This is a genomic window from Amycolatopsis sp. La24 (genome assembly GCF_029087445.1).
Classification (GTDB): Bacteria; Actinomycetota; Actinomycetes; order Mycobacteriales; family Pseudonocardiaceae; genus Amycolatopsis; species Amycolatopsis nivea.
Map to the genome: position 1 here is coordinate 1 of NZ_JARACH010000060.1, position 57,671 is coordinate 57,671.

General features: G+C 69.7%; 50 protein-coding genes. 28 read left to right on the forward strand and 22 right to left on the reverse strand.

Translation table 11 applies throughout. The features are described from left to right. Positions 1-458: 458 nt before the first annotated feature. Complete coding sequence (locus PUT80_RS36775; RefSeq protein WP_275294869.1) at positions 459-1,517, reverse strand: nitronate monooxygenase; 1,059 nt, start codon at positions 1,515-1,517, stop codon at positions 459-461. 16 nt (positions 1,518-1,533) lie between these two features. Continuing rightward, entirely contained in the window at positions 1,534-2,292 is a 759-nt protein-coding gene (locus PUT80_RS36780) for an enoyl-CoA hydratase family protein (protein WP_275294870.1), read from the reverse strand. A 93-nt stretch (positions 2,293-2,385) separates the two neighbouring features. On the opposite strand from PUT80_RS36780, the gene PUT80_RS36785 reads away from it, so the two are divergent. The 3 genes from PUT80_RS36785 to PUT80_RS36795 are packed head-to-tail and all read left to right on the forward strand — an operon-like array spanning position 2,386 to position 4,989. Further along, positions 2,386-3,294, forward strand: coding sequence for an SDR family oxidoreductase (locus PUT80_RS36785; RefSeq protein WP_037812227.1), 909 nt, complete (start codon positions 2,386-2,388; stop codon positions 3,292-3,294). Then, positions 3,291-4,076, forward strand: coding sequence for a MaoC/PaaZ C-terminal domain-containing protein (locus tag PUT80_RS36790; protein ID WP_275294871.1), 786 nt, complete (start codon positions 3,291-3,293; stop codon positions 4,074-4,076). The genes PUT80_RS36785 and PUT80_RS36790 overlap by 4 nt, the downstream gene beginning before the upstream one ends. A gap of 10 nt (positions 4,077-4,086) precedes the next feature. Then, complete coding sequence (locus PUT80_RS36795) at positions 4,087-4,989, forward strand: NAD(P)-dependent oxidoreductase (protein ID WP_275294872.1); 903 nt, start codon at positions 4,087-4,089, stop codon at positions 4,987-4,989. Between the two features lie 40 nt (positions 4,990-5,029). Here the strand turns inward: PUT80_RS36795 and PUT80_RS36800 are convergent, their stop codons facing one another. After that, positions 5,030-5,956: a 3-oxoacyl-ACP reductase gene (locus PUT80_RS36800; RefSeq protein ID WP_275294873.1), complete on the reverse strand. Its 927-nt coding sequence runs from the start codon at positions 5,954-5,956 to the stop codon at positions 5,030-5,032. A gap of 791 nt (positions 5,957-6,747) precedes the next feature. On the opposite strand from PUT80_RS36800, the gene PUT80_RS36805 reads away from it, so the two are divergent. The 13 genes from PUT80_RS36805 (at position 6,748) to PUT80_RS36865 (ending at position 21,213) form a co-directional block, all read left to right on the forward strand. Further along, positions 6,748-7,884 carry a steroid 3-ketoacyl-CoA thiolase gene (locus PUT80_RS36805; RefSeq protein WP_275294874.1) on the forward strand — a complete coding sequence of 379 codons (1,137 nt, stop codon included), beginning with the start codon at positions 6,748-6,750 and terminating at the stop codon, positions 7,882-7,884. Between the two features lie 3 nt (positions 7,885-7,887). Beyond that, the gene (locus tag PUT80_RS36810; RefSeq protein ID WP_275294875.1) at positions 7,888-9,972 is read left to right on the forward strand and encodes an acyl-CoA dehydrogenase; all 2,085 of its coding nucleotides are present in this window, start codon (positions 7,888-7,890) and stop codon (positions 9,970-9,972) included. Positions 9,973-9,994: 22 nt separating this feature from the next. Then, positions 9,995-11,194 (forward strand): acyl-CoA dehydrogenase family protein, encoded by a 1,200-nt coding sequence (locus PUT80_RS36815; RefSeq protein ID WP_275294876.1) that lies wholly within the window; start codon positions 9,995-9,997, stop codon positions 11,192-11,194. Between the two features lies 1 nt (position 11,195). Continuing rightward, positions 11,196-12,299: an acyl-CoA dehydrogenase family protein gene (locus PUT80_RS36820; protein ID WP_275294877.1), complete on the forward strand. Its 1,104-nt coding sequence runs from the start codon at positions 11,196-11,198 to the stop codon at positions 12,297-12,299. 9 nt (positions 12,300-12,308) lie between these two features. Beyond that, on the forward strand, positions 12,309-13,163 hold the full coding sequence (locus PUT80_RS36825) for a MaoC family dehydratase (protein ID WP_275294878.1): 855 nt from the start codon (positions 12,309-12,311) through the stop codon (positions 13,161-13,163). Next, the gene (locus PUT80_RS36830) at positions 13,163-14,284 is read left to right on the forward strand and encodes a steroid 3-ketoacyl-CoA thiolase (protein WP_275294879.1); all 1,122 of its coding nucleotides are present in this window, start codon (positions 13,163-13,165) and stop codon (positions 14,282-14,284) included. Before PUT80_RS36825 ends, PUT80_RS36830 begins: the two co-directional genes overlap by 1 nt. Before the next feature lies 1 nt (position 14,285). After that, positions 14,286-15,107, forward strand: coding sequence for a glucose 1-dehydrogenase (locus PUT80_RS36835; RefSeq protein ID WP_275294880.1), 822 nt, complete (start codon positions 14,286-14,288; stop codon positions 15,105-15,107). Between the two features lie 19 nt (positions 15,108-15,126). Continuing rightward, positions 15,127-16,743: a class I adenylate-forming enzyme family protein gene (locus tag PUT80_RS36840; RefSeq protein WP_275294881.1), complete on the forward strand. Its 1,617-nt coding sequence runs from the start codon at positions 15,127-15,129 to the stop codon at positions 16,741-16,743. Positions 16,744-17,014: 271 nt separating this feature from the next. Continuing rightward, a complete protein-coding gene (locus PUT80_RS36845; protein WP_134667784.1) occupies positions 17,015-17,563 on the forward strand; it encodes a MaoC family dehydratase N-terminal domain-containing protein in 549 nt (182 codons plus the stop codon). Continuing rightward, positions 17,563-17,988, forward strand: coding sequence for an OB-fold domain-containing protein (locus PUT80_RS36850; RefSeq protein WP_238605542.1), 426 nt, complete (start codon positions 17,563-17,565; stop codon positions 17,986-17,988). The genes PUT80_RS36845 and PUT80_RS36850 overlap by 1 nt, the downstream gene beginning before the upstream one ends. Further along, positions 17,985-18,368: a MaoC/PaaZ C-terminal domain-containing protein gene (locus PUT80_RS36855; protein ID WP_134728671.1), complete on the forward strand. Its 384-nt coding sequence runs from the start codon at positions 17,985-17,987 to the stop codon at positions 18,366-18,368. Before PUT80_RS36850 ends, PUT80_RS36855 begins: the two co-directional genes overlap by 4 nt. Continuing rightward, entirely contained in the window at positions 18,365-19,543 is a 1,179-nt protein-coding gene (locus PUT80_RS36860; protein WP_275294882.1) for a lipid-transfer protein, read from the forward strand. The genes PUT80_RS36855 and PUT80_RS36860 overlap by 4 nt, the downstream gene beginning before the upstream one ends. Continuing rightward, positions 19,543-21,213 (forward strand): AMP-binding protein, encoded by a 1,671-nt coding sequence (locus PUT80_RS36865; protein WP_275294883.1) that lies wholly within the window; start codon positions 19,543-19,545, stop codon positions 21,211-21,213. Before PUT80_RS36860 ends, PUT80_RS36865 begins: the two co-directional genes overlap by 1 nt. On the opposite strand, the gene PUT80_RS36870 is transcribed toward PUT80_RS36865, so the two are convergent. From PUT80_RS36870 to PUT80_RS36880, 3 genes are all read right to left on the reverse strand, one after another. After that, entirely contained in the window at positions 21,214-21,819 is a 606-nt protein-coding gene (locus PUT80_RS36870; RefSeq protein ID WP_037812723.1) for a TetR/AcrR family transcriptional regulator, read from the reverse strand. Positions 21,820-22,154: 335 nt separating this feature from the next. Further along, a complete protein-coding gene (locus PUT80_RS36875; protein ID WP_275294884.1) occupies positions 22,155-23,009 on the reverse strand; it encodes an alpha/beta hydrolase in 855 nt (284 codons plus the stop codon). An 82-nt stretch (positions 23,010-23,091) separates the two neighbouring features. Beyond that, positions 23,092-23,424 (reverse strand): VOC family protein, encoded by a 333-nt coding sequence (locus PUT80_RS36880; RefSeq protein ID WP_275294885.1) that lies wholly within the window; start codon positions 23,422-23,424, stop codon positions 23,092-23,094. A gap of 287 nt (positions 23,425-23,711) precedes the next feature. Between PUT80_RS36880 and PUT80_RS36885 the strand changes: the two genes are divergently transcribed. From PUT80_RS36885 to PUT80_RS36905, 5 genes are all read left to right on the forward strand, one after another. Next, a complete protein-coding gene (locus PUT80_RS36885; protein ID WP_275294901.1) occupies positions 23,712-25,298 on the forward strand; it encodes an alkaline phosphatase family protein in 1,587 nt (528 codons plus the stop codon). Positions 25,299-25,832: 534 nt separating this feature from the next. After that, complete coding sequence (locus tag PUT80_RS36890; RefSeq protein ID WP_238605547.1) at positions 25,833-26,027, forward strand: hypothetical protein; 195 nt, start codon at positions 25,833-25,835, stop codon at positions 26,025-26,027. Positions 26,028-26,341: 314 nt separating this feature from the next. Then, complete coding sequence (locus PUT80_RS36895; RefSeq protein ID WP_275294886.1) at positions 26,342-27,865, forward strand: Re/Si-specific NAD(P)(+) transhydrogenase subunit alpha; 1,524 nt, start codon at positions 26,342-26,344, stop codon at positions 27,863-27,865. Positions 27,866-27,886: 21 nt separating this feature from the next. Continuing rightward, positions 27,887-29,305 carry a Re/Si-specific NAD(P)(+) transhydrogenase subunit beta gene (pntB, locus tag PUT80_RS36900; protein ID WP_275294887.1) on the forward strand — a complete coding sequence of 473 codons (1,419 nt, stop codon included), beginning with the start codon at positions 27,887-27,889 and terminating at the stop codon, positions 29,303-29,305. A gap of 14 nt (positions 29,306-29,319) precedes the next feature. Further along, the gene (locus PUT80_RS36905) at positions 29,320-30,294 is read left to right on the forward strand and encodes an NADPH:quinone oxidoreductase family protein (RefSeq protein WP_134728691.1); all 975 of its coding nucleotides are present in this window, start codon (positions 29,320-29,322) and stop codon (positions 30,292-30,294) included. On the opposite strand, the gene PUT80_RS36910 is transcribed toward PUT80_RS36905, so the two are convergent. From PUT80_RS36910 to PUT80_RS36920, 3 genes are all read right to left on the reverse strand, one after another. Further along, positions 30,272-31,132 (reverse strand): helix-turn-helix domain-containing protein, encoded by an 861-nt coding sequence (locus PUT80_RS36910; RefSeq protein WP_037810653.1) that lies wholly within the window; start codon positions 31,130-31,132, stop codon positions 30,272-30,274. The two genes, PUT80_RS36905 and PUT80_RS36910, sit on opposite strands and share 23 nt — an antisense overlap. A 52-nt stretch (positions 31,133-31,184) precedes the next feature. After that, on the reverse strand, positions 31,185-32,060 hold the full coding sequence (locus PUT80_RS36915) for an NADP-dependent oxidoreductase (protein ID WP_037810654.1): 876 nt from the start codon (positions 32,058-32,060) through the stop codon (positions 31,185-31,187). A 173-nt stretch (positions 32,061-32,233) separates the two neighbouring features. Further along, positions 32,234-32,731 carry a GNAT family N-acetyltransferase gene (locus PUT80_RS36920; protein ID WP_134728693.1) on the reverse strand — a complete coding sequence of 166 codons (498 nt, stop codon included), beginning with the start codon at positions 32,729-32,731 and terminating at the stop codon, positions 32,234-32,236. A gap of 157 nt (positions 32,732-32,888) precedes the next feature. Here PUT80_RS36920 and PUT80_RS36925 point away from each other — a divergent pair, with 157 nt between their 5' ends. Together PUT80_RS36925 and PUT80_RS36930 are read left to right on the forward strand one after the other, a co-directional pair. Then, a complete protein-coding gene (locus PUT80_RS36925) occupies positions 32,889-33,020 on the forward strand; it encodes a hypothetical protein (protein ID WP_275294888.1) in 132 nt (43 codons plus the stop codon). Between the two features lie 38 nt (positions 33,021-33,058). After that, positions 33,059-34,096, forward strand: a complete 1,038-nt coding sequence (locus PUT80_RS36930; protein WP_275294889.1) for a putative sulfate exporter family transporter — start codon at positions 33,059-33,061, stop codon at positions 34,094-34,096. Positions 34,097-34,144: 48 nt separating this feature from the next. Here the strand turns inward: PUT80_RS36930 and PUT80_RS36935 are convergent, their stop codons facing one another. Beyond that, on the reverse strand, positions 34,145-35,500 hold the full coding sequence (locus tag PUT80_RS36935) for an aminotransferase class III-fold pyridoxal phosphate-dependent enzyme (protein WP_275294890.1): 1,356 nt from the start codon (positions 35,498-35,500) through the stop codon (positions 34,145-34,147). A gap of 1,393 nt (positions 35,501-36,893) precedes the next feature. On the opposite strand from PUT80_RS36935, the gene PUT80_RS36940 reads away from it, so the two are divergent. Next, positions 36,894-37,571 (forward strand): transglycosylase family protein, encoded by a 678-nt coding sequence (locus PUT80_RS36940; protein WP_037810656.1) that lies wholly within the window; start codon positions 36,894-36,896, stop codon positions 37,569-37,571. 432 nt (positions 37,572-38,003) lie between these two features. On the opposite strand, the gene PUT80_RS36945 is transcribed toward PUT80_RS36940, so the two are convergent. Continuing rightward, complete coding sequence (locus PUT80_RS36945; RefSeq protein ID WP_275294891.1) at positions 38,004-38,831, reverse strand: helix-turn-helix transcriptional regulator; 828 nt, start codon at positions 38,829-38,831, stop codon at positions 38,004-38,006. 78 nt (positions 38,832-38,909) lie between these two features. Between PUT80_RS36945 and PUT80_RS36950 the strand changes: the two genes are divergently transcribed. From PUT80_RS36950 to PUT80_RS36965, 4 genes are all read left to right on the forward strand, one after another. Beyond that, positions 38,910-39,650, forward strand: coding sequence for an SDR family oxidoreductase (locus PUT80_RS36950; protein WP_134667796.1), 741 nt, complete (start codon positions 38,910-38,912; stop codon positions 39,648-39,650). Between the two features lie 27 nt (positions 39,651-39,677). Further along, entirely contained in the window at positions 39,678-40,418 is a 741-nt protein-coding gene (locus PUT80_RS36955) for a glucose 1-dehydrogenase (protein WP_134728701.1), read from the forward strand. A gap of 31 nt (positions 40,419-40,449) precedes the next feature. Continuing rightward, positions 40,450-40,797, forward strand: coding sequence for a BlaI/MecI/CopY family transcriptional regulator (locus PUT80_RS36960; RefSeq protein WP_275294892.1), 348 nt, complete (start codon positions 40,450-40,452; stop codon positions 40,795-40,797). Between the two features lie 96 nt (positions 40,798-40,893). Then, positions 40,894-42,084, forward strand: a complete 1,191-nt coding sequence (locus tag PUT80_RS36965) for an Ig-like domain-containing protein (RefSeq protein WP_275294893.1) — start codon at positions 40,894-40,896, stop codon at positions 42,082-42,084. Positions 42,085-42,136: 52 nt separating this feature from the next. Here PUT80_RS36965 and sbnA read toward each other — a convergent pair whose 3' ends face one another. The 11 genes from sbnA to PUT80_RS37020 all read right to left on the reverse strand — a co-directional run bounded on the left by sbnA (position 42,137) and on the right by PUT80_RS37020 (position 57,266). After that, entirely contained in the window at positions 42,137-43,111 is a 975-nt protein-coding gene (sbnA, locus tag PUT80_RS36970) for a 2,3-diaminopropionate biosynthesis protein SbnA (protein ID WP_134667800.1), read from the reverse strand. 41 nt (positions 43,112-43,152) lie between these two features. Further along, on the reverse strand, positions 43,153-44,220 hold the full coding sequence (gene sbnB / locus PUT80_RS36975; protein WP_238605558.1) for a 2,3-diaminopropionate biosynthesis protein SbnB: 1,068 nt from the start codon (positions 44,218-44,220) through the stop codon (positions 43,153-43,155). Next, complete coding sequence (locus PUT80_RS36980; RefSeq protein WP_051728773.1) at positions 44,217-45,230, reverse strand: TauD/TfdA family dioxygenase; 1,014 nt, start codon at positions 45,228-45,230, stop codon at positions 44,217-44,219. The genes sbnB and PUT80_RS36980 overlap by 4 nt, the downstream gene beginning before the upstream one ends. A gap of 35 nt (positions 45,231-45,265) precedes the next feature. Further along, entirely contained in the window at positions 45,266-47,749 is a 2,484-nt protein-coding gene (locus PUT80_RS36985; protein ID WP_275294894.1) for an amino acid adenylation domain-containing protein, read from the reverse strand. A gap of 32 nt (positions 47,750-47,781) precedes the next feature. Next, entirely contained in the window at positions 47,782-50,283 is a 2,502-nt protein-coding gene (locus PUT80_RS36990; protein WP_275294895.1) for a Pls/PosA family non-ribosomal peptide synthetase, read from the reverse strand. Positions 50,284-51,359: 1,076 nt separating this feature from the next. Beyond that, entirely contained in the window at positions 51,360-51,947 is a 588-nt protein-coding gene (locus PUT80_RS36995) for a nitroreductase family protein (protein WP_275294896.1), read from the reverse strand. A 1,102-nt stretch (positions 51,948-53,049) separates the two neighbouring features. After that, a complete protein-coding gene (locus PUT80_RS37000) occupies positions 53,050-53,433 on the reverse strand; it encodes an Lsr2 family protein (protein WP_043839812.1) in 384 nt (127 codons plus the stop codon). A gap of 129 nt (positions 53,434-53,562) precedes the next feature. Next, positions 53,563-54,813: a bifunctional 3,4-dihydroxy-2-butanone-4-phosphate synthase/GTP cyclohydrolase II gene (locus PUT80_RS37005; protein ID WP_275294897.1), complete on the reverse strand. Its 1,251-nt coding sequence runs from the start codon at positions 54,811-54,813 to the stop codon at positions 53,563-53,565. Between the two features lie 119 nt (positions 54,814-54,932). Then, a complete protein-coding gene (locus PUT80_RS37010; protein WP_275294898.1) occupies positions 54,933-55,370 on the reverse strand; it encodes a MarR family transcriptional regulator in 438 nt (145 codons plus the stop codon). Then, a complete protein-coding gene (locus PUT80_RS37015) occupies positions 55,363-56,523 on the reverse strand; it encodes an MFS transporter (RefSeq protein ID WP_275294899.1) in 1,161 nt (386 codons plus the stop codon). Before PUT80_RS37015 ends, PUT80_RS37010 begins: the two co-directional genes overlap by 8 nt. 59 nt (positions 56,524-56,582) lie before the next feature. Beyond that, entirely contained in the window at positions 56,583-57,266 is a 684-nt protein-coding gene (locus tag PUT80_RS37020) for a FadR/GntR family transcriptional regulator (protein ID WP_275294900.1), read from the reverse strand. Positions 57,267-57,671 lie beyond the last annotated feature (405 nt).

Below are 57,671 nucleotides of genomic sequence, written 5' to 3' on the forward strand. Positions count from 1 at the left end.
GTTCGGGGGTGCTTGTCAAGGCGGGAAAGATGCCTTGACAAGCACCCCCGAACCGCAGGGGAGCTTCGTATCGGGGTTGGGGGAGGGCTGGGTGCCTCGCTCGTTGGGTGCATCGGCTGCGGTAGAGGGCTGGGTGCCTCGATAGCGGGTGCATCGGCTGCGAGTGGGGTTGGGTGCCTCGATCGAGGGTGCGCTGGTTCCGGTTTGGGCGGTGGGGGTAGCGCCCCAATGTGGCATTGGGTGCGTCAGATGCACCCAATGTGGCGTTCGGTGCGTGGGACGCACCCAATGCCACATTGGGGGCGGCATCCCCGCCGGCGGGCGGGCCGGGCGAGCGGGCGTGAAGGGCTCCTTGAGGGAATCTAGGTCCGTGAAGGGGCCCCTCACGTACTTCGGCTGGTCGTGAGGGGAACCCTGAAGGAATCAGCGTACGTGAGGGCGGCCCTCACGTACCTTGTTCAGTTCAGCAGGGCGGCTGTTGCGGTTAGGCGTTCCTGTGCGGTGTCGACGATTCGAGTCACCAGTTCCGCGCAGCTCGGCAGATCCTCGATCACTCCGACCACCTGCCCGGCCGCCAGCATCCCGGCCTTGGTATCGCCTTCCACCAGGCCGGCTTTGAGCAGCATGGGGGTGTTGGCGGCCAGCATCGTCTGCGTCCACGAACGGTCGCTGCCGCGTTTCATGCGCAGGCCGTCGTTGATCAGAGAGGGCCAGGATTGTCCGCTCAGGCGTTTGAAATCCATGGTACGGCGCAGAGTTCGCGCCATGCGTTGCACGAAGCCTTCCTTCGTGAGGCCTTCGATGAACGGGGTGCGCAACAGGCGGTGCGGCATGCCGTCGGCCTTGGTGGTGACGACGGTGCCGTCCAGGCCGAAGCCCAGGTAGGTGCGTTTGATCTCGTCCGGCACTGCGCTGTCGCTGGTGAGCAGGAAGCGCGTGCCCATGCCGATTCCTGCTGCGCCATAGGACAAAGCGGCGGCGAGTCCGCGGCCGTCGAAGAAGCCTCCGGCGGCGACTACTGGGATATCAACTGCGTCCAGTACGGATGGCAGCAGCAGGGTGGTGGCCGTAGGACCGGTGTGGCCGCCGCCTTCGCCGCCTTGCATCATCACCAGGTCGGCGCCCCACGAGGCGACCTTTTCGGCATGCCGGGCGGCGCCGACGGTGGGCATGACGACCAGGCCGTGGTCCTTCAGCCGGGCGATCAGGTCTTTTTTGGGCGCCAGGGCGAAAGATGCCACCTTGACGCCGTGCTGTATCAGCAACTCGGCGCGTTCGGCGGCGTCGCCCGCGTCGGCGCGGAGGTTGACACCGAAGGGCTTGTCCGTGCGTTGCTTGACTTCCTTGATGGCGTGGTCGAGCTCGTCGTAGGTCATCGTCGCGGAGGCGAGGATGCCCAGTGCGCCGGCGTTGGCTGTCGCGGAGACCAGGCGCGGGCCGGCTACCCAGCCCATGCCGGTTTGCACGATCGGGTGGGTCACGCCGGTGAGCTCGGTGAGCGGGGTGCGGAGAGGCACGGGTCTCCTCGAGAGGTCAGTCGTTCATCGGGCGGCCGGTGGCGACGAAAGCGTCGCGGTGTTCGTCGGCGGCTCCGATGAGGTTGAGTTCGAAGGTGTAGCCCTGTTCGTAACGGTAGCTGCGGTTGACGTCGATCGGGTCGATGCCGTTCAGCGCGGCTTTCGCGGCCCGGATGACGCGTGGGTCCTTCGCGGCTACCTCGCCGGCCAGCGCGAGCGCGGCGTCGTGCAGGTCGGCGGCGGGCACAGTTTCCAATACCGAGCCGTGCTGGACCAGGTCTTTCGCCGCGATGGTGCGGCTGGTGAAGTACAGCGTGCGCATCAGGTGCTGGGGGACCAGGCGGGCGAGGTGCGTCGCCGCGCCCAGTGCGCCTCGGTCGACCTCGGGGACGCCGAAGTACGCGTCGTCGGCGGCGATGATCGTGTCGCAGTTGCCGACCAGTCCGACGCCGCCGCCGAGGCAGAAGCCGTTCACCGCGGCGATCACCGGGACGGCGCATTCGTAGATCGCCTTGAATGCCAGGTAACAGCCGCGGTTCGCGCCGACGAGGGCGTCGAAACCGGTGGTGCGCTGCATTTCCTTGATGTCGACGCCCGCGTTGAAGCCGCGTCCCTCGGCCCTGAGCAGGACGACGTGCACCGCCGGGTCCTCGCCCGCCTCCCGGACCGTTTCGGCGAGGCGGAACCATCCGGCGACCGGCAGGGCGTTCACCGGCGGGTAGTCCATGGTGACCACGAAGGTGCCGTTGTTGTGGAGCTGCGTGGAAATCGTCACGTGCGTTCCTAACCTAGCGATTGCTTGGTAGCCTAACACTTGCTTGGTTTACGGGGAACCGCCTCGCCTGCCGGCCGACGAAACGGAGATGATGTGAGCGGGATGTTGCAAGGCCGGGTCGCGATCGTGACCGGGGCGGGCCGCGGGCTCGGGCGCGAGCACGCGCTGGAGCTCGCCCGCCAGGGTGCGAGCGTCGTGGTCAACGACCTCGGCACGTCGGGCGCGGGCGAAGGCGCGTCCGACGGTCCGGCCGGCGAAGTGGTCGAGGCGATCCGCGCGCTGGGCGGCGAAGCGGTGGCCAACGGTGCTGACGTCGCGAACTTCGCGGCGACGGAGGCGTTGGTGCAACAGGCGGTCGACGCGTTCGGCGGGCTGGACATCGTGGTGAACAACGCGGGCTTCGTGCGCGACCGGATGATCGTGACCACCAGCGAGCAGGAGTGGGACGCGGTCGTCGCGGTGCATCTCAAGGGGCATTTCGCGTTGATGCACCACGCCGCGGGTTACTGGCGCGCGGAGGCGAAAGCCGGGCGTACGCGGGCGGCGCGGATCATCAACACCACCTCCGGCGCGGGTCTGCAGGGCAGCGTCGGCCAGGGCAGCTACAGCGCCGCCAAGGCCGGGATCGCCGCGTTGACGCTGGTCGGGGCGGCGGAACTCGGCCGGTACGGCATCACGGTGAATGCGCTGGCCCCGGCCGCGCGCACCCGGATGACCGAGGGTCCGTTCGCGGCGCAGATGGCCGCGCCGGACGACGGCTTCGACGCGATGCACCCGGGCAACGTGTCGCCGATCGTCGCGTGGCTCGCCAGCGAGGAGGCCGCGGACGTGACCGGGCGCGTGATCGAGGTCGAGGGCGGCCGGATCTGCGTGGAGAACGGCTGGAGCCACGGTCCGTCCCGCGAGTTGGACCGCCGCTGGACCGCGGACGAGGTCGGCCCGGCCGTGCGCGAGCTGCTGAAGGAAGCGCCCGCGCCCGAACCGGTTTACGGGGCGCAGTGAACAGCCCCGCAGAGTGGAAGGGCCGGGTCCTCGGCGAACGCACCATCGCCTACACCGACCGTGACCCGATCCTCTACGCGCTCGCCATCGGCGCCCGGCCGGACGAACTCGACTTGGTGTTCGAGGACCGGTTGCGGGTGCTGCCGCCGTTCGCGCTGACGCTGGCCCAATGGGCCCCGGACGTCCTCGGCTCGGCCGGCGCGTTCGAGGTCGGCAACGCGGTGCACGGTTCGCAACGGCTCCAGGTCTTGAAGCCATTGCCGCCTGCGGGCGAGATTTCCCTGCGGGCGCGGGTTCCGGAGGTGTGGGACAAAGGCAGCGCGGCGGTCTATGAAGTGGCCGTCGAATCGGACTACTTCGTCGCCACATGGTCGTTGTTCTGCCCCGGCATCGGCGGGTTCGGCGGCGAACGCGGACCCGGTCGCCCGCCCGCTTTGGACAGTCCGGATTGGACTGCTCCATTGTCCACTGCGGACAACCAAGCTTTGCTCTACCGCTTGCTCGGGGACCGGCACCACATCCACGTCGACCCCGCGGCAGCGGCCGGAATCGGCCAGCCGCGCCCGATCCTGCACGGCTTGGCGACCCTCGGTGCGGGCGCACTGGTCGCCGCCCGGCAGGTCGGCGCGCATCCGGCGGACCTGACGTTACTGGAAGGCCGGTTCGCCGCGCCGGTGTTCCCCGGCGAGGAATTGCAGGTCGAAGGCTGGTCCGACGGCGGGCTTCGGATCACGTCGGAACGCGGTCCGGTGGTCGACGGCGGCCGGGTCCACTTCGGATAGAGGAATGCGCATGAAGGTCTTGGTCATCGGCGGCACCGGCATGATCGGCTCGAACACCGCCGCGCACTTGAGCGGTGCCGGGCATGCCGTCACGGTCGCCGGACGCCACGAACCCGACGCCGATTCGCTGGTGGCGGGCCTGCCGGTACTGCTCGGCGACTACGCCCACGACGGTTTCGACGAGGCCGCGCTGGCCCCGTTCGACGCTGTCGTTTTCGCGGCCGGACAAGACATCCGGCACGTCACCGGCTGGGGCGACGAGGAGTTCTGGCGGACGTACCAAATCGACGGCGTCACCGCGATCGCGGCGCGCGCGAAGCGGGCCGGCGTCGGACGTTTCGTCCAGATCGGCAGCTACTACCACCAGGTCCGGCCGGATCTCGCGGAAACGAACCCGTACGTCGACGCGCGCCGCCTCGCCGACGAAGGAGCGCGCGCCCTGGCCGGGGACGGGTTCGCGGTGTGCACGCTGAACCCGCCGTCGATCGTCGGCATGGCGCCCGGCCGGTCGACGCGGCAGTTCGCGAAAATGCTGGCCTGGGCCGACGGCGAGCTGGCCGGGAAGGTGCCGGACTTCGCGCCGGTCGGCGGGACGAACTACCTGTCCGTGCGGAGCCTGGCCGAAGCGGTCGAGGGTGCGCTGCTGCGCGGGGAATCCGGTGCGGCGTACCTGGTGGGCGACGAAAACCTCAGCTTCCGGGACTATTTCCAGCTGATCTTCGACGTCTCCGGTTCGGGGCGGACCCTGGAAGAACGCGACGAGGAGCACCCGTTCCTGCCCGACCGGGTCCTGGTGCCCGGCCGCGGCGCGACGATCGCGTACGAACCGGACGCCCGCGAGACGGAACTGCTCGGCTACCGCCGCCGGGACGTCCGGCCGATGCTGGAGGAGATGACCGCGGCCGTGCGGTGACGTCGTGAGTGGCATTGCCGGTTCTAACCGGCAATGCCACTCACGAGGGGCTGGTCGTCTCCGTGTCGTCGAGCCCCGCGATGTCGCTGGCCGCAAACGTTTTCCCCGGGTCGCGCTCCGCGAAGTACGGCGTGATCGTCCGCTCCAGTTCCGCCGGATCGAACGCCCCCTGCCCGGACACGAACCGCTGCTCGACGGTCGGCGGGGCGAGCAGCGCGACCATGTCCCCGTACACGACGAACACCTGCCCGTTCACCGCGTCCGCCGCCGGGGCCGCGAGGTACGCGACGAACGCCGCGACCCGCTCCGGCGCGAGGATGTCCAACCCGCCCGCACTGCGCCCGGCGGAGAAGATCCCGTCGGTCATCTCCGTCCGGGCGCGCGGGCAGATCGCATTCGCGCGGACGCCGTAGCGGCTCAACCCGCGCGCACAGGACAAGGTCAGCGCCGCGATCCCAGCCTTGGCCGCCGCGTAGTTCGGCTGCCCCGCGCCGCCGAGGAGGAAGGCCTCCGACGCCGTGTTGATCAGCCGTCCGTAGGTGGGCTCGCCGGTGGTCTTGCTGACCTGCCGCCAATGACGCGCCGCCGCGCGCGAGAGAGCCGCGTGCCCCTTGAGGTGGACGCGGATGACGTCGTCCCAGTCCTTTTCACTGAGGTTGAAGAGCATCGCGTCGCGAGTGATGCCTGCGTTGTTGACGACGATGTCGAGCGACCCGAAGTGCTCGGTCGCCGCGGTGACGAGGTCCTCGGCGTACTGCCAGCCGCCAATGTCGCCCCGGACGGCCAACGCCCGCCCGCCACGCGCCTCGATCTCGGCGACGACCTCGTCCCCGGCCGCGCTCACATCGTTGACGACGACGTTCGCTCCCTGCGCGGCGAGCGCGAGCGCTTCGGCCCGGCCGAGCCCCGCTCCAGCCCCGGTGACGATGGCGGTGCGGCCGGACAGGGCGGTGCTGGGGTGGGACACGGGGCCTCCAATGCGGGGAAGGGATGCCGTCATGGTGCCGAGGGGCGGGGATTCGGCGGGTGGCTGCTCCCGGTGAGTGGCATCGGCGACGGGCAGTGGCGGGGTGGGGATGCCGACGTGGTGCCGCGGGCTCGGGGCGGGCGACTGCTCGCGGTGAGTGGCATCGAGGTGCGGGGCGGGCAGGGCGTGTCGTCGGCTGCGGGGAAGGGATGTCGTCAGGTGCCGGTGGCGGGCTCGCGGCGGGCGGCATCGGCGGCGCGAGTGGGGGAAGAGCGGCGTGGACTGGGCGGATCGTCGGCAGGGGCGCCGTCAGGTGCCGATGGCGGGGACTCGGCGGGTGTTTCTCTCGGTGGGGCAGGGTCGCGCGGGCAGGACGGATCGTTGGCTGCGGGGGAGGGTTGCCGTCATGGTCCGCGGCGGGCGGGCGGGCGGCTGCTCGCGGTGAGTCGCATCGGCGACGGGCAGTGACGGAATGGGGATGCCGACGTGGTGCCGTGGGCGCGGGCTCGGCAGGTGATCGCTCCCGGTGAGTGGCATCGGCGGAGCGAGGGAGGGGAGCCGCAGCGCAGGCTGGGCAGATCGTGTCCGCTGGCGAGTGGAGTGGCGCGATCGGGTCGGGCCTGCCCAGAAGCAGGCACCGTGTCTGCTCATGCGGCGGAGCACCCTGCTGGGCCACTCCCGCTCACCAGTACCTGAGCTTGTCCCGCTCACGGCTCCAGAGCTAACCTCCAACCAAACGCTTGCTCGATTCCCGGGACCGGTCCCGCCTTCCGCGACAAGGAGATCCGGGCTTGAAAGACACCACGCCAGTCCTCGTCGACGCGGTGCGCACGCCGTTCGGCAAGCGCGACGGCTGGGTTTCCGCCCTGCACGCCGTCCAGTTGCTCAGCCGGGTCCAGTGCGGCGTCCTCGACCGCGCGGGGCTCGAGCCGGGTGCGGTCGACCAGGTGATCGGCGGTTGTGTCACGCCGCTGGGCGAGCAGTACGGCCACGTCGTCCGCACTGCCTGGCTGTACGGCGGGCTCCCGGCCGCGACCGGGGCCACCACGATCGACGCCCAGTGCAGCACCTCGATGCAGGCGTCCTTCCTGCTCACCGGCCAGATCGCGAACGGAACGGCCGACGCGGGCGTCGCGTGCGGCGTCGAGTTGATGTCCCGCGTGCCGCTCACCCCGAAGCAGGGGTCCGGCGCGGGCACGCCGCGGCCCGCCGACTGGTCCCTGGAAACTCCCGACCAGTACACCGCCGCGGACCGCATCGCTCGGAAGCGCGGGCTGACCCGGGTGGACCTCGACGCGTTCGGCCTCCGCTCCCAGCACAATGCGCGAAAGGCTTGGGACGCCGGGCTTTTCGACCGGCAAGTCCTCCCGCTGGAAATGCCGGACGGTCAGCCGATCACGCGCGACCAGGGCCTCCGCGAAACCTCAGCGGAAGCGCTCGCCGGGCTCCGCGCCACCGTCCCCGACGGGCTGCACACCGCGGGCACCTCGTCCCAGGTCTCCGACGGCGCGAGTGCCGCGCTGTTCCTGTCCCGCAGCCGCGCCGAGGAACTGGGGCTTCGCCCGCGGGCGCGGCTTCTCGCGCAGTGCGTCATCGGCGGCGACCTCGAATACCTCCTCGACGGGCCGGTCGCCGCCGCGCAGAAGCTTCTCGACCGCACCGGTCTCACGATCGGCGACATCGATCTTTTCGAGGTCAACGAAGCGTTCGCGGCCGTCCCGCTGTCGTTCGCGCAGGTGCACGGCGTCCCGGAGGACAAGCTCAACGTGCTCGGCGGCGCGATCGCGCTCGGCCATCCGGCGGGAGCGACCGGCATCCGCCTGCTCGCGACGGCCGTCGAGGAACTCGAACGCCGCGACGCCAGTCTCGCGATGATCGCGATCTGCGCCGCGGCCGCCACCAGCTGCGTGCTCGTCGAACGGATCTGACCTATGCCCATCGCCCTCTCCGAGGAACACCGCGACCTGGCCGCGTCCGCCGCCGGATGGGCCACCCGGCACGCGCCGATCGCCGAGACGCGCGCCGAACCCGGGCGGCCCGAACTCTGGAAAGCCCTGACCGGACAAGGCTGGCACTCGCTGCACCTGCCGGAATCCGTTGGCGGCCAAGGCGGCGGGCTGCTCGAACTCGCCGTGGTCGCCGAGCAGTTCGGCCGGCACCTGGTGCCCGGGCCGTTCCTGCCGACCGTCATGGCCAGCGCCGTCCTCGCCGCTGCCGAACGGACGGAAGCGCTGGCCGCGTTCGCCGCTGGTGCGACCGGGGCTGTCGTACTAGAAGGCCTCACTGCGACCAGCACCGCCGACGGTTGGCAGGTCAACGGCACGAGTTGTCCGACGCTCGGGCTCGCGGACGCGGAGCTCGCGGTCGTCCGCGCACAAGAGATCTGGTTCGTGCTGCGACCAGAGCCCGGCCAGCTGATCCCAGTCGAGGCCGTTGATCTGACCAGATCCGCGGCTCGGCTCAAGCTGGAGAACTTCCTGGTATCTCAGGACAACGTCGTTGAGATCGACCCGGGACGGGCGGAGCTGGCCCTCGCGGTCCCCGCGGCGGCGGAGGCAGCCGGACTGTGCGGCTGGACCTTGGACTGCGCCGTCGACCACGTCCGCACCCGCGTCCAGTTCGGTCGTCCGATCGGCTCGTTCCAAGCGGTCCAGCATCAAGCGGCGGGCATCCTCCTGCACCGCGAGATCGCCACTGCCGCCGCTTGGGACGCGGCTCGCGCCGAGCAGCATTCCGTTGCGCAGCAAGCACTTGCCGCCGCGCAGGCTAGGCACGCCGCGCTCCCAGCCGCAGTGGACGCGTCCGTCAGCTGCGTACGCCTGCTCGGCGCGATCGGCTTCACCTGGGAACACGACGCGCACCTGTACTGGCGACGCGCCGTCGCGCTGTCGGGCTCCCTCGGCCGATCAGCCGCCCGCACCCTCGGCGAACGCGCCCGGACCACGACCCGCGACCTGACCCTCGCCAGCCCCGACGACTGCCTCGAACTGCGCCGCCAAATCGCGTCCGTTCTCGACCAGACCGAGCCGTCCGCCCAGGCGCTCGCCGACGCCGGTCTCGCCGCCCCGCACTACCCGAAACCGTACGGCCTGGACGCCGGACCGCTCGAACAAGCCGTCATCGCCGAGGAGTTCGAGCGCCGCGGCATTCCGCAGCCCACCACGGTGATCGGCGAATGGGTGCTGCCGACTCTGCTCGTCCACGGCTCCGCGGAACAGCGCGAGCGGTTCGTCATGCCGACGCTGCGCGGGGAAATCCGCTGGTGTCAGCTGTTCAGCGAACCCGGCGCGGGTTCCGACCTCGCCTCGCTCACGACCCGGGCGGCCAAAGTGGACGGTGGCTGGCGGATCTCCGGGCAGAAGGTCTGGACGTCGCTCGCCCACGAAGCGCACTGGGGCGTCTGCCTCGCCCAGACCGACCCGGACGCGCCGCGGCACCGAGGGATTTCCTACTTCCTCGTCGATCTGGCCGCGGAAGGCGTCACCGTCCGCCCGATCAGACAGGCCACCGGACGCGCGGAGTTCAACGAGGTCTTCCTGGACGACGTGTTCGTCCCGGACCGCGACCTGGTCGGCGAACCGAACAGCGGCTGGCGGCTCGCGACGACCACGCTCGCCAACGAGCGACACAACATGGGCGCGACCCTCTCGCACGGTTCGTCCGACCGGATCCGCCAGCTGCTCCACGACCGTCGGGACGATCCCGACGTGCTGGCCGCGCTCGGCCGGTGCGCGTCGCGGGAACTCACGCTCGCGACGCTCGGCCTCCGCGGTGTGCTGGCCCGGCTCGCCGGAACGGACCTGGGCGCCGAGGTCAGCGTGCAGAAGGTGTTCAGCGCGCTCGCCCAGCAGGAAGGCTCGCGCGAGGTGATCGCCCTGCTCGGCCCCGGCTCGGCGAGTACGGAGGACGGGCACGTCCTCGACCACCTCGGCCTGCCCGCCGTGCTGTTCGGCGGCGGAACCGTGGAAATCCAGCTCAACGTCATCGCCCACCGCGTCCTCGGCTTGCCCCGCTGACCCGATCCTGAGGAGAAACCGCATGCATCCGGAGCTGTCGGAGCGCTCGCGAAGGCTCCGCGCCGAACTGCGCGAGTACTTCGCCCGCATCATCGACGAGGACGACCGCCGCGCGCTGGTCGAGCAGACCGAGGGCGGCCCGGTGTTCGACCGGATCCTGCGCCGGATGGGCGCGGACGGCTGGCTCGGCCTCGGCTGGCCCGAGGAATACGGCGGTCGCGGCGAGGACCCGGAAGCGCTCTTCGTGTTCTACGACGAGGTGTTGCGCGCTGGCGCCCCGCTGTCGCTGGTCACGCTCAACACGGTCGCGCCGGCGTTGATGCACCACGGCACCGAGGAACAGAAGAAGTTCTTCCTGCCGCCCATTCTGCGCGGCGAACTGATGTTCGCCATCGGCTACACCGAACCCGGTGCGGGCACCGACCTCGCGTCTCTGCAGACGCGGGCCAAGATCGACGGCGACCAGCTCGTGATCAACGGTAGCAAAATCTTCACCAGCGCCGGGATCTTCGCCGACTGGATCTGGCTGGCGGTGCGGACCGACCCGGACGCCCCGCCGCATCGCGGTATCTCGGTGGTGCTCGTGCCGACCGACACTCCGGGATTCTCCGCTACTGAAATCCACACGGTGGGCGGGATCAGCACGTCGGCAACGTACTATGAGGACGTCCGAGTTCCACTGTCCAATGTGGTCGGCGAGCTGAACAACGGCTGGCGGCTCATCACCAGCCAGCTCAACCACGAACGCGTCGCCCTCGCCGCGCGCGGCGGCATCGCGAACCAGATGTATGACGCGGTCCTCAAGTGGGCACGGGAGGAACCGTTCGGCCCGGGCACGGTGTACGACCTGCCGTGGGTCCGGCACACCCTCGCCGAGGTGTATGCGCTGCTCAGCGCCACGGATCTGATCAACCTGCGCTTGGTCGCGGACGTCGCCGCGGGCACCCTCGGCGGCGGGGATTCCGCTGCCGCCAAGGTGTTCGGCACCGAAGCGGTGGTGACCGCGTACAGCAGGCTTCAGGAAGTGCTCGGCGCTCGCGGCCTGCTGCGCCCCGATTCGCCCGGTGCGGCGGTGAACGGACGCGTCGAGACGCTTGCCCGCCGGGCGCAGAACAACACCTTCGGCGGCGGCACGAACGAGGTGCTGCGCGAGATCGTCGCCGCGAAAACCCTCGGCATGACGCTGTCCGCGCGCCGCCGTCCGGAAAAGGCCAGGAGCTGACATGGATTTCGACCTCAACGACGACCTGGGCGCGGTCCGTGAACTGGCCGCGAAGATCTTCGCCGACCGTGCGACCGTCGAGCGGGTAGCAGCCGTCGAAAAGCAGGGCGGGTTCGACGCCGACCTCTGGCGGGTACTCGCGGAGGCGGACCTCCTCGGGATCTGCCTGTCCGAAAGGGACGGCGGGGCTGGGCTGGGGATGTCCGGATTGGCGGTGCTGCTCGAGGAAGCGGGGCGGCACGTCGCGCCGGTTCCATTGTGGAATGTCATCGCGGGCGGACTGCTGCCAGTCGCGCAGTTCGGCTCCGACGACCAACGGAACCGGATCCTGCCGCGCGTGCTGGACGGTTCGACGCTGCTGGTCGGCGCGTTCGACGACACGGTTTCGGTGACCGCGACCCGGCGTGGCGACGACCTTGAACTCACCGGCGAAGTCGTCTCGGTTCCCGCGGGCGCGCAGGCTGATTTGGTGCTGGTGCCAGTCAAGGAAGCCGACCTAGTCCACTTAGTACTCGTGCCGACAGCCGACCTCAGCGTGACACCAGTCGAAGTCACCAGCCGCGAAAGCCACGCCTCAATCGCGTTCAACGGAACAGTGGTCACCCCGCAAGAGATCCTGGCTACCGGCGACGACGCTCTGCAATGGACACTCCGGAGGCTCCGGGTCGCACTGGCCGCGGTCAGCGTCGGCGTGTGTGCCGAAGCATTGGCGACCACCGCGAAATACACCTCGGAGCGAGTCCAATTCGGACGTCCACTGTCGACAAATCAAGCTGTCGCAGTCCGGGCCGCGGACGCCTACCTCGACACCGAGGCGATCCGCGTCTGTACGCAACGCGCCGCCTGGCTGCTTGACGAGGGCCGCGAGGAGGAAGCGGAGATCGCCGCGGTGGTAGCCAAATGGTGGGCCTCACGCGGCGGCCTGCGGGTCGTGCACGCGACCCAGCACCTGCACGGCGGCATCGGCGCGGACGTCGACTATCCGATCCATCGCTACTTCCTCTGGGGCCGTCAGGTCGCCTTCACTCTCGGCACCGCCGACGCACTCGCCGCCGAACTCGGGGACCGGTTGCCGTCCGCACCCCCGATCGGCGCCCCGGCCTAGGAGGATCCCGTGCCCATCGACGTCGACAAAGCGCTCAACGCGCCGCCGCGCACCCAGCAGATCGCCTGGACCACCCGCGACGTGCTGCTGTACCACCTTTCCCTCGGCTCCGGCACCGACCTCCGGTACAGCTATGAACGGGACCTGGAAGTCCTCCCGACCTTCGCGCTCGTTGCCGGACAAGGGATTTCCGCCGGAGACCGTCCCGCAGAAGGGTTGACGCTGCCCGGCGTGGACGTCGAGCTGACCCGCCTGCTGCACGCCGGACAAGTCGTCACGCTCCACCGGGACCGGCTGCCGTCGTCCGGCTCGGCGGAACGAACCACGCGGATCGCGGAAGTCCAGGACAAGGGCAAGGCCGCGGTCATCGTGCTCGCCCACGAGGTCGCGGACGCCGACGGTCCACTGTGGACCTCGAAAATGTCGGTCTGGGCACGCGGCGAGGGAGGTTTCGGTGGCGACCCAGGCGTCGCAGCCGGACCGAAGCCGCCGGAAGGCGATCCGACGCACGTGTTCGACGTCGCGACCACTCCGGACCAAGCGCTGCTGTACCGGCTGAACGGAGACCGAAATCCGCTCCACGCAGACCCGGAGGTCGCGGCGAAAGCAGGCTTCGCCGCGCCGATCCTGCACGGGCTCGCGTCCTACGGCCTGGTCGCCAAAGCCGTCGTGGACCACTTCCTCGACGGCCATCCCGCACGCCTCCGCGAGCTGGGCGCGCGCTTCGCCGGCCCGGTAATCCCCGGCGAGACATTAAGGATTTCCGTGTGGCAGCAGGAAAATGAGCTGAGCCTGAAAGTGACCTGCGGCGACGCGGCGGTCTTCACTGACGCCTGGGCCCGCACGACTCCAGGAGGTGCCTGATGGGTACGCCGGTCATTGTGGACGCGATCCGCACCCCGTTCGGCAAGCGGCGCGGTGCGCTGTCCGGCATCCACGCGGTCGAACTGCTCGGCCACGTGCAGCGCGGGATCCTCGACCGCACCGGTATCGACCCGGCGCTGGTCACCGATGTCGTCGCGGGATGCGTCACGCAGGCGGGGGAGCAGTCGAACAACGTCGGCCGGTTCGCCTGGCTGCACGCCGGGCTCCCGGAGGAGACCGCGACGACCACCATCGACGCGCAATGCGGGTCCGCGCAGCAGGCCGTGCACCTGATCGCCGCGCAGATCGCGGCTGGGCAGGTGGACGCCGGGATGGCGTGCGGGGTCGAGTCGATGAGCCGGGTGCCGCTGCTGAGCAACCTCGGCGACGCGGGCCGTCCGCGCCCGGAGTCCTGGAAGGTCGACCTGCCCGCGCAGTACGAGGCGGCCGACCGGATCGCCGCGCGGCGCGGGCTCACCCGCTCGGACCTGGACGCGTTCGGCCTCCGCTCGCAGCACCGCGCCCGCCGTGCCTGGGACGAGGGCCGGTTCGGCCGTTCGATCCTGCCGGTCCCGCTCGACGGCGGCCTGTTCGACCGCGACGAAGGCCTGCGCGACACCAGCACCGAAGCCCTCGCCGGACTCGCTCCGATCAAGGAAGACGGCCTGCACACCGCGGGCACCGCGTCGCAGATTTCCGACGGCGCGTCGGCCGCGTTGCTGGTCGACGCCGATCAGACCTTCGGCCTGCGTCCGCGCGCGAGGCTGGTCGCGCAGGCCATCGTCGGCGCGGAACCGAAGTACCTGCTGGACGGGCCGATCCGTGCGGCCGAGCGCGTTCTCGGCCGGGCTGGGATGACGATCGCCGACATCGATTTGTTCGAGGTCAACGAGGCGTTTGCGTCGGTGCCGCTGTCGTTCGCCCGCACGCTCGGCGTCGACGAGGACCGGCTCAACGTCAACGGCGGCGCCATCGCGATCGGCCACCCGGTCGGCGCGACCGGGATCCGGCTGCTCGCGGAGATCGTCGACGAACTGGAGCGCCGCGACCAGACGCTCGGCCTGGTGGCGATCTGCGCCGGCGGCGCCCAGGCGACCGCGGCGATCGTGGAACGACTCTGAGATGTATCCGCTGAGCGGGTTCGAGGGCAAGGTCGCGGTGGTGACCGGGGCGGGCCGGATGCGGTCCATCGGCCGGGCGATCGCGGTCGAGCTGGCGAAGGCCGGGTGCGCGGTCGCGGTGACCGGCAGCGGACGCCCGCGCGAGCAGTTCCCGCCGGAAGAACAGGCCGCGGGTTGGCGCGACATCGAGTCCGTGGCCGACGAGATCCGCGAGTCCGGCGGACGGGCCTTGCCGGTGGTGAGCGACGTCGCCGACCCGGCGAAGATCGACCGGCTGCTGGCGACCGTGCTCGAGTCGTTCGGCCGGGTGGACATCGTCGTCAACAACGCCGCGGCCGCGCGCGGACCGGATCGGCTGCCGGTGCTGGACCTCGACGTCGAGACCTGGGACCGGGTCATCGCGGTCAACCTGCGCGGGCCGTTCCTGATGACGCGCGCGTTCGGGCGGCGGATGGTCGACCAGGGCGACGGCGGGGTGTTCGTGAACATCTCCTCGATCGGCGGGAAGCTGTCCGGAGCGGGATCGGCGGCCTATTCCGCGTCGAAAGCGGCGCTGCAATCGTTGACTTCCTCGACGGCGAAAGAGCTGGGCCAGCACGGGATCCGGGTGAACGCGCTGTGCCCCGGCGTGGTCGGCACGAGCCGCTTGGACGACGTGGATCCGGCTTCGTGGGCCGAGTACGTTCGCGCGCAGGTGCCCTTGCGGCGGGTGGGCGAGCCGCTCGACATCGCGGCGGCCGCGGTGTTCCTGGCCAGCGCGGAGGCGGGCTGGGTGACCGGGCAGTGCTGGAACGTCGACGGCGGGCAGCTGACGATCCGATGATCACTACGGGAGGCGACCGATGACCGATCGGGACGACATCATCGCGCGGCTGACCGCGCCGGGCGCGGAGTTCGAGATCCGGCAGGAGCCGGTCGCGGGCCGTCCGGCGCGGGTGTTCGCGCGGCGGCACCGGTGCCTGACCGAACTGCTGGAGGCCTCGCGCGAGTTCGGCGATCGCGAGTATCTGGTCACTGTGGACAGTCGGCTCACCTTCGCCCAGCACTACGACCAGGTCGCGACGCTCGCCTCGGTGCTGCGGACCGAATACGGAGTCGGCCGCGGGGATCGGGTCGCGTTGTGCGCGGCGAACTGTCCGGAATGGATAGTCGGTTTCTGGGCGGCGGTGTCGCTCGGCGCGATCGCGGTCGGGATGAACTCGATGTGGGCCGCGCCGGAGATCGCGCACGGCCTCGACCTGACCACGCCGAAAGTCGTGCTGACCGACGCGTCCCGGACACCGCTGGTCGCGGATCGGTACCCGGTACTGGAATTCGGCAGCCCGGAATACCGGGAACTCCTCGGACGGCACGAAGGCGCGAAGCTGAAACCGGAGTCGGTCGACGAGGACGATCCCGCCGTCATCCTTTTCACGAGCGGCACTTCCGGCCACCCCAAGGGCGCGACCCACTCGCACCGCAACGTGCTCGCCGCGGTCTGGTTCCACCTGTTCAACGACGCGTTGGCGGCGGAATTCGGCCGACCGGCGCGGGACCGCCGATTCCTCCTGGCCACGCCGTTGTTCCACATCGCCGCCCTGCACAACCTCGCCGTCGTGCGGCTCGCGGTGGGCGACACCGCCGTGCTGTACCAGGGGAAATTCGACATCCACCGGGTGCTGGAGCTCGTGCAGGCCGAACGGATCACCAACTGGGGCGCGGTCCCGACTATGCTGTCGCGGCTGGTCGAAACCGATCTCTCCGGGTACGACCTCAGCACGCTCAAGACGGTCTCGGTCAGTAGCGCGCCGTCGACGGCCGAGCTCAAAGACCAACTCCGGGGTGCCTTGCCGGGCGCGGCCGCCTCGCTGAGCACGAACTACGGCCTGACCGAATCGTCCACAGCGGCCACCCTCGCGACCCCCGCCGAACTCCTCGCCGACCCGGACACCGCGGGAAGGCCGGTGCCGAACATGGAAGTGCAGATCCGCGACCCCGAAGGCCGCCCGGTCCCGGACGGTGTCGACGGCGAGATCCACCTCCGCGGCCCGCAGGTGATGCTCGGCTACTTCAACGACCCGGCCGCGACCGCCGCCGCGTTCACCGCCGACGGCTGGTTCCGGACCGGCGACCTCGGCCAGTTGCGCGACGGTGCGCTGTTCGTGCTGAGCAGGCGCAGCGACCTGATCCTGCGCGGGGCGGAGAACATCTACCCGGCGGAGGTGGAGGAACAGCTCGCCGGACATCCCGGGGTCGCGGAGTGCATCGTGGCCGGGCTGGCGGATCCGGATTACGGGCAGATCGTCGCGGCGAAGGTAGTGCTGCGCGCGGAGTCCGAAGTGGACGCGGACGGACTGCGCGGCTATCTCGCCGACCGGCTGGCCCGGTACAAAGTCCCGACGGCCTGGTTCCTGACCCGGGACCCGCTGCCGCGCAACGCGACGGGGAAGGTGGTGCGGCGACTGGTGCGGTGGGAGTGATCCTTGCGGCCCGAGCTTTCCGTGAGGGGAACCCTGCGGGAATCAGATTCCGTCAGGGTTCCCCTCACAGCCCTTCGCAGCACCTACGAAGGCCGCCCGCCGGGGAGAATCACCGCACCGCTGCGGAGAAGGCCGCCCGGGCCGCAGTCAGGCCTAGCGAGTGCCCGGCAAGAACCGCGATCACCGGAGCCGTCCGCCCACCGGGACTTTCCCTTGCCCGTCCGTCCGCGCGCTCTTACCGTCCTGCCAAACGCTTGCTCAAGGAGGGGTGATGACCGGTCTCCGGACGGACTTCGCCGAGTTCACCGGCCAGCAGGCCGAGCCGCCGCGGGTGGCGCGGTACGCGGTGAACGAGGCGATGATCCGCAACTGGGTCGAGGCGCTCGACGACCGCAATCCGGTGTACGTCGACGACGCCGCGGCGAAGGCGGCCGGCCGGTCCGGCGTCGTCGCGCCGCCCGCGATGTGCTCGACCTGGATCATGGCCGGGTACCGGCGCTACCGCGAGCTCCAGGAGCTGCGCCGCGAGGGCGCGGTGGAGGACTTCGCGTATTCGCGGCTGATGAACGTGCTCGACGCGGCCGGCTACACCTCGGTGGTGGCCACCGACGTCGAACAGGAGTACGTCCGCGAGATCACCCCGGGCACGCACGTGACCTGCCATTTCACCATCGAGGCCGTCTCGGAGTGCAAACGCACCGCGCTCGGCTACGGGCATTTCGTCACGCTGCGCAAGCACTACGTGGACGAAGCGGGCGAGCTGCTGGTCGACGAACGCTTCCGGATCCTGCGGTTCCGCCCGGCCGAACGGAGCGAGTGATGGGGGAGCACACCGCGGTCCCGCGGCTCACGATCACCCAGGACAACCAGTTCTTCTTCGCCGCCGCCCGCGAAGGACGCCTGGAAATCCAGCGCTGCACCGGCTGCCGGACCCTCCGGCATCCGCCCGGCCCGGCATGTCCGGTGTGCCGGAGTTTCGCGTGGGACACGGTCGTCGCCAGCGGCCGCGCGATATTGCACAGCTGGACAGTGCTGTATCACCCGAAGGATCCCGCGTTCGACTACCCGCTCGCGGTCGGCCTCGCCGATCTGGAGGAGGGCGTCCGGCTGGTCGCGGACATCGCCGGGGTCGACCACGACCGGCTCGAGGTCGGTCTGCCGCTCCAGGTCGGTTTCAGCGAGCACGCGCACGGCGAAATCCTCCCGCAGCTGCGGCCGCGCGACCCGAAGGAGCACACCCGATGACCCTGGCTCTCGGGGACCGCCTGCCGGAGCTGGCGATTCCCTTCGACCGCACCACGATCGTCGCCACCGCGATCGCGTCCCAGGATTTCGAGGACGTGCACCACGACCCGGGCAAAGCGCGGGAACGCGGGATGCCGGACATTTTCATCAGCATCAACGCCACCAACGGGTTCATCGACCGCTATGTCACCGACGTCTGCGGCCCGGCGACGCGGATCCGCAAGGTGTCGTTGCGGCTCGGGTTGCCGTTGTTTCCCGGGGACACGCTCACTTTCGCCGGCGAGGTCATCGAAGCGACTCAGGACGCGGTGACGATCAAGGTCACCGGAAGTCACGAACGCGGCGTGCATGTGTCGGCCCGAGTGACGGTGGCGGCATGAGCGGGTTCGCGCGGCAGGCCGCGATCGCCGGGATCGGCGCGACTGAATTCAGCAAGAATTCCGGACGCAGCGAATGGCAGCTCGCTTGCGAATGCGTTCTCGCCGCCCTTGCTGACGCGCAAATTCCCGTCGAAGAAGTCGACGGATTCGCGTTGTTCACCATGGAAACCAACCCGGAGATCGCGGTCGCTCGGGCACTCGGCATTCCGCAACTCAAGTTCTTCAGCCGCATTCCGCACGGTGGCGGCGGGGCGTGCGCGCCGGTGCAGCAGGCCGCGCTCGCGGTCAGCTCTGGGGTTGCGGATGTCGTTGTGGTGTACCGGGCATTCAACGAACGTTCGGGCCACCGGTTCGGGGCCGGGCCGCCGCCGTTCGCCTACACCGCGAACACTGATCAGGAATACCGGAACTGGATCAATCCGTACGGCCTGCTCACTCCCGCGCAGCAGGAAGCCTTTCTGGCGCGGCGGTACATGCACAAATACGGGGCTACGAGCGAGGACTTCGGCCGGGTTTCGGTGCTTTCCCGCAAACACGCGGCGGTGAATCCGAAAGCTTGGTTCCACGAACGGCCGATCACGCTCGAAGACCACCAGTCGTCGCGGATGATCGCCGATCCGTTGCGGCTGCTCGATTGCTGTCAGGAAAGCGACGGCGGGCAGGCGCTGGTGATCGTGAGCGCGGAACGGGCTCGCGACCTTCCGCATCCGCCCGCGGTGATCGCCGCGGCGGCGCAAGGCGTTGGGCCGCAACAGATCTCGATGAGCAGCTATTACCGCGAGGACATCGACGAAATGCCCGAGGTGCAGCTGGTCGCCGAGCAATTGTGGGCTCAAGCGGGCGTGGGGCCGGACTGCATCGACGCCGCGATCCTCTACGACGCCTTCACCCCGATGGTCTTGCTGCAACTGGAAGAATACGGATTCTGTGGTCGCGGCGAAGCGAAGGACTTCATCGCCAGCGGCGCGCTCGAACTCGACGGACGGTTGCCGGTCAATACGCACGGCGGCCAGTTGGGGGAGGGGTACATCCACGGGGTCAACGGAATCGCCGAGGGCGTCCGGCTGATTCGCGGCAGTTCGGTGAACCAGCCGGCGAAGCCGCTGGAGCACGTGCTCGTCACCGGCGGTTCTCCGGTGCCGCACTCCGCGATCGTGCTCGCGGCGGACCGCTGATGGAGACCTTCGCGGAAGTCGTCCGGTCCCGGCGCACGGACTCGCACGAGGGGCTGCGGTTCGAGGGCCGAAGCTGGACGTGGGCTGAAGTCGTCGGCGAGGCCGCGGTCCGGGCGTCCCTGCTGCGCACCTTCGAGCCGGGGCCTGGGCGGACGCAGCGGCACGTCGGGGTGCTGCTGCAGAACCTGCCGGACTTCGTGTTCTGGATCCTCGCCGCCGCGGTGACCGGGGACGTCCTGGTCGGCGTCAACTCCACCCGGCGCGGCGCGGAGCTGGCGGCGGACATCAGCCACACGGACGTCGACGTCCTGCTCACCGAACCGCTCTACCGCGACGAGGTGGCGAGCCTTGAGCTGCCGACCGTCCGCCGGATCCTCGACGTGGAATCGCCGGAGTACCAGGATCTGCTCGCCGCGCACGCGGGCGCGGACCTGCCCGCGTGGCTTCCGGACCCGGCGGCGATCTTCCTGCTGCTGTTCAGCTCCGGCTCGACCGGCACGCCCAAGGCGGTGATCTGCAGCAACGGCCGCCTCGGCCGGTTGACCGACGCGCTGGCCGAACGCGTCTCGCTGCACCGCGATTCGGTCACCTACCTGTGCCTGCCGATGTTCCACGGTCACGCGATCATGATGAACCTCGCCGCCGCGGCGAAGGTCGGCGCGACGATCGTGCTGGTGCGGAAGTTCTCCGCGTCGCAGTTCATTCCGGACCTGCGCGCGCACGGCGTGACCTACTTCAACTACGTCGGCCGGGTGCTGAGCTACGTCGTCGCCCAGCCGGAGCAGCCGACCGACGCCGACAACCGGCTGGAGGTCGCCTTCGGTTCCGAAGCCGCGCCGGGCGAATCCGCCGAATTCCGCCGTCGGTTCGGCTGCGAAGTGCGGGAAGGGTACGGGTCCAGCGAAGGCGGAATCCGCATCGTGCCGGACCCGGACGCGCCGCCGAACGCGCTGGGCCGTCCCGCGCCCGGAATGCGCGCGGAAATCCGCGACCAGGACAACCGGGAATGCCCGCTCGCGGAATTCGACGAGAACGGTCTGCTGCTGAACGGCGAGGAAGCGACCGGCGAGATCGTCGCGGTGGGCCGGGGGAGAACCTTCGAGGGCTACTACCGCAACCCGGCCGCGATGGCCGAACGGCTGAAATTCGGCGGCGAGGACTTCTGGACCGGCGACCTCGGCTATCGCGACCGCGACGGCTACCTGTACTTCGCGGGCCGGGCGGCGGACTGGCTCCGCGTGGACGGCGAGAACTTCGGCACCGCCCCAGTCGAGCGCATCCTGGGCCGCTACCCGGCGTTCGCGGCGGCGCATTGCTACGGCGTGCCCGATCCGCGGACCGGGGACTTGCTCATGGCGTCGGTGATCCTCGCTGCGGATGCCGCATTCGATCCGGTCGAGTTCGATGGATTCCTTGCCGTGCAACCGGATCTGGGGACGAAATGGCGGCCTACGTTTGTCCGGGTCATCGATGAGGCGCCGGTGACGGGCAGCGGCAAGGTGGACAAGGCGCCGTTGCGCGCGCTGGGCTGGGAGGGTGGCGAGGTGTGGTTCGCGCCGAGTCGGACTAGCCCGTATCGGCTGCTCACTGAGGAGGATCGGCAGGTGTTGCGGGCGGAGTTTGTGGCGCATGGCCGGGAGAACTCGCTGCCCGTGGCGTCGCGGGGCTGATCACTGCGGCGGGAGCCCCCGCGAAATCCGTGCGAACACGTCGCGCAGCGTCGCCGGAACTGTCTTTTCCAGGCTTTCGTCCAGGAACCGGTTCAGGACCGTGGTCATCGCCGCGATCGCGACGTCGGATACCAGTTGCGGGTACAGGTCGCCGACCCGGGTGCCGGTGCGTTCGGCGATCGCCTTGACCAGGTCGCCGGTTTGAACGCGGGCCAGTGCGGTGCGCATCTCCGGCGTCGCGCTCCACGCTTGCACCGCGCTGAGCTGCTCGGATGCCGGCTGCCCGTACGGCACCCCGTCGGCGCGCAGCGGTTCGATGAGCGATTCGGCGAGCGCGGTCCACAGCGGTTCGTCCGCCGGGCGGCGGCGCAGCAGTTCCGCGCTGAGCCGGATCCGGTGTTCCTGCCGGTAGGCGACCGCGTCGTACTTCGTGGCGAAGTAGTTGCTGAACGTCCGGAGCGACACCCCGGCCCGCTCGGCGATGTCCTCGCGGACGACGTTGTCTGGACCTCTCTCGTACATCAGCGCCACGGCGGCGTCGCTCAGCGCTTTGCGCGTGTCGAGCTTCTTGCGTTCTCGCAAGCCGAGCGGTCGTTGGTCAGCCATGCCGACCACGGTATCCAATTGTCCGCACTGTTCGCTCGGCCCGCCGGTTTCGTCACTGATCCGGCCAACGGCAGGCCGACCCCCGAAGCGGCACACGGCCATTGCAGCGAAGTCATTTGGCCATGGCTGTGGTCGGTTCGGCACAGTGAGGTTTCCCGGTAACCGCGGTGTGCGGTGGGTTCGCGGCAGCGGTGCTTGCGCGGGTGCCGCGGGCCCCGGCCGACGACGCGTGAAGCTGCCCTCGGTCGACGGGCGCGGTGGGGCGGATGCTGATGTCGTGAGGGGAACCCTGACGGAATCTGATTCCCTCAGGGTGCCCTTCACGGCCTGACGCGTTATTCCTCGCCTGTTTCGGCCAGGAACGCGATCAGTTCCTCGGCCAGCCGTTCCGGTTGGTCTTCCGGGATCAGCGTGCCGCTGTCCGGGATTTCGACGAGGCGGCCGTCCGGGAACAATTCGGCGAGCCGCCGTCCGTGCTCGGCGGGCATCATCCGGTCCTTGCCCGCCCACGCGACCAGGACCGGCCGGTCGAACGACCGCAGCCGCTCGGTCCATTCGAGCAGCACTCGCCGCGGCGGGCTCCCGGTGGCGAATTTGACCATGTCCCGGCGGATTTCCTTGTCCCGCAACGCCGGCGCGAACCAGCCCTCGAGAACGTCGTCGGGGATCCGGCTTTCGCACATCCCGCCGTACGCGGCTTTGGCGTGGCGGTAGAACGACGTCCGGGTGGCCTGGGCGTGCAGCCACGGTCCGCCGGGAAGCCGGAGCAGCTTCACGGCCGGTCGCGCGGGCTTGGGCGGGAAGTTGTCGAACGCCTCGCACGCGACGAGCGCGAGCCGGCCGACCCGGGCGACGTGCTCGGCCGGAGCCAGCCCGTCGGCGACGAGGAATTGGCCGCCGCCCCAGTCGTTGAGCACGATTGTCGCGTCGTGGAGGTCGAGTGCGGCGAGGAATTCGCCGAGCAGCCGCGCGATCCCGAACTGGGTCAGGTCCGCGTCGGGCCGCATCGGGGCGAGGTGCGCGCCGAGCGGCAGCGTGGGCAGGACGCAGCGGCAGCCCTCCAGCAGCGGGACGACCTTGCGCCATTGCGTGCCGGACATCGGGAACCCGTGCCCGAACACCAGAACCGGCCCGGTGCCGCCGGTGTCGGTGTAGGCGATCGGCCCGGCGGACAACTCCACGCGCGGCATCGGACCTCCCTCGGGTCTCCCGACTAGAGCGATCTCTCTAGTCGTGACTCTAGGCCGGTCCGGGCCGGGCGGTCAAGCCGGATCACTTGCCGCTGAACACGACGCGGTTCCCGTCCGGGTCGGCGAGCGGCAGAATGCGCGCGCCGCCACCGGGTTGCGGCCCGTCGTGCGCGATACCGGCCTTCGTCGCCTGGGCGGCAGCTGCGTCGAGATCCGTGTCCTCGAAGACGACCGTCGACCGCCCGGCGCGGTCGGGTTCGGACCACACCTGCAGCCCGAAGGCGTCGTCGAGGTGCCATTCCAGCAGGCCAGGCATCGGCCGCGCGTCGGGACCGCGGTCGAACAACGCGGTGTACCACTTCTCGGCGCGCGCGAGCTCGGAGACGGTGCACTGGGCGAGTACTCGGCGGATCATGGCTTCCCCTTCGGAGTGATTGTGTTTTGCAAGCGCTTCTAGGAGACCACGAGTGGTAGCGAAGTGCAAGCACTCGGGGAAGGGCGGGTGCGCATATCCGCGCCCTTGAACGAATCGGGCGAATTGTGCCCTGTCCGCGCACTGTTTCGCCGCCAGCGTTCATCTGGTGTTTCTGCGGCGGTTTTCCGTCGTCTTTGTGCGCGGCCTGGAATACGCCGGTCGCTGCGTCGGCGGCGGAGACGAGGAGGACACCCGTGTCGAGAATTCGTTGGCGTGCCGTCGTGGCGATGGCCGCGGCCGGCGCCGTCGCGGCGGCCGTTCCCGCGCTGGCCGCGCCGGTGCGCACCGAGCACGTGCTGCTGCTTTCGGTCGACGGTCTGCACCAGTCGGATCTGGAGTGGTACACGCGCACCTTTCCCGGGTCGGCGCTGGCCGCGCTCGCCGCGCACGGCGCCGAGTACACGCACGCCAGCACGCCGGTCCCGTCGGATTCGTTCCCCGGCATGGTCGGCCAGGTGACCGGTGGCAACCCGGCGACCACCGGGATCTACTACGACGCGACCTACAACCGGGCTCTGCTGCCGCCCGGCACCACGGCGTGCGCGGGCGCGAAGCCGGGGTCCACAGTGGACTACACCGAGGATCTCGACCGGGACAAGGACCGCATCGACGCGGGACAGGGAGTGCCGAACCTGCCCGGCGGCGTGCTCGCGATGACCGGCGACCCGCGCTCGCTGATCGATCCCGCCGGCCTTCCGGTCGACCCGAAGACGTGCGGACCCGTTTACCCGCACCAGTATCTGCGGGTGAACACCGTGTTCGAGGTCGCCCGGCAAGCCGGGTTGCGCACCGCGTGGTCGGACAAGCACCCGGCGTACGAAATGCTCAACGGTCCGTCCGGGACAGGGATCGAGGACCTCTTCACGCCGGAGATCAACAGCAAAGCGCCCGCTTCCGGCGATTGGACCAAGGACAACGCCGCGACCCAGCAGTACGACGGCTACAAGGCCGAGGCCGTCCTGAACGAAATCGACGGCTTCGACCACAGCGGACGCACGCGCACCGGCACGCCCGGGGTGTTCGGGATGAACTTCCAGTCGGTCTCGACCGCGCAGAAGCTGCCGGTTTCCGGCGGACAGCCCGGCGGTTACCAGGCCGACGGCGCGCCGGGCCCGGTGCTGCGGTCCGCTTTGGACTTCGTCGACCGGCAGCTCGGCGCGTTCGCTGCCGAACTGAGGAAACAGCACCTCGACCGCTCCACGGCAGTGGTCCTGTCGGCGAAGCACGGCCAGTCTCCGATCGACCCGGCCGCGCTGACCCGCATCGACGACGCCCCGCTGCTCTCCGGGCTGAACTCCGCCTGGCGGGCCGTGCACCCGGGTGCGCCCGACCTGGTCGCCCAGTCCACCGACGACGACGCGATGCTGCTGTGGTTCACCGACCATTCGCCGGACGCCGGCGCCTTCGCGCGGCAGTACCTGCTGGCCCAGTCCGGTACCGGAAACGGCAGCACCGGCGCGCCGAAGCCGTTCACGCACGCGGGCCTGACCGCGGCGTATGCCGGAGCCGACGCCGCCCGCTACTTCCACGCCGGCCAGGGCGACCCGCGAGTGCCGGACCTGGTCGGCATCGCGCAGCACGGCGTCGTGTACACCGGCGGCCGCTCGAAAATCGCCGAACACGGCGGCACGGCGGACGACGACCGGGCGGTTCCGCTGGTGGTCGGCGGCGGCCACGGAGTGCGGATCCCGGCTCCGGTCGAGACGACCCAGATCGCGCCGACGATCCTGCGGCTGCTGGATCTGGACCCGCGTGCGCTCGAAGCGGTGCGGGCGGAGGGCACGCGCCCGCTGCCGGGTCTCGGCCGCGACTAGCCGCCAGGCTGTCGGATATCCCCTGTTCAGCGGCCTGGTGCGAGCAGGAGCTGGCTCGCGATGCCCGGAACGCGGCTCCGGCCGCGCGAGGGACCCGGCAGATGCGCGGCGAGCCGGCCCGGCAGCGGACCCGCGCGGCCGCTGCCCAGATTTTCGCCGAGCTGGGCTGCGCGGCGCGCACCGCGAACCGCATCGCGGAGCGGGCGCGGGTGTCGATCAGGTCGCGCTGTACCAGCGCTGCCCGCACAAGGACGCCATCCTCGCCGCGCTGGCGGCCCGGCGGCATCCCGCGCCGGCGCGGAAACCCGCGCCGCCACCGGGAAACCGCCGGGCTGCCGGACACGCTCGACGGGGCGCTCCGCCAACTCGTGCACGTGGCGGTCCGGAACCAAGTCGACGATCCGCAGTCGCTGCGGGCGCTGGTCACCCGGTGCGAGGGGAGCGGATCGCTTGCGTGCGCGATCTGCCGGAGCGGTCGCCGGACCCGGGGCGTGTCCAATGTGGACTTAGCGGCGCGGATCGTGGTGAAACACGGTGGAACTGCTCGTGCGCAAGCTGATCGCCAGGCCGGAGCCGCTCGGCCTTCCCACATTCGAGGACGAGCTGACGGCCATGCTGACCCGCTGCGCGACCGGCGGGCTCCGAGCGGAGCAGCGGACTGCGCCGCCCGGTCGGCTGAGCCTGGGCGGCCCGGTTGTCAAGTGGTGGACATCACTGCGGGCCTCGTGATCGATCCGGCGACCGTGCCCCGCAGCCGGACCCGGACCGGACCCGTGAGGCGGTTCAACCGGGTAGTCGGCGGTTTCCGGCTCGCCGCCGCGACCTCGGGAACGGCCTGGTCGGCCCGGCTGCCCGCGCTATGACCGTGATCTCGTCGGACTTGCCGTGGAAAAAGGGGCTTCGGTTGGCTGCCGGAGGCCGGGCGGCATGGGAGTATCCAGCGCATCTGTACCTGAAGCGGGCGAAGTCGGACCAGGTGGCGACCCAAAACGCCGTCAGGCCCGGCCGGCGGATCTTCCGCGAACGAGCGGGAAGGAGACGGCATGCTGATCGGGGTGCTCAAGGAGGCCCAACCGGGGGAGACGCGCGTCGCGGCGACTCCGGAAACGGTGGGCAAGCTGCGCGGGCTGGGTTATGAGGTGGCGGTGGAGCCGGGCGCGGGTCTGTTGTCGGGGTTCTTCGACCAGGCGTATGCGGACGCGGGCGCGACCGTGGGGTCGATCGCCGGGGCGGACATCGTGTTCGGGGTGAACGCGCCGTCGTCCGGGCAGTTGGATGCGGTGAAGCAGGGCGCGACGGTGGTCAGCCTGCTCGCCCCGGCTCTGAAACCGGAGCTGGTGGAGGATCTGGCGAAGCGGCCGATCACGGCGTTGGCGATGGACGCGGTGCCGCGGATCTCCCGGGCGCAGTCGTTGGATGTGCTGTCGTCGATGGCGAATATCGCGGGGTATCGGGCGGTGGTGGAGGCGGCGCATACGTTCGGGCGGTTCTTCACCGGTCAGGTGACCGCGGCGGGGAAGGTCAACCCGGCCAAGGTCCTGGTGGTGGGCGCGGGTGTGGCGGGGTTGGCGGCGATCGGCGCGGCGGGAAGCCTGGGGGCGATTGTGCGGGCGACGGATCCGCGTCCGGAGGTCGCGGATCAGGTGAAGAGCCTGGGCGGGGAGTATCTGTCCATCGAGGACCCGAACGCCGAAGTCTCCGCCACCGGTTACGCGAAGGAGATGGGCGAGGACTACAAAGCGCGCGAGAAAGAGCTCTACGCGGCGCAGTGCAAGGACGTCGACATCATCGTGACGACGGCGTTGATCCCGGGCCGTCCGGCCCCGCGGATCGTCACCGGCGAGATGGTGGCGTCGATGAAGGCCGGGTCGGTGATTGTGGACATGGCGGCGGCGAACGGCGGCAACGTCGAAGGCTCCGTCGCGGGCGAGAAGGTCGTGACCGACAACGGCGTCACGATCCTGGGCTACACCGACCTCGCGGGCCGTCTCCCGGCGCAGGCCTCGCAGCTGTATGGCACCAACCTGGTGAACCTGATGAAGCTGATGACCCCGGAGAAGAACGGCCGGCTGGTCGTCGATTTCGAGGACGTGGTGGTCCGGTCGATCACCGTGGTCCGCGACGGCGAGTTGACGTGGCCGCCGCCTCCGGTGCAGGTCTCGGCGGCGCCGCAGAAGCCTGCGGTGCCGGTGAAGAAGGAGGAGCCGGAGAAGCAGCCGATGTCGTCGGGTCGCAGGCTGGGTGTGGTGTTGGGGGTGGCGGCGGTGGTGCTGGTGTTGGCGGCGTTGGCTCCGGCGGCGTTGTTGCCGCACCTGACGGTGTTCGCGTTGGCGATCGTGATCGGCTATTACGTGATCGGGCATGTGCATCACGCGTTGCACACGCCGTTGATGTCGGTGACGAACGCGATTTCCGGGATCATCGTGGTGGGTGCGCTGCTGAATCTGGTCAGCGGGAACACGGTGGTCGTCGTGCTGGCGGCGGTGGCGACGCTGCTGGCGACGATCAACATTTTCGGCGGGTTCGCGGTGACCCGCCGGATGCTCGCGATGTTCTCCCGCAGCTGACCCGGAAGGCGTTCTGTTCTGATGACTGTGCACACTGCGAGCCAGGCCGCCTACATCGTGGCCGGGCTGTTGTTCATTCTCGCCCTCGCCGGACTGTCCCGGCACGAAACCGCCCGGGTGGGGAACTATTTCGGGATCGCCGGGATGGTCGTCGCGCTGATCGCGACCATCGCCCAGGCCGTCACGGGGGAGATCACCGGGACGTCGATAGCGTTGATGATCGTCGCGATGGTCATCGGGGCGGGGATCGGGTTGCGGCGGGCGGCGGTGGTCGAGATGACCGGGATGCCCGAGCTGATCGCCCTGCTGCATTCCTTCGTCGGCCTCGCCGCGGTCCTGGTCGGCTGGAACGGCTATCTCCAGGTCGAATGCGACCCGACCGGGCCCGAGTCCCGCCACCTCGAAGCCCTGGGCACGTTGGGGATCCATCACGCCGAGGTGTTCATCGGCGTGTTCATCGGGGCGGTGACGTTCACCGGGTCGATCGTGGCGAACCTGAAGCTGTCGGCGAAGATGAAGTCCGCGCCGTTGATGCTGCCCGGCAAGAACTTCCTCAACCTCGGCGCACTCGTCCTGTTCGTCGCGTTCACCGCCTGGTTCGTCGCGAGCCCGCACCTGTGGCTGCTGATCGTCGTCACCGTCCTCGCCCTCGCATTGGGCTGGCATCTGGTCGCGTCGATCGGTGGCGGGGACATGCCGGTGGTCGTGTCGATGCTGAACAGCTACAGCGGATGGGCGGCTGCGGCGTCGGGGTTCCTGCTGGAGAACGACCTGCTGATCATCACCGGCGCGCTCGTCGGCTCCTCGGGTGCGTACCTGTCCTACATCATGTGCAAGGCGATGAACCGGTCCTTCATCTCCGTCATCGCCGGAGGCTTCGGCATCGAGGCCGGACCGTCCGGGGACAAGGACTACGGCGAGCACCGGGAAATCACCGCCGAGGGCGCGGCCGAACTCCTCACCGCGGCCTCCCGGGTGATCATCACGCCCGGCTACGGGATGGCGGTCGCGCAAGCCCAGTACGGGGTGGCGGAGCTGACCCGGAAACTGCGCGACAAGGGCATCGACGTCCGGTTCGGCATCCACCCCGTCGCCGGACGCCTCCCGGGCCACATGAACGTCCTCCTCGCCGAGGCCAAGGTGCCGTATGACATCGTGCTGGAGTTGGACGAGATCAACGACGATTTCGCCGACACCGACGTCGTCCTCGTCATCGGCGCGAACGACACCGTCAACCCCGCCGCTGCCGAGGACCCCGGCAGTCCGATCGCCGGAATGCCGGTGCTGACGGTGTGGGAAGCGGAGAACGTGATCGTGTTCAAACGCTCCATGGCCTCCGGCTACGCGGGCGTGCAGAACCCGCTGTTCTTCCGCGACAACTCCGCGATGCTCTTCGGCGACGCCAAAGACCGCGTCAACGACATCCTCTCCGCGCTGTGAACCAGGAGAAACGCATGAAAGCCGTACACATCAAGGATCTCGAAGGCCCGTCGACCGTTTCGGTCGTCGAAGCCGACGCGCCGTCGCGTGCTGACGACCAGGTGCTGATCGACGTCCACGCGGCCGGGGTGTCGTTCCCGGATCTGCTGCAGACGCGCGGGCTGTACCAGGTGAAGCCGGAGCTGCCGTTCATCCCGGGCGCGGAGGTCGCCGGGGTCGTGGCGGAGGCTCCGGAAGGCGCGGCGGTCAAGGCCGGGGACCGGGTCGCGGCGCTGCCGTTCCTGGGCGGGTTCGCCGAGCGGGTCGCGTGCGCGGCCGACGCGGTGTTCCCGATCCCGGACGACCTGGGCTTCGACCAGGCGGCGGCGATCCCGTTCAACTACCTGACCGCGCATTTCGCGCTGTGCCGGCGCGGCCGGATGGCGGCCGGGGAGACCGTGCTGGTGCACGGCGCGGCAGGCGGGGTCGGGACGGCGGTCATCCAGGTCGCGAAGGCGTTCGGCGCGGGCAAGGTGCTCGGCGTGGTGTCGACGCCGGAGAAGGGCGAGACGGCGGTCGCGGCCGGGGCGGACGAGTACGTGCTGGCGGACGGCTTCAAGGACGCGGTGAAAGCGGCGACCGGCGGCCGCGGCGTCGACGTGATCGCGGACGTCGTCGGCGGCGACCGGTTCACCGATTCGCTGCGCTGCCTCGCCGCGGACGGGCGGATGCTGGTCATCGGGTTCACCGGCGGGTCCATCCCCGAAGTGAAGGTGAACCGGTTGCTGCTCAACAACTTGGACGTCGTGGGCGTCGGCTGGGGCGCGTACGCGCTGCCGCGGCCGGGGTACCTGCAGGGGCAGTGGGCGGAGCTGCTGCCGAAGCTGGCCGAGGGCGCGATCGTGCCGCCGCTGGGCGGGAGCTATCCGCTGGCGGACGTCCAGCAGGCGTTGGAGGCCATCGAAAACCGGAAGGCGCTGGGGAAGCTCATCCTGGCCGTCCGTCCATAGCGGACTGACGCGGGGCGAGGTCTTGGGTGCCGACGGCAGCCAGCAGTTCCAGGTCGTCGCGGCCGGGTGGCGCGGTGAACCAGAGGAGGCGCTGGCTGCCGTCCTCGCTGAGCAGGTTCATGCAGTCGAGTTCGAGCACGCCGAGGGCCGGGTGCAGGATCCGTTTGCGGTCGGTGCGCCGGACGGCGACCTCGCGCTGCTCCCAGAGGTGCGCGAATTCCTCGCTGCGGGCGAGGAGCGTCGCGAGGAGTTCGTCGGCCAGGGCGTCGCGGCCGCGTTTGGCGAGCGCGGCGCGCAGGTCGGCGACGAAGACGCGCGATTGGTGCTCGTGTTCGTCCGGGTGGTATCGCTGCCGCGCGGCAGGGTCGGTGAACCACTGGTAGACGAAGCTGGCCCGGATGCCGTCGCCGGGAGCCGGGGCGCCGAGCAGCGCCTCGGCGAGCCGGTTCTGCACGAGCGGGACGCTGAGGTCGGTCATGACCTGCGCCGGCGTCGCGGTGAGCTGTTCGAGGAGGTTGAGCAGGGCCGGGTGGACGTGCGCGTTCCCGCTTGACGCGGGCGGCAGCGGACGGCCCGCCAAGTGGTAGAGATGGTCGCGCTCGTCGCTGGTCAGCCGCAGCGCCCTGGCCAGCGCGGCGAGCATCTGCTCGGACGGCTGGGTGCCGCGACCCTGCTCCAGCTGCACGTAGTAGTCCGTCGAGGCACGCGCCAGTGCGGCGACCTCGTCGCGGCGCAGCCCGGCCACCCGGCGGCGCGGCCCGGCGGAGAGGCCGACGTCCGCCGGGCTGATCCGGTCGCGCCGCGACTTCAGGTACCCGCCTAGTTCGCGCAAGTCCATGCCGCCACTATGCCTTCGCGCGATCGGCGCAGCCAGGCGTCGTCAGCACCACTCAGGCGACGTTGAGCAGGACCTTGCCCCGCGCGTGGCCCTCGGCGAGGCTGGCGAGCGCCCGTGCGCCGTCCGCCAGCGGGCAGGTGCGGTCGACGAGCACTTCGAGGCCCAGGTCCGCCACCTTTGCCAGCCGGGCGGCGTCCGAGGTGTGGAACACGAACGCGGCGCCGTCCGCCGGGGCGGGAGTGGTCACGAGAAGTCCGCCGGGTTTCAGGACTCGCCGCGACCGGGTCCCGACTTCGCCGCCGACGGTGTCGAGCACGACGTCGACTCCGCGGAGCTCGCGGGCGAAGTCGGTCTTCCGGTAGTCGAGCACCTCGTCGGCGCCGAGTTTCTCCGCGATGGCGACGCCCGAACCGGACGCGGTCGCGACCACCCGGGCACCGAGTTGCCGCGCGATCTGGACCGCGAAGCTGCCCACGCCCCCGGCCGCGGCGTGCACGAGAACTGTCTGTCCGGAGTGGACGTCCGCGACCTCGACCAGCGCCTGCCACGCGGTCGCGGCCGCGGTCGGGAGGCCTGCCGCGGCTTCCAGGGTGAGGTGCGACGGTGCCGGGACCAGGTGCGCCGCGTCGAGCACGACCTGCTCGGCGAACGCGCCGCCGGCGACCGGGTCGAGGCGGCCGACCACCGGGTCGCCGACCTGCCAGCCGGCGCCGGGCGTCGCGATCCTCCCGGAGAAGTCGGTGCCCAGGACGTAGGGGAGGGCGACCGGGAAGAAGTCGGTCATGACTCCGGAGGCGATTTTGAGGTCGAGCGGGTTCGCCGCCGCTGCCACGACATCGACGACGACCTGGCCCGGTCCGGGAATCGGCGCGGGAAGCTCGGCGAGCGTGGCTTCGGCGCCGAACGCGGTGATGCGCAGTGCTTTCACAGGGGTTGCTCCAGTCCGGCCGCCGGGGTGCGGCCCTGCTGCCAGGGTGCGGCGGCCCGGGACGGGGAGCTAGGCGGCGGTTGTCCTGGTGACGCTGGCACTACCTTGTGACGAGGCGAACCGGGCACCGCCCCCGAATTCCGCGGCGAACGGCGGTGTGCCAAGGGAAAGCGCTAGACGCTCTTGGTGAGGTAAACCGCCCCGCGGATGTGTTTCCCGAGCGTGTTCGCGGGCGGTTCGGCCACTCGGTACCCGGCGCGCCGGTACATCGTCAGGTTCCGCTCGCTGCCGGAGCCGGTGTACAGCACCAGACTGGTCGCCTCCGGCGGAGCTTGCTGCTCGGCATAGCTCAGCAGCCACCGGCCGACGCCCTGTCCGGCGAGGTCAGGGGCCACCATCAAACGGCCGATCTCCCAGCGGTCCTCCTCGAGATGAGCGCGCACGGCAGCGACGAGCCGCCCGTCGATCCGGACCGTCCACACGCGAGTGGTCTCGACCCAGCCGCGCACGGTGTCCAGGTCCTCGTGCAAGGCGGGGACGTCGAGGGTGTCGTTGACGATTGCCTGCGGGGCCCAGCAGCATCGTTGCAGCACAAGGAGTTCAGCGGCGTCGGAGGATTGGGCTTCGGACAGCTGGGCATCAGCGAGCGGCAAGGCGGCGAGGTCGGTCACGTCTCTTGATCTTGCGCGCCGCCGGCAGCGTTGTCCAGTGAATATCCAGGGCGGCACCGCTGATGCGGGCGGTCTTGTACCACGGTGTCCACAATGGAGCGTCCAGCTGGTGGACGGTGAGGACCAGCGCGGCCGGTCCGCCTACAGTCCTGCGGTCATGAGTTCAGATCCGAAACCGAGAGGCGCTGCGCGGATCAGCGCCGACTGGGCCGCGGTGCTGGTCGCGGCCGTATTGGTGGCGTTGGCCGCGTTCGGCGTGCTGCCGGCGATCCCGTTCCTCGTCACATGACCGCCGCGCTAGAGGGCCGCCGAGCGGTACCAGCAGTCGTGAGATATCTGCCGGGGCTTCTGCTGCTCGCGGCGGTCGGCATCGTCGGCACATTGGCGCAGAACGGGATCCGCAGCCTCGGCCACGCGACCGGGACCGCGCTGCCGGACATCGAATACGTGTTGTGGGCGATCGTCCTCGGACTGGTCATCCGCAACACGATCGGCATCCCGGCGCTGTTCCGGCCCGGGGTCGGGACCTACGAGTTCTGGCTGAAGACCGGCATCGTCCTGCTCGGCGCCCGGTTCGTGCTGGGCGACCTCGCCAAGCTCGGCGGGTTCAGCCTCGGTCTCATCCTGATCGACATGGCCGTGGCGACCACGGTGATCCTGCTGGTGGGCAAGGCTTTCGGGCTCGGCGGGAAGCTGTCGTCGCTGCTGGCGATCGGCACCTCGATCTGCGGCGTGTCGGCCATCATCGCCGGCCGCGGCTCCATCGACGCCGACGACGAGGACTCCGGCTACGCCATCGCGGCGATCCTCGCACTGGGCGCGGTCGCGCTGTTCGCCTTCCCGGCGATCGGGCACGCGCTGAACCTGACCGACACCGAATTCGGCCTCTGGGCGGGACTCGCGGTGGACAACACCGCCGAGACGACCGCGACCGGCGCGGCGTACTCCCCGCACGCGCAGGACGTCGCCGTCGCGGTGAAAAGCACGCGGAACGCGTTGATCGGACTGGTCGTCCTCGGTTACGCGGCATACTGGTCCACGCGCGGCGGCAAGGCGGTCGGCGGCGGGCTCAAGGGGCGCGCGGGTTTTGTGTGGCGCACCTTCCCGAAGTTCGTGCTCGGGTTCGTCGCGGTCTCCGCGCTGGCGACCGCGCACGTGTTCACCAAGGCGGAGGTCGCCAGTCTCGGGAACCTCTCGAAGTGGGCGTTCCTGCTGTGCTTCGCCGGGGTCGGCCTGAACTTCGACCTCCGCCAGATGGCGCGCAGCGGGCTGCGGCCGCTGGTGGTGGCCGCGCTCGGGCTGGTGGTGGTCGCGGTGTGCTCGCTGGGGCTGGTGCTGGTGTCGGCGCAGTGGTTTGCCTTCTGACGGCGAACCGCGCCACCGCCAGACCCCGGGCGGTGGCGCGGCCGTCGGTCAGCGCGCCTCGCGGGTAGCCGAATCGAGCGCGGCCAGCAGGATTCCGGCGGCCGTGCGCACGACGTCCGCGGTGACGTTGAGCGGCGGCAGCAGCCGGACCACGCTGTCGCCGCGTCCGCCCAATTCGACGATGAGCCCGCGGCGCAACGCGTGGTTCTGCACGGCCAGCGCGAGTTCCGACGCAGGCGCTCCGGTGCGCGGATCGGCCAGTTCGATGCCCCACATCAGCCCGGCGCCGCGCACGTCCGTCACCCACTGATGGCTGGCCAGCGGGGAGAGCAGTTCCTCGAACTGGCAGCCGCGCTCGACGACGTTGTCCAGCACGCTGTCGCGGTTGACGACCTCGATCGCCCGCGCGCCCGCGGCGAAGGCGAGCTGATTGCCGCGGAACGCGTGCGCGCGGGGAGCCCAGTGGTCGAGGCGCTCGTCGTAGATGATCAGCGAGACCGGCGAGCCGATTCCGCTGAGCGCCTTGGACGCGACGATCACGTCGGGTTCGATGCCGTAGCGCTCGAAGGCGAACCAGGTCCCGGTGCGGCCGCAGCCGGTCTGCAGTTCGTCGACGATCAGCGGGATGCCCAGTTCCCGGGTCAGCTCGCGCACCCGGTGGACGAAATCCGCCCGCGCCGGGACCACGCCGCCCTCGCCCTGCACCAGTTCCAGCACCACCGCCGCGGGCAGCGGGAGGCCGCCGTCGGGGTCGTGCAGCGAGCGTTCGAGCAGGTCCGGGCAGGTCGCGGCGCACGTGTCCGTATCGTGGCCGGCCGGGCAGCGGGGGCAGGAGGAGTACGGCGGGTACTGGGTGCCGGACAGGGGGTGCGCGCCCGGCCGCTGCCCGATCAGACCCAGCGCGGCGTGCGCGCTGCCGTGGAACCGGCCCTGGTACGACACGACGCCGCCGCGTCCGGTCGCGGTTTTGCACAGCTTCAGCGCGGCTTCGACCGCGTTGGTCCCGGCGGGTCCGCAGAAGTGCAGTTTCATTCGCGGGCGCAGCGCTTCGGGCAGCATCGCGAGCTGGGCCTCGGAGAATTCGTCCTTGACCGGGGTCGCGAAGTCGAGCGCGTGGGTCAGCTTGCTCAGCTGCGCGGTCATGGCCGCGACCAGTTCGGGATGGTTGTGCCCGAGGGAGAGCACGCCCGCTCCGGCGAGGAAGTCGATGAAGACGTTGCCGTCGGCGTCGCGCACGAAGCTTCCCGAGCCCTCGGTGATCGCGATCGGCAGCCGCCGGGGTCCGCCGCGGGCGTTCGGTTCCCGGCGGTCCTGCCGCTCGAGGTACTCGGCCGAACGCGGGCCGGGCAGATCGCAGTGGACGGCGGGACCGGTGAGCGGCGCGGGATGGTCGAGGATGGTCATCTGGGCTGTTCTCCCCTGGCAATGGTGGTGGCGCGGCCGGAGGCGGCCGCCGGGAGCCCGCCCCGGTGCGCGGCGGTCTTCCCTGCGAAAAGGGCGTTCGGGGCGAACTGTTCCCGCTCGATGCTCGGGGAGAGCCGCCGGACCCGCTTCGCCGGTAAACGGAGCGGTCGTTCTCGCGGTATTGCGTCGCGCCGTCCCGGGCGGAATGCTTCGGTTCCGGCCCGGGGATGTGTTCCGCCGGCACCGCGCCGCGCGTCCGTCATGCACTCCTCCTCCTTTTCGCGGGGATTCGCGGACCGCGGGAAAACGGCCGGCGGCGGGGGAAAACGGTTTGTCGCGAGCAGAGGCGGGGGAGGGCCGCGCTGGGCGCAGCCCTCCCCGGTCGACCTCACTGGAATACCGCGGGGCACAGCGTAGCGCAGCCGGTTCCGGTGCACCGGCTCTCCGGACGATGGCGAGCCGCGTCCGGCTCCGGAAAGAAAAGAAACGGCCGGAGTGAGGCGAGGCAATGCGCCGGGAGAGTGAACGCGGCGATTTCGCGGAGTTCGCCGTACTGGGCTGAACGACTGAATGCGCAACGGTGTTCGCGACGGCGCGAAACGGAACGTGAATATTCACGACCCGTTTCCGGCCTGTGAATCGGAGCCGGACGACCGCATGGTGGGAAGCCTTTCCGGACGGTTGCGGGCGGGATTCCGGGATATGTCGGATGCGGGAAATGCCGAGGTTTCCGGGGCGTTTACGGTCTTTTCGCCGTCCGGTCCGGTTGCGGGTGCTGTTTCCGCCGGGGAAGGGTGCCGGACCGCGGTTTCGGCAGCGGGGCTCGGCGGGCGGCGGGCAGAGTGGTCCAGACCATGGCAGTGGTCTGGACCGGTGGTCCAGTGGTGCGGTCATCGGCGGCGGGTGCCGGTCGCGGGTGCGTCCGGGGGAGCGGGTCTGGTCCGGCGGGGCGTGCGGGGCCGAGTCCGGGTGTCGTAGTGCGGGGTGAACGAGATCCGCGGACCTGTGTTTATCTCGACCGTAACGTTCGCGATGCAGGCAGGTCACTAACCATATAGATAGTTAGAAAGTTGCTAGTGAAGAGAAATGTGCTTGTTGGTGTTGAGGTCTGCTCTAGAAAACCTTGCTGTTGAGCTGTGATTGATTCACCAAGTAGGTTGCCATGAGCATGACGCACTGTCGCCTGACTGCTACGCGCCGAGGCGATCTGTGGCCGATCCCACTGACTCTGTACACCTGCCGTTTCCGTTTCGTAATCTTCTCGCGCTTTTGCGGTGACCTGCGATCTACCCCGAGGATCAGCGACCCGAAGCCGCCGTGCGCCGTCGCGGCTCGCGCCTGGTTCAGGCACGAGGACGGCGATGCGGTGTGACAGCGAAGGAGCCCACCCACCGTGGGACGGCACAGCAAACCCAGCAAGACGAAAACGACCCTCCAGCGCACCGGCGCGACCGCGGCCCTCGCGGGCGCCACCCTCGGCGGCATCGGCCTCGCCGGGGCGGGCACGGCCAACGCCTTCCCGGGGCAGGCCGGCATCGTCAAGTGCGAGAGCAGCGGCAACCCGACCGCGGTCAACAACACCGCCGCGGGCCAGCGCGCGGGCCGCCCCGCCGGCCTGTTCCAGATCGTCACGAAGACCTGGCTCGCGAACGGCGGCGGCCAGTTCGCCCCGACCGCCGACAAGGCCACGCCCGCGCAGCAGCAGATCGTCGCGGACCGGATCTACGCGAAGCAGGGTTCGGCCCCGTGGCAGTGCCGCGGCGGCTCCGGCCCGGCGAGCTACGCCGACTTCGGCGGCGACACCTCCGGCGGCTCGGCCGAGGTCGAGGCCGTGACCGCGAAGCCGAAGGTCCAGGTGAAGGCCGAGGCGAAGGTCAAGTCCGCGCCGAAGCACGCCGCCCCGACCTCCAACCCGGACGGCAGCTACACCGTGGCCGCCGGCGACACCCTGTCCGGCATCGCGAAGAACCTGAACGTCGACGGCGGCTGGCAGCACCTGCAGCAGCTGAACGCGAAGTACATCCCTAACGCCAACCTGATCCTGGTCGGCCAGAAGATCGTCACGAAGTAACCCGCCGAGGCCCTGGCCGGGCTCGCGCCGCTTTCCCCCGGGCGGCACGACCCCGGCCGGAGGCCGCCGGTGCACGCGCGCGAAAGTGCGCTCGGGCACCGACGCGCGCCCCGGCGGCCGGCGTGCGGCGCGAACGGGCCTGCTTCGTGGGAACACAGGCCGGTTCGCGCCGCACGCCTTGCCTCGAGGGCGAAGTTTTCGAGCGCACAAGAACGCGCTCGGACATCGTGCTACGGGCCGGTCGGCGCTGGACGCCTTGCCTCGCGAGGAAGAAGTAGCGAACGCGTCGTGGCGGGTCCCGCCGACGCCATCGACTGCGGGCCGATCGACCAATCCCAGGCGAACCAGCCGAGGCACCCACGCGAACGCCCCCGCGCCTCCGGGCCGCCCGCCGGTTCGCCGCCAACTCCACGCGCGGCTACCAGATCTCGTTCACGGCATGCCCGCGCCCGGACGCACCCGCAACGGAACACTCCGCAGCAACGACAGCGCTTCAGCACTGGGACTGCCCGGCTCAGCCTGATAGACAATCAACTGCTGCCCAGCCGCCCCGCGCACGTCGAATGCCTGGTAGGTCAGCGTCAGCGGCCCGACCGCCGGATGGACGAGTTGCTTGGGCTCTCGAGTCTTCCCCCGCACCTGATGGGTTTCCCACAGCGTCCGGAACCGCGAACTGCCCTCGCTGAGTTCCGCGACCAAGCGCGGCAGGGCCGGGTCTCCCGCCGCGGCGCGCAGGTTTGCCACAGTGGCTTGGGCCGTCCATTCCCAGCGGGCGAAGAACTGCGGACCCGCCTGGTCGAGGAAGGTCATGCGGGCCAGGTTGTCGGCCGCGGTGAAGGGGGAGAACAGGGCGTCGGCGAGGGTGTTCGCCGCGAGAATGTCCAGGACGCGGTTGAGCACGAACGCGGGTGCGTGCGGATAGCTGTCCATGAGCTGCCGCAGTTCCGGGCTTACGGTTTGGGGCGCCGGGGAAAGCAGGTCGGACGGGGTGGCGCCGGCGAGGCGGTACAGGTGTTCGCGGGCGTCGGGGTCCAGGTCCAGTGCGCGGCTGAGGGCGTCGAGCACCTGCGGTGACGGGCGGGTTTCCCGGCCCTGTTCCAAGCGCGCGTAGTAGTCGACGTTCACCCCGGCGAGCACGGCGACTTCCTCGCGGCGCAGGCCCGCGACCTTGCGTCGGCCGGAATAGCGCACGTCGGCGTCCTCCGGGGAGCGTTGCGCGCGGCGTGCTCGCAGGAAGTCGCCCAGTTCCGTACTGCCCATGCGAACCAGGGTAGGCGGCGGCTGGGTGGGTGTGGCACGTCCTGTCAGCGAGGTCCGCCGACGCTGAGACTGGGCGGCATGACGAACGAACTGGCGGGCAAGATCGCCCTGGTCACGGGGGCCGCGCGCGGGGTCGGCGCGGCGACGGTCGCTTGGCTGCGTGCGCACGGGGCACGAGTGCTGGCGACGGACATCCGGCCCGAAGTGGAACGGCTCGCCGATAAGGACGGCGTGGCGGTGCTGGTCGGCGATGTGTCCGAAGAGGACGTTGCGGTGCGGTCGGCGCTCAAAGCGGTGGAACAGTTCGGCGGGCTCGACATTCTGGTCGCGAATGCGGGGCGTTCGGTGAACAAGCCGGTCACCGAGACGACCGCGGCGGACTGGGACGAGGTGATGTCCGTCAATGCGCGCGGAGCGTTTTTGCAGGCGCGAGAGGCATTCCGAGTAATGCGCGACAACGGCGGGGGAGCGATCGTCACGGTCGGCTCGTTCGCCAGCACGGTGGGGCTGGCCGAGGCGGCAGCGTACAGCGCGTCGAAAGGAGCGTTGGCGCAATTGACAAAGGTGCTCGCATTGGAAGGCGCTCCGCACGGAATTCGCGCGAACGTGGTCGCTCCCGGCGTGATCGAAACAGATCTGCTCGACACTTTCCGCGCCGACAGCCGGGCGTATCTGCGGTCGTTCGGCACTGCCCATCCGCTCGGCCGGGTCGCGCAGCCGGAAGAAATCGCTGAGGTGATCGGCTTTTTGGCGTCGCCGCGGTCCGCGTTCGTCACCGGCGCGGTCGTCGCCGCCGACGGCGGCTACACCGCGGCCTGATATCCCTCCGACGAAAGGAAATATCTTATGCGGCTCAACGGAAAAGTCGTGCTGCTCACCGGAGCGACCGGCGGCATAGGCCAAGCCACCGCGGAACTGTTCGCCCGGGAGGGAGCCAGCCTGGTCGTCACCGACGTCGACTACGAAGCAGTGCGGAAACTCGCGGCACGGCTGGAGACCGACGTGCTGGCCGACCGGCTGGACGTGTCCTCGCCGGAAAACTGGCGCGAAACCGTCGAACGGACCCGGCAGCGGTTCGGCCGCCTCGACGTGCTGGTCAACGTCGCGGGAATCGTGGACTGGCCGGGCATCGAGGAGACGGCCCCGGACGCCTGGGACCGGGTGATCGCGGTCAACCAGACCGGGACCTGGCTCGGGATGAAGACCGCGATGCCGCTGCTGCGCGCCTCCGGCAACGGATCGGTGGTCAACACCTCCTCGGTGCTGGGCCTGGTCGGCAGCGGCGCGGCCGCCGCGTACCAGGCGTCCAAAGGGGCGGTGCGGCTGCTGACCAAGACCGCCGCGGTCGAGTACGCGACGCGCGGCGTCCGGGTCAATTCGGTGCACCCGGGGGTCATCGCGACGCCGATGATCCAGGACCTGCTCGACGAACAGGGCGACCAGCAGCCCGACATCGTCCGCACGCCGATGCGCCGCGCGGGCAGCCCGGCCGAGGTCGCGCACGCGATGCTCTTCCTGGCCAGTGACGAATCCTCGTTCGTCACTGGAACCGAACTGGTCGTCGACGGCGGGCTCACCGCGTACTGACACCGGACCGGCGCGCCCTAGGATGCGGGGCGTGCAGGGACTGGACGAGCTGGAATCGGCGGCTATGGACGTCCTGTGGCGGGCGGGAGACGCGCGCACGGTCCGCGAAGTGCTGGAGGAGCTGAACCGGGACCTCGCCTACACGACGGTGCTCACCGTGCTCGACCATCTGCACAGCAAGGGCTGGGTGGAACGCGAGAAACGCAGCCGCGCCTACTGCTACACGCCGGTGTCGTCGCGAGAGGAAGCAGCCGCCCGCGCGATGCGGAACCTGCTCGCCGACGCGGGCGATCCCGAGGGCGTGCTGCTGCATTTCGCGCGGTCGGCGTCCGAGCGCGAGCGGGAGGCGCTGCGGCGCGGGCTGCGGCAGCATTCGTGACCTGGGTCTCCCTGTCCGGACACCACCGCCGGGCAGCGGCTCCCGCCCTGCTCCGCGCCTGACCGGTATGACTACTATGTCCGGTAGTAATCGCGAATGGGGGCTGGTCAGGTGCTGGGGCGGAAAACGCAGATCATCGCGGGGATCCTCGCCGGGCTGGCGCTGACGGCGGCGTGCACGTCCGCACCGGCTCCCGGTCCCGCCGCGGGCAACGACCAGAAGACCAGCGCCGCGCCGGCGGTGCCCGCGACCCTCGACCTCGGTCCCAAGGACGGCTCGAACGACGTCGCGCCCGGCGAACCCGTCACCGCGGTGGCCGGCGGGTCCACGCTCAGCGAGGTCACCCTCGCGGCGGCGGACGGCGCTCCGGTGCCCGGCGAGATGGACGCCGCGAAGCAGCGCTGGACCAGCAGCAAGCCCCTGGACTACCGCACGAAGTACACGCTCACCGCGCGCTCCGTCGGCGCGGACGGCAACCCGGTGACCCGCACGAGCACCTTCACCACCGCGACCGCCAAGGCGCAGGCGTATCCGTCGGTGATCCCGCTCGACGGCGAGACCACCGGCGTCGGCATGCCGATCACGATCAAGTTCTCCGCGCCGGTCGCGGACAAGGCCGCCGCCGAGAAGATGCTCACCGTCACCTCCGACAAGCCCGCCACCGGGGCGTGGCGCTGGTTCGGCGACGACGAGGTGCACTACCGCACCAAGGAATACTGGCCCGCGTACTCCACGGTCACCCTCGACATCAAGATCGCCGGCCGCGCGCTCGGCAACGGCGTGTTCGGCAAGGCCGACCGCAAGATCAGCTTCAAGACCGGCCCGGCGATCATCTCGAAGGTGTCGGACAAGGAAAAGCAGATGCGGACGTACAAGGACGGCCAGCTCGTCCTGACGTCCCCGGTCAGCCTCGGCAAGCCGTCCGCGCGCAGCGTTTCCGGCACGATGCTGATCATGACCGTGCAGTCGCCGTACACCATGGACTCCAGCACGTACGGCGTGCCCACCGACGCGCCGGGCGGCTACCGCACCACGGTCAAGTACGCGCTGCGGCTCACCAACTCGGGACAGTTCCTGCATTCCGCGCCGTGGTCGGTCCGGCAGCAGGGGCACACCAACACCTCGCACGGCTGCCTCAACGTCAGCGTCGACAACGCGAAGTGGTTCTACGAGAACTCCCATCGCGGCGACGTCGTGGTGGTGACCGACACCGGCGTGGACCTCAAACCGGGCGACGGCTGGACCGACTGGCGCTTCAGCTGGGACGAATGGCAGAAGAAGGTCTGACCCCGCCGGGGTGCGGCGCGCCGGGGGATGCCGATGCGCCGCCCCGCGCGGCTCAGACGGACTGCCGGGGCCGCGGCGAAAGCACGTCCTCTCCGTAGATGCCCTGCAGCCAGTTGGTCTGGTAGATCGTGTCGAGGTAGCGCTCGCCGAGGTCGGGGGCGACGGCCACCGCGGTCAGGTGGTGCGCGTCGTGTTCCGACAGCCAGCTGGTGGCGCCGCTGACCACCGTCCCGGTCGAGCCGCCGAACAGGAATCCGTTGCGTGCCAGCCGGTGGCACGCCCGGACCGAATCCGGTTCCTCGACCAGCACCACGTCGTCCACATAGGACTCGTCGAGGATCGCCGGGCGCACGCTGGTGCCCAGCCCGGGCAGCATCCGCCTGCCCGCCGGGCCGCCGAAGGTCACCGAGCCGACGCTGTCGATCGCGACGATCCGCACCGGCCGGTGCCATTGCCGGAAGAACCGCGCGCAGCCCATCAGGGTGCCCGTGGTGCCCGCGCCGACGAACAGCACGTCGAGATTCGGGAACGCGGCGGCGATTTCCGGCCCGGTGCGGTGGAAATGCGCTCCCCAGTTGTCCGGATTGGTGTACTGGTTGAGCCACACGTAGCGCTCGTCGGACGCGCACAGCATGCGCACGTGACCGATGCGCGCCCCGAGGAAGCCGCTTTCCGGATCAGGTTCGGTGATGATGTGCACCTCGTTGCCGAGCGCCTCGATCGCGCGGCGCGTCGCCAGGTTGCAGCGGGAATCGGTGACGCACAGGAACTTGTACCCCCGGCTGGCCGCGATCATGCTCAGCGCGACGCCGAGGTTGCCCGACGACGATTCGACGATGATCGAGCCCGGCCGCAGCAGGCCGTCGCGTTCGGCCGCGTCGACCATTTCGGTCGCGGCCTTCAGCTTGATGGAACCGGCGAAGTTGAACCCCTCGCATTTGAGGTAGAGCGAGTAGCCGAAACTCCAGCGGAGGTCGACGTACAGCGCCTCCTCGTTGAAAGCTTCGGGAACGGTGATGACACGCACAGTTTTCTCCCCTTCAGGCACAGCTCAGTGGCGGACGGCGCTCAGCCATACCGGCGCAGTTCGTGGAAAAAGTCCTCGATGACGTGCAGTCCGCCGGCGTCGGACACTCTCTCGTGGACGAAGGCCCCGACCGCGAGGTCGAGGACGCCGAGCCCGAACGGGGAGAAGATCAGCGGCCGGTCGGCGGGCGGGCTGACCCGGCCCGAGAGCACGTCGTCGAGGGTGCCGAGCAGGAAGTCCCGGCTGCCGGTGCGCTGCTCCACCAGATGCGGCGACGTGTTGGCTTTGAGGCAGTGGTCGACGTCGTCGACGAGGTTCGCCGACGCCAGCAGGATTTCCGGGGCCAGGTCGCGCAGGGACACGTGCAAGACCAGCGGATTGTGCGAGAACCACGAGGGATCGTGCACGTGCGGTTCGCCGGCGATGGTCGCGAAGACCACCAGTTCGCTGTCGCGGATCAGGCCTTCGGCGGTCTCGTGGACGCTGATCTCGCCGGTGAAGCCGGACTGCTCCAGGTAGCCGCGGAATCCGGCGGCGCTGTCCGGGTGCAGGTCGTGCACGTTGATCTCGTCGAATTCCCAGCCGGTCCCGGCGAGGAAGGTGTGGATGTAGCGGGCGATCAGGCCGACGCCGAAGAATCCGACGCGCCGGGGCCGCTGCCGGGTCCGGCTGAGCCAGTCGGCGGCGAGCGCGGCGGACGCGGCGGTCCTGGTCGCGCTGATGATGGAGCTTTCCAGGCAGGCGAACGGATAACCGGTCGCGAGGTCGTTCAGGATCAGCACCGCCGACGCCCGCGGGATCCCGGCGGCGACGTTGCCCGGGAAACTGGAGATCCACTTCAGGCCCGCGACATTGGTCTTCCCGCCGAGCGAGGCGGGCAGGGCGATGATCCGGTCGGCCGGACGGTCGGGGAAGCGCAGGAAATAGGACGGCGGGTTGACCGAATCGCCGGAGCCGTGCACCCGGTACGCGGTCTCCACGAGGTCGACGACCTCGCGTTCGCGCCCGGCCAGCGCCTGCTGGACCTGGGCGCCGGAAATCACCGCGAACGGCGGCACGGCGACCGGGTCCGCCGAAGCGGATCCGGCGGTGAAGGATTGCGTGGTCACTGATTTTTCCCCTCAGACGCGAGCGAGCAATCGGAAAGCCGCACCGGATCGGCCAGCCCGACAAGCACCTCGCGCGGGCCCTCGTAGGCGTCCCGGCTGTGCGCGATGCGGACGTTGTCGACCAGCAGCAGATCGCCTGCCTGCCACGGTTCGCGCACGGTGTGTTCCTCGTACACCTCGTTGAGCAGCTGCACGACGTCCTCGCCGATCGGGTCGCCGTTGCCGAAGCGCGTGTTGAACGGCAGGCCGTCGGCCCCGTAGATGTCGACCAGGTACTCGTGCACCTCGGGGGCCATCGTCCACTCGTTGAGGAAGGCGATCTGGTTGAACCAGCAGGGCCTGCCGGTGACCGGATGCCCGACGATCGCGTCGCGGCGCTGCCGGGTGCGCAGGCCGCCGTCGGGCTGCCACTCGAACTCGATCCGGTTGGCGCGGCAGTACTCCTCGATCGCGGAGCGGTCCTCGGTGCCGAACGCCTCGGCGACCGACGCCCCGATCTCGTCGTTGAAGCTGCGGGTGAGCAGCCAGCCGTCGCGTTCGAACCGCGCGCGCAGGTCGGCGGGCAGCGAGGCCAGCACGGCGGTGGAATCGCTGACCCCGGTGACCCCGCCCGACGACGGCGGGCTGACGCAGGCGAACAGCAGCAGTCCCGGGAATTCCAGGGTGTAGCTGAGTTCGTGGTGCATGCACATCGGCTGGTTCGGCGGCCATTCGGTCGAGGAGTGCACCCCGCCGGGATAGGTCGTGCGGGGCGCGAAGGCCTCGCGCTCGGTCGTCAGCAGGTCGGTCAGCCGCCCGAACACGGCCGCGACCGCGGTCCGTTCGGCCAGCCCGAGACCGCGGACGAGCACCGCGCCGTGTTCGGCGACGAGTCTTCGCACGGTCTCCCGGTGCGTGCTCGCCCAGCCGGCCGGGTCGCCGCCCGCCTCGGCCCGCAGCACCGCGGGCAGCCCGGGAGAGAAATCCGGCTCGGGCGGGGACGTCTTCGGCAGGAATTGGGACAACGACATCGGGGAATCCTTTCGATTTCCGCGGTTCGCGTGGGTCAGGAGTTTCCGGAAGCGGGGGACCGGCTGTCGATCAGCGCGGCCAGGTCGGCGAGCACGGGGTGCTTGGCGACGTCCTTGATCGAGACCGCGCGGTCGAGCGCGATCGCCAGCTTCACCGCGGACAGCGACGTGCCGCCGCGGTCGAAGAAATGGTCCCGGCGGCCGACCTGGCCGGCCCGGATGCCGAGCACGTCCGCCCAGGCCGCGGCGAGCCGCACTTCGGTGCCGGTGACCGGCTGGTCGCGGTCTTCGTCCGCGACGTCGAGCTCGGCGGCCAGCGCGGCGAGGTTCTTCTTGTCGATCTTCCCGTTGGCGGTCAACGGCAACTGCTCGCGCCAGTGGAACGCCGCGGGCAGCATGTACTCCGGCAGCGCGGTGCCGAGGTGCTCGCGCATCAGCTCGTGGTCGAGCTGGTCCGGACTGGAGTAGAACGCGACCAGCCGCTTGCCCTGCCCGCCGCGGTCGGCCACGACCACCGCGCCGTCGCGCACGCCGGGCACCTGCAGCAGCGTGTTCTCGATTTCGCCGATCTCGATGCGGAAACCGCGGATCTTGACCTGCGCATCGCGCCTGCCGAGGAATTCCAGCTTGCCCTCGGGCAGCCAGCGGCCGTGGTCGCCGCTGCGGTAGAGCCGGGCGTCCGGGCGGTGCGGGTCGGCGGTGAACGCCCGCGCGGTGCGTTCCGGGTCGTTGACGTAGCCGCGGCCCACGCACACCCCGGAGAACACGATTTCGCCGGGCGCGCCGAGCGGGACGGGGTCGAGCCGCTCGTCGACGACGTACACGCGCACGTTCTGCACCGGCGGCCCGAGCGGCACCCGCTCCCGGGTCGGCGCGCGGTCCATCACCTCGTGGTTGGTGTCGTCCGAGGTTTCGGTGAGGCCGTAGGCGTTGACCAGCTTGACGTCCGGCATCGTGGCGAACCACCGTTGCGCCAGCTCGGTTTTGAGCGCCTCGCCGGTCACCGACACGCACCGCAGGTCCGGCAGCGCGACCGGGTTCTTGTCCACCGCGGACAGCACGACCTCGAGGTAGGAGGGCACGACCTGCAGTACCGAAACCCCGCCGCTGCCGAGTTTGCCCACGAACCGGTCGGCGTCCAGGATCACGTCCTGTTCGATCAGCAGCGTGGTCCCGCCGACCAGCAGCGCGGAAACCAGCTGCCACAACGAGATGTCGAAGCACTGCGGCGCGACCTGCGCCACGACCGAATCCGCGGTGATGCCGAGGTCGTTGATCTTGGCGTAGAGATGGTTGACCATCCCGGCGTGCTCGCACATCGCGCCTTTCGGCTCGCCGGTGGAGCCCGAGGTGAAGTAGATGTAGGCGAGCTGGCTGGATTCGACGGCGACGCCTAGGTCGTCTTCGGAGTGGTTCTCCTCGTACGCGGCGTCCACGAACAAGGTGCGCACGCCGGGCAGCGATTCGACCGCCTTGCGGAGCGTCGTCGTGCTGCCCGGTTCGGTCAGCACCAGCTCGCAGTCGGCCCGGCGCAGCGTGGTCGCGATGCGGTCGGTCGGGAAATGCGGCTCGATCGGCAGGTAGACGCCGCCCGCCTTGAACACGGCGAGCACGGCGGCCATCCAGTCCAGATTGCGTTCGGTCACCACCGCGACGACGCCTTCGCGGCGCAGCCCGCGCGCGATCAGCGCCCGCGCCAGGCGGTTCGCGCGGCCGTTGAGCTCCCGGTACGTCCACTTCTGGTCGCCGTGCACCGCCGCGATCGCGTCCGGATTCCGGGCGACATTGCGCTGGAACAACTCGTGGCAGCGCAGGTCCGGTACTTCGACGTGCGGCCCGGCGAGCCCTTCCAACTGCAGTTTGAGCTCCGCGGCCGAGAGCAGGGTCGTTTCGCGGTGCGACGCGGTGACATCGGTGCGGATCTGGGTGAGCGCGCTCAGGTGGTAGCCGAGGATGCGTTCGGCGGCTTCGGAATCCAGCGCCTCGGTGCGGAAACGCAATCGCAGCGTCTCCAGGTCCGGCGAAACGTCCAGCCGCAGCACGGTGTCCCCGGCGAGGTCGCCGTCGGTGCCGGTCGGGTCGAAGACCGTCTCGAACGGCGGCGCGCCGATGCCGAGTTCGGCGCGCAGCTCGTCGACCGGGAAGTCCCGGAAGGCGAAAGTCTGCGCGTCGATTCCCGCGGTGTGCTCGATCAGCTCGCGCCAGGTGCCGGATCCGGTGCTGAGCCGGCAGGGCAGCGGCGCGCCGCCCGGCTCGGCGACGTAGCCGGTGCACACCTCGGTCTCACCCGACAGCGCGGCGAGGACCTTGGCGTGCGCGGCGAGCAGCACCGAGCTCAGCGGCACGCGCAGCTGCTCGGCCAGCAGCCGCAGCGCGGCCGCGAGCCCCCGGGGGACCGGCGTTTCGTGGTCGCCGATCGCGGAGCCGGCCTCCAGCGTCCAGCGCGGGACGCCGGTGCGGCCGCCGGCGGTGAGTACTTCGCGCCAATGCTCGCGAACCGCTCCCAGTCCGGTTCTCATGGGTCGTCCTTCCCGTGATTGTCGGTGGTCCGTCACGATCTCGCCGCCGGCTGACGGCGGTCCGCCCGGATCTCGTGCGCGGGGTTCCCGCCCCAGTGCGCGCGGTCCGGGACCTCAGTGCCCTTCATGAGGAAGGAATCGGGGGCGAGCGTCGACCCGTCGCCCATCGTCACGCCGTAATGCACCAGTGCGCCGACGCCGACCGTGCACCCGCTGCCGATGGAGATGCGGTCCATCTTGAACCCGCCGTCCTCCTGCGAATGGCACTGGACGACGGAGCCGACGTTCAACGTGACGTCGTCTCCCAGACGCACCAGCGTTTTCTCGATGATGCCCGCGCCGTCGTCGAACAGCCGCTTGCCGACCTTGATGCCCAGCAGCCGCCACAGCACGCCCTTGAACGGGGTCCCGTCGAGCACGCGCAGGTGGGCGTTCGTCGCCGCGGCTTTCCAGAACCGTTCCTGCCGCCAGAACCGCCGGTCGTAGATCGAGCAGGACAGCGGGCGCAGCGGCCGGACCAGCACGGTGATCCGTTCGAGGGCGACGAAGAAAACTGTGCTGTACACCAGGATGGCCAGCGTGTCGAGCGCGAACAGCGGGGCGCCGATCCGGTCGTAGTAGACGTCCGTGGCCCACGTCATCAGCAGCAGCCCGTAGAAAAACAGCCAGTGGGACAAGGCGTACAGCAGCATGCCCCCGGCGTTGTGCCGGTTCTTGGCGGCCAGCCTGCGCCGGAATTCCTCCGGGGTCTTCGGGTGGTCGAACTGGCTGTCGCGCCCCACCGAGCGCGGGATCTCGAAACTGGGGGAGCCGAGCAGCCCGACGCCCTCGCGCACCGGGCCGTCGAGCGGCACCAGGACCTTGGTGGCGAGCAGGCAGTTGTCCCCGGTCCTGGCGCCGGCGGGGTAGACGACGTGGTTGCCGAGGAAGTTCCGCCCCCCGACGCGCACCCGGGAAAGCCGGAAGGAGGTGCTGGTGTACTCGGCGTTGACCACCGAGAGCCCGTCGGCGACCATCGTGCCCGCCCCGGCCTCGAACAGGTACGGGTTCTCGAATTTCTCCTCGAGCCCGAAGTTGGACCCGGTCTGTTCTTTCTTGGAGACCTGGCAGCCCAGCGCGCGCAGGAAGTGCACGATGGCCGAGCTGTCGCCGAGCAGGGTCTTGAAGAACCGCAGGTTCGTGAGCACGCGGATGGCGCGGTGCGCGGTGTAGCGGAACGTGTAGAGGCGGTAGACCTCGCCGGGTTTGAGCGCCAGGTTCAGCAGGCGCGGGACCAGGGTGACGATGAGGAACCCGGTGAGCCGCAGGCCGAAGTACAGGATGAAGGAGACGACGAGGGCCTTCCAGTAGAACTTCGGGGAGGTGAAGTCCATGACGGCCGAGCCGAGGCCCATCGCCGGGCTGAGGTTCGGCAGCGTGTTCACCAGGAAGCTGAGCAGGCCGAGCACCAGCGGAGCCAGGAGGAGGACCGCGGTCAGCGTCTGGCGCACGGCGAAGAACGCCCGGCGGACGCTGCCGCAGGCGCGCGGCTCGACGCGCCGGTACTGCACGTCGGCGGGGACCGCGGGCACGCCGTGCCAGCTCTGCCCTTCCGGAACCGCCTGCCCGGCGTGCAGCGAGGAGGCGTGCCCGAGCTGGGCGTTGTCGCCGATCCTGGTCTCGATGTCGAGCACGGCCATCTCGCCGACGTACGCGTGCGCGCCGATCGCGACCGGCCCGGTCCGGATGAGCCCGTTCTGCGCGCGGTAGGTGGTGAAGTAGGTGTCCTTGCAGACCACCGCGCCTTCCCCGACGGTGAGCAGATCGGTGCACACCGGGACGAATCGCGAGAAAATCGTGACGCCCTTGCCGATTTTCGCGCCGAGCGCGCGCAGGTACAGCGAATAGAGCGGGGAGCCGACGAACAGCGGGACCAGCGGGTTCCGCTGCACGAGGGTCTTGACCGCCCAGAACCGCACGTACCCGAGGGTCCACACGCGGATCTCCGTCGGTTTCCAGCGGCCGACGAGGATCCATTTGAGCGCGATCGGAAGGGTGCACAGAACGGCCAGCACCATCGCGCCGAACCCGACCGCGCGCAGGTACTCGTCGAGCAGGCCGGTCCCGGCCACGATCCAGTCGGTACCCGCGCCGAGCACCTGGGCGACGAGCCAGGAATACGCCAGGAAGACCGCGAGCTGCAGGATTCCGCAGCCGAAGTATTCGAGCCCGCTCGCCCGCTTCGGCGGCGCCGCGGGGGCCGGGGCCGGCGCCTCGGCGGGGACCTCCTCGGTTTCGGACAAAGCGGAGACGAGACTGGCGATGGTCGGGTTCCGGTAAATGTCCTTGATGGAGACCGCGGGAAGATCGGCACGCTTGCGCACTCGCGCGCAGAACTGTGCCAGCACGAGCGAGTTGGCCCCGAGATCGGCGAAGAAGTTGCTGTCGACCGACACGTGTTCCTGCCCGGTGACATCGGCCATCACCTGGGCGAATGCTTCCTCGGTGTCGGGTGCCGGACCGGGGCGGGCGGTCGGGTACTCGGTGAGATCCATATTCCTAATGATCGGTGGATGTAACGCCGACGTAACCTACGGACGTCGGTGTTGACAATTTCGTGACCTGTTCGATGCGTGTCGCGGCTGACAAATACGGCACGGCTGGATATTGAGGTCTAGACCACGCGAACGGCCATTTATCTGGCAAAGAGGACTTATGCCGTGAATACCCTTTGTTTTTCAACAGCCAGTGGCAGCTGTCGACGGATCCGGGACGATCCGGCGAAGGGTTCCGGTGAAGTCTGATCGTCGTCGTGCGTTTACCGCAAACCGATCCTCCGCACGGGCGATGTTACCAGGATTTCCCTTCTTCCGGGGCTCGGATTACCCGGTCGGCGCACGCCGAACTGCTCCGCTGGGGTGAAATCCGTGGCACGAAGAGTGGTGCGAAGTCGCTGTCCGGAGGCGGTGTCCCGGCTCGTCGCGATCGTCTCGGGCGGCCGTCAAGGTTCCTTGGTCCTCGAATTCGGTGACATTCCGCGCCGGTCTGGAATATGCAAGTGCTGCTTCGCGGGATTGGTGGCACTTTCGAGGGAATTGCGGTCTTGTTCCCGGGGTTTATGCCAACAAGGTGAACCGTGCGGCAGACGGCCGGTGCGGTTGCGCTGTTCGGCCGAAACGATGTTGCTCCGGTGCGGTTTTCCGCGGGCGCGCCTCTGGGCGGCCGGTTCCGCCGGAAGCTCGCACCGGGGCTTTCCTGGATGAAAACGGCCAGGTGCGGTCTTTTCGCGCCCAGTGGCCGAGGTGAAGCGAAACGTCGGACTGATGACAGGAATTATGTCGCTTCTCGCGGCTTTCCGGCGCTCCCGAAACATTTTCGTGTTGTCCGGGTGTGCCCGCCCTGACATCCAGGCGACGCGGCGGTGCCCTTGCCCGGACAGGTGGAGACCCGCGGCCGCCTCAAGCCGCGCTCTCTGCGCGGCGGGCGGCCCTGTTCTCCCGTGCTGGAAAGATCAACTCAGGCCCTGCCGGCCGCCGCCGAGGTGTTCCTGAACCTCGACGACGGCGCAAGCCCGGTCCAGCGGCATCCAAAGTGGACGCTCAGAGTCTCCGGCTTCCCCTGGCGAGAAGGCTCACCATTGTCCGTAGTGGACAGTCTCGGTCTCCGGCTTTCGGCGGCGGGTAGCCGGGGAGGCGCCGGCGGAGATCTTGGCGTCGGCGTCGTGGCCGATGGCGATAGCGCCGATCGGTTCGTGGGTGTCGGGGATGCCGAACTCGGCACGCAGGTTGTCGAAATCCTCGGCGCCGATGCCGAAATACACCGCGCCGAGCCCCTCGTCGACCACCGTCTGCAGGATCAGCAGGACGGCCATGCCGGTGTCGATGTACCAGAACGGCACCGGCCAGTGGTCCTCGCTGCGGTCGGTCCAGCCCTTGTCCGGCTGGGCGTAGCGGTCGAGGTAGACGTCCTTCACCGAGAACGGGATCACGATCACGGGCGCGGCCTTGGTGTCGTCGCCCAGCGTCCAGGACTCGAGGGTGTCGGCGAACCGCCGCACATCGTCGCCCTGGAGCACCAGAAACGCCTGCCCCTGCGAAAACCCGGCGGACGGCCCGCGCAGCGCGTTGCGCATGATCCGGCGGATGCTCTCCTCGGCCACCGGTTCGTCGGTGAACTTGCGCACCATCCGCCTGCGCCGCACTACTTCCTGAAACTCCATGGTTGCCCCCTGTAACGGTGTTTTCGGGCAACTGTAGCGGCCTTCCGCTGCTCACGGTGAGATTTCGGCAGGCGAGAAGCCGGACGCGGCGGTCAGGCGAGCCGAGGAGAGGCCCCCGTCGACGGCGGCCGAGAAGGCCGCTTTGCGGGTGCGGACGAACGCGGCGCGGTGGATTTGGAGTCTCGACCGCGCTGCGACCGTTGCCGTTGCCGTTGCCGTTGCCGGTGACTGGGCCCAGGGCCGGTGAGGTGATGGGGCCCGGAACTGGTGAGGTGATGGGAGGTCGAGGCCGGTGGTGATGGCCCGGGGTGTCGTTATCGGCACGGGCAGCTGATGGCGGCGGTGCCGTCACCGGCACTGCGGGCCGGTGAGGTGATGGGACGGGGACCAGAGATGGGACGGGGGCCGTTGCCGGTGATGGGGAGGGTCGGCCGTGGTGTTCGCGAAACGTCCCGCCGGCAGCGATGCGCCCCAATGCGGCATTGGGTGCATCCCACGCACCGAACGCCACATTGGGTGCATCTGACGCACCCAATGCCACATTGGGGAGCTACCCGGCATCCACTCAACCGCGGCCTGCGCGCTACCCCTTCCGCGCAGTCGCGGCCTGCGCGCTACCCCATCCGCCCATCCGCCCAGCCGCGACCTGCGCTGCCTGCGATCCGCTCAACCGAGGCGTCATCCGCTCAGCGAGGTCCGCGCGCTGCCCGCCATCCACTCAATCGTGGCCCGCGCATTGATCTGGGCAGTGAGCCGGGCACGACCGCCGACCTGGCCGGTGCCGGAACCTGGCGCGCGGCTGCCGACTTGGCCGGGCACCGGAACCTGGCGCGCGACTGCCGACCTGGCCGGGTGCCGGAATCTGGGACACGGCCGCCGAACCGGCCGGGGGCCGGAACCTGAACTCGCCCGAGCCGAAAAACCCTCATTCGTTCCCACCCGGAAAACACCGCCCGGCCGGAGGCATTAGCCTGCGGCCGGGCGCGTGTTTTCTTCGTGCGCGGAGGACTGGGTTCCGGGCACCGGAACTCCGGCGGGGGAGCGAACGCCTCGTCCGGCCTTTCCCGAAATGATCAATCCGGAACCCGCCGAGCCCGGCCCCTTATTTCCCGGCGCGCTTTTTCGCGGTGCGCTTGCGGGGTTTCGGCTCCGGCTTCTGGCTTTCCTCGTAGGCGGCGATCACCTCGCGCGGGATGCGGCCGCGTTCGGCGATGGCCCAGTTGTTGTCCAGCGCCCACGTGCGGATCGCCTTGGAGCGTTCGCGTTCCTCGGCGGTCGGTGCTGCCGTGGCGCGCACGGTCGTCTTGCGGCCGCCGGTGCGGCGGGCGGCGGCGATGAACGTCGAGAGTTCGTCGCGCAGGGCGGCGGCGTTTTCGTCGGACAGGTCGATTTCGTACTGGACGCCGTCGAGTCCGAAGGGGACGGTCTGCCCGGCTTCGGACCCGTCGAGGTCGTCGATCATCTCGACGAGGACTTTCTGTGCCATCGCGGCGGCTCCTCCTGGAAACGGGACGTGGTCACCGCAGACCATAACAGGAGTCCACTGTGGCTGGTCGCCGGAGACAATGCGCGGCCGGCCGCGGGGGAGAACCGGCTGCCCGCCGGGGAACTAGAGTCAGGAAGTTTTCTGCTCCGGCACTGGATCGGTCAACGCGCCGAAGCGGTGGCCCATCCGGTCGCGTTTCGTGCGGAGGTAACGGAGGTTCTGCGGAGTTTCGACCGCGCGCAGCGAGACCTGCTCCACGATCCGCAGCCCGTATTCGCCGAGTCCGCGGTATTTCTCCGGGTTGTTGGTGATCAATCGCACTCTCCGGACGTCGAGATGGCCGAGGATCTGCGCCCCGGAATCATAGGAGCGGGAATCCACGGGCAGACCCTGCGCGACATTGGCGTCGACCGTGTCGAGACCCGATTCCTGCAGGGCGTACGCCTGGATCTTGTGCGCCAGCCCGATCCCGCGCCCCTCGTGGCCGCGCAGGTAAACGATCACCCCGCAACCCTCGTCGGCCACCGCGCGCATCGCTTGTTCGAGCTGGGTGCCGCAGTCGCAGCGCAACGAGCCCAGGATGTCGCCGGTCAGGCATTCGCTGTGCACCCGCACCAGCACGCCTCGCTCGGAGTGACTGGCCGCAGCGACGTCGCCCATGACGAGGGCGAGGTGTTCGGCTCCGTCCACTTCGGACCGGTACGCGACCGCGCGGAAATCGCCGAAGGCAGTCGGCATCGCGGCAGTCGCGACCGGTTCGACGAGCCGCTCGGTCCGGCGGCGATACCGGATCAGATCGGCGATCGCGACGACCGGCAGATCGTGTTCCGCGGCGAACGCTCGCACGCCGTCGTCGCGCAGCATTTCGCCGTCCGGGCCGATCAGTTCGCTGATGACGCCGACCGGTTCCCGACCAGCCAACTGAAGCAGATCGATGGCGGCTTCGGTGTGCCCGGCCCGGACGAGCACGCCGCCCTCTCGTGCCCGCAAAGGAAAGATGTGGCCCGGACGGCGAAGGTTACCGGGCGTCGTGGCCGGATCGGCCAGTGCGCGGCAGGTGAGCGTGCGAGCTGTCGCGGACACTCCGGTCCCGGCGTCCGTGTGATCCACGGAGACGGTGAACGCGGTGCCGTGCGCGTCCTTGTTCTCCGCCACCATCGGCGGGAGCGCGAGCGCGTCGGCTCGTTCCCCGGTCATCGGCGCGCACACGATTCCGGTGGTGTGCGCGACGAGGAAGGCCATCTGCTCGGCAGTGACACTGTCGGCCGCGAGCACGAGGTCGCCCTCGTTCTCCCGGTCGTGATCGTCGACGACCACGACCATCCGGCCTTCCTTGAGCGCGAACACGGCCGCGCGCACGCTGTCCGCGGTATCCAGCATGGCGAACCTCCCTGAATCTCGCCCGGAGTTACTACGTAATAACCATCGGAGCGAGCTGAACTGGAACTATCGACGTCTTAATGTTATCCGTCAATAACATCGAGCGGAAGAGGTTCTGCTCACTGGGCAGGGAGCACGCCCGACTGCCGGAGATCGCGGACGAAACATCCGAGCAGGTCCGCGAACCGCGCCCGGGCCTCCGGGGACCACGCGGCGAGAGCGTCGCCGACCTGCGTGGCCCGTCGTCGTCGTTCGAGGTCGAGGACCCGCCGTCCCGCGGCGGTGACGACCAGCGGGCTGGCCCGCCCGTCCTCGGGATCGGCCCGGCGTTCGACCAGTCCGGACCGCACCAGCCCGGCGACCTGGCGGCTGACCGTCGAAGGGTTCACGCCCAGCGCCGCGGCGATTTCCCCGGCCCGGGACGGACCGTCCTCGGCGAGCAGGGCCAGCAGCGGCAAGCGCATCGGCTCGTCCGGCGCTGCTTCCGCTCGCTTGACCAGCCGCGTCAGCAGGAGAAGCTGGCGGGTCACCTGGTCGGCGAGGTCGAGGTCAGACATCAGCGCGAACGTGCCGGTCGCGCCCGGCTCCGTATCCGGCGAAGACCATCACGACACTCAACGCGGTGAGCGCGACGAGCGCGCCGGACCAGCTTCCGGTGGCGTCGTGGAGGATGCCGAGCACCAGCGGCCCGGCCGCCGCGACCAGGTAGCCGATGGACTGTGCCATCCCGGCCAGCGCAGTCGTCTCGCTCGGACCGGTGGCGCGCTGGCTCTGGAAGCTGAGCGCCAGCACGAGACAGACCCCGCTGCCCAGCCCGAGCAACGTGCACCCGACGATCGCGATTCCGGGCGCCAGAAGAAGAATCGCGAACCCAGCCGCAGTGACCGCCGAGGCGGCGGCCGCCGGAACCCGCTGGTCGGCCCGGCCCCGGGTGAGCAGGGGCAGCACCATGCCGGTGGCGAGCGCGACGAGCTGGTAGTAGAACAGCATCCAGCCGGCCGCCGCGGTGCTCATGCCCTGCCCGATGAGGATGCTGGGCAGCCACGCGACGGCGGTGTAGAAAGCGAGCGATTGCAGGCCCATGAACAGGGAAACCTGCCATGCGAGCCAAGATCGCCACGGCGTCGGCGCGTGCGAACTGCCCGTCCGCGCCCCGGCATCCGGCCGCGAACCGCGCAGCCTCGGCAACCATCCCGCCAGCGCGGCCAACGCGACGACCACGCCCCAGCCCAGCGCGGAATGCCAGCCACCCGGCAATGCCCCCGCCAGCGGAACGGAAATCCCGGACGACACCGCCGCGACCACACCCATGACCGTGACGTAAAGCGCGCTGACAGCATGGATTCGCGAGGCTGGCACGTGAGCGCGAATCACCGTCGGCAGCAAGACATTCCCGACCGCAATCGCCGCGGACAGCAACACCGTCCCGATGAACAAACAGGCAACCGACGGCAGCGACCGAACCACTGTGCCCGCCGCCAGCACCGCCAGCGAAAGCACGAGCAACCGCGTAGACCCGATCCGATGCGAGACGCGCCCGACCAGCGGCGAAGTCACCGCGAACATCAACAACGGCAACGTATTCAACACGCCGCCCGCCGACGCAGGCAGCCCCGTGTCGTGTTCGATAGCAGGCAGCAACGTGCCGACGCCCGTCAACGTCACCCGCAGATTGGCGGCCACGAGAAGGATCGCGAGCAACAACCCCACGGACCACTCAGATTTGGTGACCGCTCTCTTCGCGACCGACGGCGCCTCAACTTCGGCCGTCACTTCTCCCGCTCCGCCCCGGCCCCGGTGAGCTTGACGATCTCGGCCGCGCAGTAACGCGCCCCGACCTCGTCCTGCGCAGCGATCGCGTCAATCAGCTGCCGGTGCAACCGAGCGTGCTCGTCGGCGGTTTCGTCAGTCCAAAGAGTGTCGCCGATCTGCTCGACAACGGACGCGCTGAGGACGTCGTACACCTCGGTAAGCAGGGAATTCCGGCCCGCGTTCACGACGGCCTGGTGAAAACGAACGTCCGCCTCGGCAGTCGTCCGGGTGTCGTCTCGCCTCCCGGACTCTTCGAGCAGATGCCGCAACTCGACGAGGTCGTCGTCACTGCGACGCACCGCAGCCAGCCCAGAGGCATACTCCTCCAGCACGGCCCGCAGTTCCAGCACGTCGCTCCGCCGAGAGGAATTGGCCCGCCGCATCAAGACGGACTGCATCTCACTGGACGCGCGGACGTACGTCCCGTCGCCGCGCCGAGCCTCCAGCAGCCCGAGATGCACCAGCGCGCCGAGGGCCTCCCGCACCGTCGTGCGCCCGACGCCAAGCTGCTTGACCAGGTCATTCTCCGCCGGAATCCGCATCCCGACGGGCCACTCCCCGGAGGCGATCTGCTCCCGCAAGGTGTCCACAAGCTGCGCGGCAAGACTGGCGACCCGATGGGGTGCCCGAAGATCGTTCATAAGGTGACCCTAACACCGAATGTCAGACATTTGAATGTGAGCAGGGTCGCCGGCTCTGATCCGCGGTGGTCCCAAGGTGCGTGAGGGGAACCCTCATTGACTCTGATTCCCTGGGGGTTCCCCTCACGGACGTTCTCGCGGGCCGTATCGCGCCCATCGGCCAGGGCAGCCCCGCGCACCGCGCTCGCGGAGGGTTCCACCCTTCCTGCGGCTGCGGGCGCGGTGGGGAGGTCCGTGAAGGGCTCCTTGAAGGAATCAGATTCCCTCAAGGAGCCCTTCACGGACCGCCTCGAGAGAGGGGCAGCCCGGCGGGTCTCCTCGGCTGGTACTCCGCGGGGCCTTGACCAGCACGGCTACCGCCGACCCACCGCACACCACGCAGCCGGGAAACCTCATTGGGGCAGT

Excerpts from the sequence above, each read along its gene's own strand:
- PUT80_RS36795 (WP_275294872.1), top strand. The coding sequence starts at position 4,087 with ATGAAGGTCTTGGTCATCGGCGGCACCGGCATGATCGGCTCGAACACC.
- PUT80_RS36810 (WP_275294875.1), top strand. The coding sequence starts at position 7,888 with ATGCCCATCGCCCTCTCCGAGGAACACCGCGACCTGGCCGCGTCCGCC.
- PUT80_RS36815 (WP_275294876.1), top strand. The coding sequence starts at position 9,995 with ATGCATCCGGAGCTGTCGGAGCGCTCGCGAAGGCTCCGCGCCGAACTG.
- PUT80_RS36820 (WP_275294877.1), top strand. The coding sequence starts at position 11,196 with ATGGATTTCGACCTCAACGACGACCTGGGCGCGGTCCGTGAACTGGCC.
- PUT80_RS36830 (WP_275294879.1), top strand. The coding sequence starts at position 13,163 with ATGGGTACGCCGGTCATTGTGGACGCGATCCGCACCCCGTTCGGCAAG.
- PUT80_RS36835 (WP_275294880.1), top strand. The coding sequence starts at position 14,286 with ATGTATCCGCTGAGCGGGTTCGAGGGCAAGGTCGCGGTGGTGACCGGG.
- PUT80_RS36840 (WP_275294881.1), top strand. The coding sequence starts at position 15,127 with ATGACCGATCGGGACGACATCATCGCGCGGCTGACCGCGCCGGGCGCG.
- PUT80_RS36845 (WP_134667784.1), top strand. The coding sequence starts at position 17,015 with ATGACCGGTCTCCGGACGGACTTCGCCGAGTTCACCGGCCAGCAGGCC.
- PUT80_RS36850 (WP_238605542.1), top strand. The coding sequence starts at position 17,563 with ATGGGGGAGCACACCGCGGTCCCGCGGCTCACGATCACCCAGGACAAC.
- PUT80_RS36855 (WP_134728671.1), top strand. The coding sequence starts at position 17,985 with ATGACCCTGGCTCTCGGGGACCGCCTGCCGGAGCTGGCGATTCCCTTC.
- PUT80_RS36860 (WP_275294882.1), top strand. The coding sequence starts at position 18,365 with ATGAGCGGGTTCGCGCGGCAGGCCGCGATCGCCGGGATCGGCGCGACT.
- PUT80_RS36865 (WP_275294883.1), top strand. The coding sequence starts at position 19,543 with ATGGAGACCTTCGCGGAAGTCGTCCGGTCCCGGCGCACGGACTCGCAC.
- PUT80_RS36870 (WP_037812723.1), bottom strand. The coding sequence starts at position 21,819 with ATGGCTGACCAACGACCGCTCGGCTTGCGAGAACGCAAGAAGCTCGAC.
- PUT80_RS36875 (WP_275294884.1), bottom strand. The coding sequence starts at position 23,009 with ATGCCGCGCGTGGAGTTGTCCGCCGGGCCGATCGCCTACACCGACACC.
- PUT80_RS36880 (WP_275294885.1), bottom strand. The coding sequence starts at position 23,424 with ATGATCCGCCGAGTACTCGCCCAGTGCACCGTCTCCGAGCTCGCGCGC.
- PUT80_RS36885 (WP_275294901.1), top strand. The coding sequence starts at position 23,712 with ATGGCCGCGGCCGGCGCCGTCGCGGCGGCCGTTCCCGCGCTGGCCGCG.
- PUT80_RS36895 (WP_275294886.1), top strand. The coding sequence starts at position 26,342 with ATGCTGATCGGGGTGCTCAAGGAGGCCCAACCGGGGGAGACGCGCGTC.
- pntB (WP_275294887.1), top strand. The coding sequence starts at position 27,887 with ATGACTGTGCACACTGCGAGCCAGGCCGCCTACATCGTGGCCGGGCTG.
- PUT80_RS36905 (WP_134728691.1), top strand. The coding sequence starts at position 29,320 with ATGAAAGCCGTACACATCAAGGATCTCGAAGGCCCGTCGACCGTTTCG.
- PUT80_RS36910 (WP_037810653.1), bottom strand. The coding sequence starts at position 31,132 with ATGGACTTGCGCGAACTAGGCGGGTACCTGAAGTCGCGGCGCGACCGG.
- PUT80_RS36925 (WP_275294888.1), top strand. The coding sequence starts at position 32,889 with ATGAGTTCAGATCCGAAACCGAGAGGCGCTGCGCGGATCAGCGCCGAC.
- PUT80_RS36935 (WP_275294890.1), bottom strand. The coding sequence starts at position 35,500 with ATGACCATCCTCGACCATCCCGCGCCGCTCACCGGTCCCGCCGTCCAC.
- PUT80_RS36945 (WP_275294891.1), bottom strand. The coding sequence starts at position 38,831 with ATGGGCAGTACGGAACTGGGCGACTTCCTGCGAGCACGCCGCGCGCAA.
- PUT80_RS36950 (WP_134667796.1), top strand. The coding sequence starts at position 38,910 with ATGACGAACGAACTGGCGGGCAAGATCGCCCTGGTCACGGGGGCCGCG.
- PUT80_RS36955 (WP_134728701.1), top strand. The coding sequence starts at position 39,678 with ATGCGGCTCAACGGAAAAGTCGTGCTGCTCACCGGAGCGACCGGCGGC.
- PUT80_RS36965 (WP_275294893.1), top strand. The coding sequence starts at position 40,894 with ATGGGGGCTGGTCAGGTGCTGGGGCGGAAAACGCAGATCATCGCGGGG.
- PUT80_RS36980 (WP_051728773.1), bottom strand. The coding sequence starts at position 45,230 with ATGTCGTTGTCCCAATTCCTGCCGAAGACGTCCCCGCCCGAGCCGGAT.
- PUT80_RS36985 (WP_275294894.1), bottom strand. The coding sequence starts at position 47,749 with ATGAGAACCGGACTGGGAGCGGTTCGCGAGCATTGGCGCGAAGTACTC.
- PUT80_RS36990 (WP_275294895.1), bottom strand. The coding sequence starts at position 50,283 with ATGGATCTCACCGAGTACCCGACCGCCCGCCCCGGTCCGGCACCCGAC.
- PUT80_RS36995 (WP_275294896.1), bottom strand. The coding sequence starts at position 51,947 with ATGGAGTTTCAGGAAGTAGTGCGGCGCAGGCGGATGGTGCGCAAGTTC.
- PUT80_RS37000 (WP_043839812.1), bottom strand. The coding sequence starts at position 53,433 with ATGGCACAGAAAGTCCTCGTCGAGATGATCGACGACCTCGACGGGTCC.
- PUT80_RS37005 (WP_275294897.1), bottom strand. The coding sequence starts at position 54,813 with ATGCTGGATACCGCGGACAGCGTGCGCGCGGCCGTGTTCGCGCTCAAG.
- PUT80_RS37010 (WP_275294898.1), bottom strand. The coding sequence starts at position 55,370 with ATGTCTGACCTCGACCTCGCCGACCAGGTGACCCGCCAGCTTCTCCTG.
- PUT80_RS37020 (WP_275294900.1), bottom strand. The coding sequence starts at position 57,266 with ATGAACGATCTTCGGGCACCCCATCGGGTCGCCAGTCTTGCCGCGCAG.